Source organism: Eudoraea adriatica DSM 19308, from assembly GCF_000382125.1.
GTDB lineage: Bacteria > Bacteroidota > Bacteroidia > Flavobacteriales > Flavobacteriaceae > Eudoraea > Eudoraea adriatica.
In genome coordinates this window covers 394,636-452,306 of the sequence record NZ_KB907549.1, presented here as the reverse complement: position 1 = coordinate 452,306, position 57,671 = coordinate 394,636, and the positions used below count along the sequence as shown (strand labels likewise).

General features: G+C 39.1%; 52 protein-coding genes and 1 tRNA gene (2 of these 53 only partly in view). 27 read left to right on the top strand and 26 right to left on the bottom strand.

The window, feature by feature from the left end; translation table 11 throughout:
• From G504_RS0111545 to G504_RS0111535, 3 genes are all read left to right on the top strand, one after another.
• A protein-coding gene (locus G504_RS0111545) for an alpha-glucuronidase family glycosyl hydrolase (protein WP_019670341.1) crosses the window boundary here: on the top strand, positions 1–1,744 show its 3' portion. 428 nt of this gene lie to the left of the window's left edge; the window shows 1,744 of its 2,172 coding nt (coding positions 429–2,172); its start codon lies beyond the left edge, outside the window; it ends in the stop codon at positions 1,742–1,744.
• A gap of 128 nt (positions 1,745–1,872) precedes the next feature.
• Complete coding sequence (locus G504_RS0111540; protein WP_019670340.1) at positions 1,873–2,982, top strand: glycoside hydrolase family 43 protein; 1,110 nt, start codon at positions 1,873–1,875, stop codon at positions 2,980–2,982.
• A gap of 117 nt (positions 2,983–3,099) precedes the next feature.
• Positions 3,100–4,608 (top strand): TolB family protein, encoded by a 1,509-nt coding sequence (locus G504_RS0111535; protein ID WP_019670339.1) that lies wholly within the window; start codon positions 3,100–3,102, stop codon positions 4,606–4,608.
• Positions 4,609–4,666: 58 nt separating this feature from the next.
• Here the strand turns inward: G504_RS0111535 and G504_RS0111530 are convergent, their stop codons facing one another.
• The 6 genes from G504_RS0111530 to G504_RS18620 all read right to left on the bottom strand — a co-directional run bounded on the left by G504_RS0111530 (position 4,667) and on the right by G504_RS18620 (position 12,259).
• Positions 4,667–5,164 (bottom strand): heme-binding domain-containing protein, encoded by a 498-nt coding sequence (locus G504_RS0111530; protein WP_019670338.1) that lies wholly within the window; start codon positions 5,162–5,164, stop codon positions 4,667–4,669.
• Positions 5,165–5,224: 60 nt separating this feature from the next.
• Positions 5,225–7,537 carry a glycoside hydrolase family 3 protein gene (locus G504_RS0111525; RefSeq protein WP_019670337.1) on the bottom strand — a complete coding sequence of 771 codons (2,313 nt, stop codon included), beginning with the start codon at positions 7,535–7,537 and terminating at the stop codon, positions 5,225–5,227.
• A 22-nt stretch (positions 7,538–7,559) separates the two neighbouring features.
• Positions 7,560–9,176 carry a carboxylesterase/lipase family protein gene (locus tag G504_RS0111520; RefSeq protein WP_019670336.1) on the bottom strand — a complete coding sequence of 539 codons (1,617 nt, stop codon included), beginning with the start codon at positions 9,174–9,176 and terminating at the stop codon, positions 7,560–7,562.
• 21 nt (positions 9,177–9,197) lie between these two features.
• Complete coding sequence (locus tag G504_RS0111515) at positions 9,198–10,571, bottom strand: FAD-binding protein (protein WP_019670335.1); 1,374 nt, start codon at positions 10,569–10,571, stop codon at positions 9,198–9,200.
• Between the two features lie 9 nt (positions 10,572–10,580).
• Positions 10,581–11,447: a sugar phosphate isomerase/epimerase family protein gene (locus tag G504_RS0111510; RefSeq protein ID WP_019670334.1), complete on the bottom strand. Its 867-nt coding sequence runs from the start codon at positions 11,445–11,447 to the stop codon at positions 10,581–10,583.
• 71 nt (positions 11,448–11,518) lie between these two features.
• Complete coding sequence (locus tag G504_RS18620) at positions 11,519–12,259, bottom strand: NUDIX hydrolase (protein WP_019670333.1); 741 nt, start codon at positions 12,257–12,259, stop codon at positions 11,519–11,521.
• Between the two features lie 109 nt (positions 12,260–12,368).
• Here G504_RS18620 and G504_RS0111500 point away from each other — a divergent pair, with 109 nt between their 5' ends.
• Complete coding sequence (locus tag G504_RS0111500) at positions 12,369–14,000, top strand: carboxylesterase/lipase family protein (protein WP_019670332.1); 1,632 nt, start codon at positions 12,369–12,371, stop codon at positions 13,998–14,000.
• Positions 14,001–14,129: 129 nt separating this feature from the next.
• On the opposite strand, the gene G504_RS0111495 is transcribed toward G504_RS0111500, so the two are convergent.
• From G504_RS0111495 to G504_RS0111485, 3 genes are read right to left on the bottom strand one after another with little or no spacing between them, the layout of a single operon-like run.
• The gene (locus G504_RS0111495; RefSeq protein WP_019670331.1) at positions 14,130–15,014 is read right to left on the bottom strand and encodes a dienelactone hydrolase family protein; all 885 of its coding nucleotides are present in this window, start codon (positions 15,012–15,014) and stop codon (positions 14,130–14,132) included.
• A gap of 14 nt (positions 15,015–15,028) precedes the next feature.
• Complete coding sequence (locus G504_RS0111490) at positions 15,029–15,733, bottom strand: LytR/AlgR family response regulator transcription factor (RefSeq protein WP_019670330.1); 705 nt, start codon at positions 15,731–15,733, stop codon at positions 15,029–15,031.
• On the bottom strand, positions 15,730–16,752 hold the full coding sequence (locus G504_RS0111485; protein ID WP_157473268.1) for a sensor histidine kinase: 1,023 nt from the start codon (positions 16,750–16,752) through the stop codon (positions 15,730–15,732). The genes G504_RS0111490 and G504_RS0111485 overlap by 4 nt, the downstream gene beginning before the upstream one ends.
• A 256-nt stretch (positions 16,753–17,008) precedes the next feature.
• On the opposite strand from G504_RS0111485, the gene G504_RS0111480 reads away from it, so the two are divergent.
• From G504_RS0111480 to G504_RS0111470, 3 genes are all read left to right on the top strand, one after another.
• A complete protein-coding gene (locus G504_RS0111480; protein WP_019670328.1) occupies positions 17,009–17,518 on the top strand; it encodes a PepSY domain-containing protein in 510 nt (169 codons plus the stop codon).
• A gap of 57 nt (positions 17,519–17,575) precedes the next feature.
• Complete coding sequence (locus tag G504_RS0111475; RefSeq protein ID WP_019670327.1) at positions 17,576–18,244, top strand: O-methyltransferase; 669 nt, start codon at positions 17,576–17,578, stop codon at positions 18,242–18,244.
• 135 nt (positions 18,245–18,379) lie between these two features.
• Positions 18,380–19,702 carry a prolyl oligopeptidase family serine peptidase gene (locus tag G504_RS0111470; RefSeq protein ID WP_026348533.1) on the top strand — a complete coding sequence of 441 codons (1,323 nt, stop codon included), beginning with the start codon at positions 18,380–18,382 and terminating at the stop codon, positions 19,700–19,702.
• 125 nt (positions 19,703–19,827) lie between these two features.
• Here G504_RS0111470 and G504_RS0111465 read toward each other — a convergent pair whose 3' ends face one another.
• A complete protein-coding gene (locus tag G504_RS0111465) occupies positions 19,828–23,763 on the bottom strand; it encodes an AsmA family protein (protein WP_019670325.1) in 3,936 nt (1,311 codons plus the stop codon).
• 304 nt (positions 23,764–24,067) lie between these two features.
• Between G504_RS0111465 and G504_RS0111460 the strand changes: the two genes are divergently transcribed.
• The 8 genes from G504_RS0111460 (at position 24,068) to G504_RS0111425 (ending at position 32,874) form a co-directional block, all read left to right on the top strand.
• Positions 24,068–24,382 carry a DUF1330 domain-containing protein gene (locus G504_RS0111460; protein WP_019670324.1) on the top strand — a complete coding sequence of 105 codons (315 nt, stop codon included), beginning with the start codon at positions 24,068–24,070 and terminating at the stop codon, positions 24,380–24,382.
• Between the two features lie 127 nt (positions 24,383–24,509).
• Complete coding sequence (locus G504_RS0111455) at positions 24,510–25,847, top strand: alpha-L-fucosidase (RefSeq protein WP_019670323.1); 1,338 nt, start codon at positions 24,510–24,512, stop codon at positions 25,845–25,847.
• A gap of 206 nt (positions 25,848–26,053) precedes the next feature.
• Complete coding sequence (locus G504_RS0111450; protein WP_019670322.1) at positions 26,054–29,215, top strand: WD40/YVTN/BNR-like repeat-containing protein; 3,162 nt, start codon at positions 26,054–26,056, stop codon at positions 29,213–29,215.
• 459 nt (positions 29,216–29,674) lie between these two features.
• Entirely contained in the window at positions 29,675–29,962 is a 288-nt protein-coding gene (gene rpsU, locus G504_RS0111445; protein WP_316928675.1) for a 30S ribosomal protein S21, read from the top strand.
• On the top strand, positions 29,962–30,153 hold the full coding sequence (locus tag G504_RS0111440) for a hypothetical protein (RefSeq protein ID WP_019670320.1): 192 nt from the start codon (positions 29,962–29,964) through the stop codon (positions 30,151–30,153). Before rpsU ends, G504_RS0111440 begins: the two co-directional genes overlap by 1 nt.
• A 523-nt stretch (positions 30,154–30,676) precedes the next feature.
• Positions 30,677–31,888: an OmpA family protein gene (locus G504_RS18615; RefSeq protein WP_019670319.1), complete on the top strand. Its 1,212-nt coding sequence runs from the start codon at positions 30,677–30,679 to the stop codon at positions 31,886–31,888.
• A 193-nt stretch (positions 31,889–32,081) separates the two neighbouring features.
• Entirely contained in the window at positions 32,082–32,450 is a 369-nt protein-coding gene (locus G504_RS0111430; protein WP_019670318.1) for a DsrE family protein, read from the top strand.
• Between the two features lie 34 nt (positions 32,451–32,484).
• Complete coding sequence (locus G504_RS0111425; protein ID WP_019670317.1) at positions 32,485–32,874, top strand: rhodanese-like domain-containing protein; 390 nt, start codon at positions 32,485–32,487, stop codon at positions 32,872–32,874.
• 50 nt (positions 32,875–32,924) lie between these two features.
• Here the strand turns inward: G504_RS0111425 and G504_RS0111420 are convergent, their stop codons facing one another.
• Positions 32,925–33,827 (bottom strand): helix-turn-helix domain-containing protein, encoded by a 903-nt coding sequence (locus tag G504_RS0111420; RefSeq protein WP_019670316.1) that lies wholly within the window; start codon positions 33,825–33,827, stop codon positions 32,925–32,927.
• Between the two features lie 457 nt (positions 33,828–34,284).
• Between G504_RS0111420 and G504_RS0111410 the strand changes: the two genes are divergently transcribed.
• Entirely contained in the window at positions 34,285–34,944 is a 660-nt protein-coding gene (locus G504_RS0111410; RefSeq protein WP_019670314.1) for a TonB-dependent receptor plug domain-containing protein, read from the top strand.
• Between the two features lie 54 nt (positions 34,945–34,998).
• Positions 34,999–36,594, top strand: coding sequence for a carboxypeptidase-like regulatory domain-containing protein (locus G504_RS0111405; RefSeq protein WP_083930750.1), 1,596 nt, complete (start codon positions 34,999–35,001; stop codon positions 36,592–36,594).
• A 392-nt stretch (positions 36,595–36,986) separates the two neighbouring features.
• On the opposite strand, the gene G504_RS0111395 is transcribed toward G504_RS0111405, so the two are convergent.
• A tRNA-Lys gene (locus G504_RS0111395) sits at positions 36,987–37,062 on the bottom strand.
• 154 nt (positions 37,063–37,216) lie between these two features.
• On the opposite strand from G504_RS0111395, the gene G504_RS0111390 reads away from it, so the two are divergent.
• Positions 37,217–37,732 (top strand): shikimate kinase, encoded by a 516-nt coding sequence (locus G504_RS0111390; protein ID WP_019670311.1) that lies wholly within the window; start codon positions 37,217–37,219, stop codon positions 37,730–37,732.
• On the opposite strand, the gene G504_RS0111385 is transcribed toward G504_RS0111390, so the two are convergent.
• The 3 genes from G504_RS0111385 to G504_RS0111375 are packed head-to-tail and all read right to left on the bottom strand — an operon-like array spanning position 37,721 to position 39,173.
• Positions 37,721–38,221, bottom strand: a complete 501-nt coding sequence (locus G504_RS0111385) for a phosphoribosyltransferase family protein (protein ID WP_019670310.1) — start codon at positions 38,219–38,221, stop codon at positions 37,721–37,723. The genes G504_RS0111390 and G504_RS0111385 overlap by 12 nt on opposite strands.
• 12 nt (positions 38,222–38,233) lie before the next feature.
• A complete protein-coding gene (locus G504_RS0111380) occupies positions 38,234–38,815 on the bottom strand; it encodes a methyltransferase domain-containing protein (RefSeq protein WP_019670309.1) in 582 nt (193 codons plus the stop codon).
• Entirely contained in the window at positions 38,802–39,173 is a 372-nt protein-coding gene (locus G504_RS0111375) for an RNA-binding S4 domain-containing protein (protein ID WP_026348531.1), read from the bottom strand. Before G504_RS0111375 ends, G504_RS0111380 begins: the two co-directional genes overlap by 14 nt.
• A 78-nt stretch (positions 39,174–39,251) precedes the next feature.
• Between G504_RS0111375 and G504_RS0111370 the strand changes: the two genes are divergently transcribed.
• A complete protein-coding gene (locus tag G504_RS0111370) occupies positions 39,252–40,205 on the top strand; it encodes an FKBP-type peptidyl-prolyl cis-trans isomerase (protein WP_019670307.1) in 954 nt (317 codons plus the stop codon).
• A gap of 165 nt (positions 40,206–40,370) precedes the next feature.
• Here G504_RS0111370 and G504_RS0111365 read toward each other — a convergent pair whose 3' ends face one another.
• Genes G504_RS0111365 through G504_RS0111355 form a run of 3 tightly spaced genes read right to left on the bottom strand, consistent with a single transcriptional unit; the run spans position 40,371 to position 42,809 of the window.
• The gene (locus tag G504_RS0111365; protein WP_019670306.1) at positions 40,371–40,955 is read right to left on the bottom strand and encodes an outer membrane beta-barrel protein; all 585 of its coding nucleotides are present in this window, start codon (positions 40,953–40,955) and stop codon (positions 40,371–40,373) included.
• A 21-nt stretch (positions 40,956–40,976) separates the two neighbouring features.
• Positions 40,977–41,939, bottom strand: coding sequence for a transketolase family protein (locus G504_RS0111360; protein ID WP_019670305.1), 963 nt, complete (start codon positions 41,937–41,939; stop codon positions 40,977–40,979).
• 24 nt (positions 41,940–41,963) lie between these two features.
• On the bottom strand, positions 41,964–42,809 hold the full coding sequence (locus tag G504_RS0111355) for a transketolase (RefSeq protein ID WP_019670304.1): 846 nt from the start codon (positions 42,807–42,809) through the stop codon (positions 41,964–41,966).
• A gap of 160 nt (positions 42,810–42,969) precedes the next feature.
• On the opposite strand from G504_RS0111355, the gene tgt reads away from it, so the two are divergent.
• The 6 genes from tgt (at position 42,970) to G504_RS0111325 (ending at position 50,165) form a co-directional block, all read left to right on the top strand.
• Positions 42,970–44,100 (top strand): tRNA guanosine(34) transglycosylase Tgt, encoded by a 1,131-nt coding sequence (gene tgt, locus G504_RS0111350; protein WP_019670303.1) that lies wholly within the window; start codon positions 42,970–42,972, stop codon positions 44,098–44,100.
• 2 nt (positions 44,101–44,102) lie between these two features.
• Positions 44,103–45,182: an LptF/LptG family permease gene (locus G504_RS0111345; protein ID WP_019670302.1), complete on the top strand. Its 1,080-nt coding sequence runs from the start codon at positions 44,103–44,105 to the stop codon at positions 45,180–45,182.
• On the top strand, positions 45,169–46,074 hold the full coding sequence (locus G504_RS0111340) for a DMT family transporter (protein ID WP_019670301.1): 906 nt from the start codon (positions 45,169–45,171) through the stop codon (positions 46,072–46,074). The genes G504_RS0111345 and G504_RS0111340 overlap by 14 nt, the downstream gene beginning before the upstream one ends.
• A gap of 118 nt (positions 46,075–46,192) precedes the next feature.
• Entirely contained in the window at positions 46,193–47,146 is a 954-nt protein-coding gene (locus tag G504_RS0111335; protein WP_019670300.1) for an acetyl-CoA carboxylase carboxyltransferase subunit alpha, read from the top strand.
• 168 nt (positions 47,147–47,314) lie between these two features.
• The gene (gene dnaB, locus G504_RS0111330; RefSeq protein ID WP_019670299.1) at positions 47,315–48,868 is read left to right on the top strand and encodes a replicative DNA helicase; all 1,554 of its coding nucleotides are present in this window, start codon (positions 47,315–47,317) and stop codon (positions 48,866–48,868) included.
• 109 nt (positions 48,869–48,977) lie between these two features.
• A complete protein-coding gene (locus tag G504_RS0111325) occupies positions 48,978–50,165 on the top strand; it encodes an asparagine synthetase B (RefSeq protein ID WP_394330230.1) in 1,188 nt (395 codons plus the stop codon).
• Here the strand turns inward: G504_RS0111325 and G504_RS0111320 are convergent.
• On the bottom strand, positions 50,162–50,965 hold the full coding sequence (locus tag G504_RS0111320) for an HAD family hydrolase (RefSeq protein ID WP_019670297.1): 804 nt from the start codon (positions 50,963–50,965) through the stop codon (positions 50,162–50,164). The two genes, G504_RS0111325 and G504_RS0111320, sit on opposite strands and share 4 nt — an antisense overlap.
• Before the next feature lie 83 nt (positions 50,966–51,048).
• Between G504_RS0111320 and G504_RS0111315 the strand changes: the two genes are divergently transcribed.
• Positions 51,049–51,471 carry a secondary thiamine-phosphate synthase enzyme YjbQ gene (locus tag G504_RS0111315; protein WP_019670296.1) on the top strand — a complete coding sequence of 141 codons (423 nt, stop codon included), beginning with the start codon at positions 51,049–51,051 and terminating at the stop codon, positions 51,469–51,471.
• A 67-nt stretch (positions 51,472–51,538) separates the two neighbouring features.
• Here G504_RS0111315 and rplT read toward each other — a convergent pair whose 3' ends face one another.
• From rplT to G504_RS0111290, 5 genes are all read right to left on the bottom strand, one after another.
• Positions 51,539–51,883: a 50S ribosomal protein L20 gene (gene rplT, locus G504_RS0111310; RefSeq protein WP_019670295.1), complete on the bottom strand. Its 345-nt coding sequence runs from the start codon at positions 51,881–51,883 to the stop codon at positions 51,539–51,541.
• Between the two features lie 100 nt (positions 51,884–51,983).
• Positions 51,984–52,181: a 50S ribosomal protein L35 gene (gene rpmI, locus G504_RS0111305; RefSeq protein ID WP_019670294.1), complete on the bottom strand. Its 198-nt coding sequence runs from the start codon at positions 52,179–52,181 to the stop codon at positions 51,984–51,986.
• Between the two features lie 38 nt (positions 52,182–52,219).
• On the bottom strand, positions 52,220–52,774 hold the full coding sequence (gene infC, locus G504_RS0111300; protein ID WP_083930748.1) for a translation initiation factor IF-3: 555 nt from the start codon (positions 52,772–52,774) through the stop codon (positions 52,220–52,222).
• A gap of 28 nt (positions 52,775–52,802) precedes the next feature.
• A complete protein-coding gene (gene thrS / locus G504_RS0111295) occupies positions 52,803–54,743 on the bottom strand; it encodes a threonine--tRNA ligase (RefSeq protein ID WP_019670292.1) in 1,941 nt (646 codons plus the stop codon).
• Positions 54,744–54,852: 109 nt separating this feature from the next.
• Positions 54,853–55,080 carry a DUF6095 family protein gene (locus G504_RS0111290; protein ID WP_019670291.1) on the bottom strand — a complete coding sequence of 76 codons (228 nt, stop codon included), beginning with the start codon at positions 55,078–55,080 and terminating at the stop codon, positions 54,853–54,855.
• 155 nt (positions 55,081–55,235) lie between these two features.
• Here G504_RS0111290 and G504_RS0111285 point away from each other — a divergent pair, with 155 nt between their 5' ends.
• Positions 55,236–56,372, top strand: a complete 1,137-nt coding sequence (locus G504_RS0111285) for a glycerate kinase (RefSeq protein ID WP_019670290.1) — start codon at positions 55,236–55,238, stop codon at positions 56,370–56,372.
• A gap of 53 nt (positions 56,373–56,425) precedes the next feature.
• On the opposite strand, the gene G504_RS0111280 is transcribed toward G504_RS0111285, so the two are convergent.
• Both G504_RS0111280 and G504_RS0111275 read right to left on the bottom strand, forming a co-directional pair.
• Positions 56,426–57,316: a DUF4249 family protein gene (locus G504_RS0111280; RefSeq protein ID WP_019670289.1), complete on the bottom strand. Its 891-nt coding sequence runs from the start codon at positions 57,314–57,316 to the stop codon at positions 56,426–56,428.
• 7 nt (positions 57,317–57,323) lie between these two features.
• Positions 57,324–57,671, bottom strand: the final stretch of a protein-coding gene (locus tag G504_RS0111275) for a TonB-dependent receptor (protein ID WP_019670288.1). It continues 2,055 nt past the right edge of the window; only the last 348 of its 2,403 coding nucleotides appear in the window; its start codon lies beyond the right edge, outside the window; it ends in the stop codon at positions 57,324–57,326.

Sequence of the window (57,671 nt, the reverse complement as noted above, 5' to 3'; positions counted from 1 at the left end):
CATAGGTATACTTTACGGAGTATTTAAATTGTTGCAATTGATGAAAATGCACAAACCCCTAGAGGGAATTAATATTGTAGACGCACCAAAAATAAAATTGCGAATGCTGAATCATTGGGATAATCTTGACCGGACAGTAGAACGGGGATATGCAGGATTTTCACTTTGGAACTGGCAGAAACTTCCCGAATATATAGACCGGCGTTATGAGGATTACGCACGGGCCAATGCATCAATTGGAATCAACGCCACGGTATTAACCAATGTAAATGCAAATGCCCTGGTACTAACATCTGCCTATTTTGAAAAAGTAGCTGCTTTGGCAAAAGTATTTAGGCCCTATGGTATAAAGGTGTATTTAACAGCCAGATTCTCTGCTCCTATGGAAATAGGAGGATTGAATACCGCAGACCCTTTGGATAAGGATGTAATTAAATGGTGGAAGGACAGGGTGGAAAAAATCTACAAGTTTATCCCTGACTTTGGAGGCTTTTTGGTTAAGGCCAATTCAGAAGGACAACCGGGTCCGCAGAATTATGGCAGAAGCCATGTAGATGGTGCCAATATGCTGGCAGATGCATTAAATCCATTTAATGGAATTGTAATTTGGAGGGCTTTTGTCTATTCTGAAAAAGATGCAACAGACCGGGCAAAACAGGCCTATAATGAATTCGTACCCTATGATGGTAAATTTCAGGATAACGTCTTGGTACAGGTAAAGAACGGGCCCATTGATTTTCAACCAAGGGAACCTTTTCATCCGATATTTGGTGCTATGCCCAATACACCTTTGGTTATGGAGTTTCAGATTACCCAGGAATATCTTGGTTTTAGTTCTCACCTGGTTTTTCTTCCGCAACTTTTTGAGGAAGTGCTGGACGCCGAGACCTATAGAAAAGCGAAAAATGCAACTGTTACCAAAGTAGTCGATGGCTCTCTTTTCAATAACAAAATATCCGGAATGGCCGGAGTGGCAAATATCGGAACCGATTTAAACTGGACCGGCCATCCCTTTGCACAGGGTAACTGGTACGGTTACGGACGCCTGGCGTGGAACCCATACCTAAGTTCTGAATCCATAGCAGAAGAGTGGTTGCGATTAACCTACTCCAATGATTCGTCATTTCTGGAGCCAGTTAAAACCTTGATGACTGTTTCCAGGGAAGCAGTGGTGAACTACATGACGCCATTGGGTCTGCACCATTTAATGGATACAGGCCATCATTACGGCCCGGGTCCATGGGTGAGTAATTTGAGCAGACCAGAGTGGAACCCCACCTATTATCATAAAGCCGATAAGGAAGGCATAGGATTTGATCGCACGCCTGCAGGTAGTGACGCTACTTCCCAGTATGCCCCTGAAATAGCTGAAATATTTAATACCCCTGAGACTTGTCCGGAGGAATACCTATTGTGGTTTCATCATTTACCATGGGACTATAAGCTAAAGGATGGATTGATATTGTGGGATGCAATTGCTTTAAAGTATCAGGAAGGAGTAGACCAGGTCGAAGAAATGATAAGTAGCTGGGAGCAAGCAAAAATGTATATCTCTGATGATCAATACAATGAAGTAAGGATGCTTTTGGAGATTCAGCTGAAGGAAGCAAAATGGTGGAGGAATGCCTGCCTGCTCTATTTTCAAACCTTTTCCGGAAGGGACATTCCGCCCGGTGTGGAACTTCCTTCTGAAAACCTGGAGTTTTACAAATCCCTGAAATTCCCTTATGCTCCCGGAAATTAAATTACCAGGGCATTTATGAGCGTTTTTTTAATTAACTTTCATCGGCGTACTCAAAAAAAGAACTTCATGAATTTGATGAATAATATTAGTGACTTTAAATTACTAAACACTACAACCAAAACCATTTTATGTGTACTTCAGTTTTAAGAATCTTAAGTGTGAATTTGTTAGTCGCAACCTTACTTTTTGGATGTAAGAACAAAACGGTACAAAAAATACCCGATCCTCCTGTTAATGACCTTTCGGAAGATGCGGTATCAATTAGCGGAGCCAGCGCATCGCCGCTAATTTCAGATATGTTTACGGCCGATCCATCTGCACACGTATTTGATGGAAAATTGTATATCTACCCTTCCCACGATTTTGAATCCGGGGTTCCACAAGATGATTTAGGCAGTCATTTTGACATGAAGGATTACCACGTTTTTTCATTGGATAGTATAGGAGGTGAAGTAACAGATTATGGTATTGCCTTGCACATAGATAATGTGGCTTGGGCAGGAAGACAGATGTGGGCACCTGATGCGGCTAAAAAAAACGGAACATATTATTTCTATTTTCCGGCAAAGGATAAATCGGATATCTTTAGGATAGGTGTAGCCACGAGTAAAAACCCTTTCGGGCCATTTAGGGCGGAAGAACAACCTATAGAAGGGAGTTTTAGCATAGATCCGGCTGTTTTTGAGGATACTGATGGTAGTTATTATATGTATTTTGGAGGTATTTGGGGCGGTCAGTTGCAACGTTGGATTGGGGGAAACTACAATGGTGAAGATGTTTACCCCGCTGATGACGAACCTGCATTAAAACCTAAAATTGCAAAATTGAGTGAAGATATGCTTCAATTTGCGGAAACCCCGAGAGATGTTGCTATACTTGACAGGGAGGGCAATCCCTTACTTACAGGTGATAATGACCGGCGATTCTTTGAAGCTGCATGGGTACATATGTATAATGGAAAGTATTATTTATCCTATTCAACGGGTGATACACATAATATTGCTTATGGCATCGGAGACAATCCTTACGGTCCTTTTATTTATCAGGGGGTTATCTTAAAACCGGTTTTAGGCTGGACCAACCATCATTCCATAGTGGAATACAACGGCAAATGGTGGTTGTTTTATCATGACAGCTCCCTTTCAGGCGGAAAAACGCATCTGAGAAGTGTTAAAGTTACAGAATTGCAATACAATAGCGACGGAACCATTAAGACAATAGACGCCATGGTGGAATGAGTATAGGGAATATCACCTGGTATTTTGCTGATTAATATTAATAACGCAAATCAGGAATTCATACAAAACTTAAGGAACCAGGGGCAACATGTCTTCAAAATATAAAAACCTAATCCAATGAAAACCTCAAAGTTATATTACATACTTCTAAGCTGCCTAATCGTTGCGATCAATAGCACTAATGCCCAAAACCAGATTGGAATTTTTGATAGAAATGGGGATATAGGTGAATGCAGGTTGCAGGGGTTTTCAGAGTATTCCGAAGAAAATCAAACCTACAAAATTTCTGGTTCAGGGACCAATATGTGGTTTGGCAAGGATGATTTTCAATATTTATGGACAACAATACAGGGCGACTTTATCCTGAGGGCAGAGGTAAGATTTATTGGTGAAGGTGTTGATCCGCACAGGAAGGCCGGATGGATCGTAAAAAACAGTTTGGATACAAATTCACAGCACGTAAATGCCTCTACTCATGGCGATGGCCTAACAACATTGCAATATCGCAAAGAAACAGGCGGGGATACCGACGAAGTGATTTCCGGGGATACTTATCCGGATGTTATACAATTAGAAAGAAGCGGCAATAAATTTATTATGTCTACCGCCAAATTCGGGGAAGAGTTTACAATAGTGGAATTGCCCAAACTGGAATTGGACAATTCTGTCTATATAGGATTATATGTTTGCTCTCATAATCCGGATGTATTGGAATCTGCCGAATTTAGAAACGTAAGGATCATAAGACCTGTTGATCCAAATTATACGCCGTATCGCGACTATCTTGCCAGCAATCTGGAGATTTTGGATATAGGAAGTGGTAATCGCGAAATTATATACAAATCTGCACACTCTATTCAAGCGCCAAACTGGACCCCAGATGGTAAGCGATTAATTTACAATTCCAAAGGGCATTTGTATAACTATGAGTTATCAACCAATTTCATTTCTCCCCTGAATACAGGTTTTGCAGTAAATAACAATAATGATCATGTGCTCACCTTTGATGGTACGCTATTGGGAATAAGTAATCACAACCAGGATGACGGTGGAACTTCAGCTTTGTATTATATGCCTGCTCAGGGAGATTCGCTTCCCACAATGGTTACTAAACCCGGGGTAGGGGCATCGTATTTACATGGCTGGTCGCCAGATAACAAGAAAATGGTGTTTACAGGAAATCGTAACAACGCTTATGATATTTATACCATTGATTTGGATTCGGGGAAGGAGCAACAACTCACAAATAAAAATACTTTGGATGATGGCCCGGAGTATAGCCCGGATGGTGAATACATATTTTTTAATTCTACCCGCACGGGAAAGATGAAGCTTTGGAGGATGAAAGCCAATGGCGAAGATAAGACTCAGTTGACTTTTGATGAGTATAATGACTGGTTTCCTCATATAAGTCCGGATAAAAAGTGGATTGCATTTATATCTTTCCCCAAAGACATAGACCCTTCAGACCATCCTTTTTACAAACATTGTTTGTTGCGTATTATGCCTTACGAAGGAGGTAAGCCAAAAGTGATAGCCTATATATACGGAGGGCAAGGCTCCATAAATGTCCCCAGCTGGTCCCCGGACAGCACAAAAATTGCTTTTGTGACCAATACCAACTAATGACTTTTAATTATATCTTACACGCAAATTTATCCTTTGGCTTATCCCGTATTACAATTTATTGTCGTCTTTTGGGCATTACAAGACTATCTGCCGGGTAGGTTTCTTTTAGATAAGTCATTTGGTTTTTTGCCCAGACTATAATCTTTTGCCTTTGTTCCTCTGAAAGATTAGCCTCTTTATGTAAGCCGAAGTTGGTATAAGATGCCAGAGGCATTTCTTTCTCTTCAACCATTTCAATGGTTTCTTCCAATTTATGATTCTGAATGGCTATCGGCATTTTTGTAAAAGTTGAAAAATTTAAATGTCTTTTACCATCTACTACATGATCATTAAGCCACCAGGCAACAGGTTGTATGTTTGCATACCACGGATACTCCGTTTTATTGGAGTGGCAGTCATTGCAGGAAACCTGTAACAGGTGACTAACATCATCCGGAACCTCATATTTGGTGGAAATGTCATAGGTTAGGTCATTCGATTCGTTTTTATCGGGACGTATAAACTGTATGATGATCAGGATAACTAACAGTCCGGTTAAGATTTTTTTCAACATGATCTATATATTAAAATGGTTTAGAATTTTATTCATTGCAAAGATTGAATTAAAAAGTGATTATTTATACTTTTTCACACGGTCATCAGAAATTACCCCTTTCCAGTTCATTCCAAACGCAAAGTCATATGCATTACCATTAGCATCTTCATACGGCGTCATATCTCTTGGTACATCTTCAAACTGTTCTTCAACGGTTTTCATATCCGCTGGCATTTGAAAAGGTAATAGCGCGGAGGGCTCAGCTTCACCGGTAATTAATTCCATCAAAGCCTGATCTTGCACGCCCATGTGTATTAGAATAGAGGAAGCGCTCTTTTCAATTTCAGAAAATACCATAGGTTTGGCTACCTTGACTACCAAAATAAGAGGTTTGTCTCCAATTTTTGACCTGGTTTCGTTTACCATTTTCATGTCCGTGGTATTGTAAGCGGTTATGGATTTTCCTTTGTAAGAACGGTTTGTAAAATCTTCAAGGGGGCTTCCACCAGCCAAACTGGTTTCCCGGGCATCGTTGGCAGTATAAGGTCCATATTGCAGGCTAATAGGCACATATCCGTTACCTCCCTTTGCCAAATCTTCCCTATTATAACCTACACCACCATTGGGACTTGTAATCCCTACCAGGGCGAAATCTGCCTCTTCCGGATTTTCAACCACTTCAAAATACTTTTTAACGACTTCCATATTAAAAGGATGTTCTGTTTTCTCAGGAGTCTCCCTGCCAAACCAGTTCCTGCTGGCGGCTATATACCTTTGCGGAACATAAACTTTTTGTTTCACTTTCAGCGGCAGCGTATTTTGATCGTTTTTAAGCATAACAATTGAACGTAATTGCGCATCAAACCCGGCCTTCATAAATTCCGGGTTCCCAACAATATTTTCAGTTTCTTGGATATCCAGATACGGATTTTCAAAAAGTCCTACCCTGAAAATATTCATCAGTAATCGTACGGCGGAGACCTCAAATCGTTTTCTCATATAGTCTTCACCATGTTCCGCGACGCCTATTTTATAAGCTTCTAAAATGGGGCCCATATCGTTGTTCCCACCAAATTGGTCCAAGCCAGCTTCAATTACCTTATAATGGCGTTCTGCAACGGTCATGTTCTCAACACCCCAGCTTTTACCTTCAAATAAATCTACAGCGCTTACATCGCGGGTAATCCCCCAGTCTGTACAAACAACACCGTCAAAACCATATTCGCCTCTTAATAGATCTGTAATAAGGTACTTGTTAAAACCATTACCTACTTTATCACCATTCTTAATGTCCTGTCCATCAGAGATAGTATAATAGGGCATAACAGCTGAAGCCATTTTAGTTGGTCCTTCTAATTTAAAGGCACCTTCGGTAAATGGTTGTAAATGGTCTTTCAGGTTTTTGCCCGGGTACACGGCGTACGCACCATAGCCAAAATGACCATCCCGTCCTCCTTCTTCAGGACCTCCGCCCGGCCAGTGCTTTACCATGGCATTTACGCTTTGATATCCCCAGCCTGCGCCATTGTCTGATGACTGGAAACCATCTACGTAGGCTCTGGCCATATCAGTTGCCAAATCCGGGTCTTCCCCCATGGTGCCATCAAATCTGCTCCATCGCGGTTCTGTTCCTAAATCTATCTGCGGTGACAGTGAGGTTGCAATACCAAGGGCCCTGTATTCTTTTGATCCAATTTCACCAAATTGAAACATTAGTTGTGGATCAAAAGAAGCTGCAATTCCCAGGGTCCCGGGCCACATGGATATATCGCCGCCGGCACCTGCGTTGAATTCTGCATAGGAATCGCTGCCATGCCGGGGGTCTGAACTTGTATTGATTGGGATTCCCAATCCAATTTTCTCTACCATGGCCTGCGCATTGTTATTCCATTTGGCGGCTATGGCAGGAGATTTTACACTGGTGATAAGTACATGCCTCAGATTGTCTTCCTCCAAAAATTTTAGCTGTGCATCCGAGAGGTCACTGGGAGCTGCACCACTTTCGTCATAAGGCTTCCCACCATAAGTAGCAGGGCCAAAAAACCTGTTTCCACCTGCCGGAATAGATTGATGCCCGCTATAGAGCATCAATCCTGCAATTTGTTCCAAAGACATTTTCCCAGCAAGGTCCTTTGCCCGTTCACTGGCCGGGAGACGCCAATCTTCATAAATATCCAGTTTTCCGTCTTTGTTAAGATCCTTAAATGCATGGCGATCAACCTGTAAAAGTTTCACCCCCGAATCGGGGTTGTACCCAAGTATTTTTCCTCCTTCATTTTTTACGAGCGTAAAATCGCCTTTGTCTTCCTCTGTAAACTTTGGGCTGCAAGCCATAGATAGCATAAAAGCGGCATAACAAAATGCAATCAGTGTTTTGTTTTGTAATTTCATCTTTTTGTTTTAATTATATTTTTTAATTATTACCTACCAGCTCAAACAATTCTTTATCTAACTGAGGTTTTACCTCGCAAGTATTATCTAAATGCATGGTAGCTGTATTTGTGTCGTTGTAGGCAGGCCATGTTGGTAATCCGGAATGGTTGGGATCTCCATTTTTGGCAAAATTGATCCATGCGCTGCTTACTTTATCCGCTAATGTCTGTGCTGCCGCTCCGCCGCCGGTCATATTTTTACCCCGTTTTATATTGTCAAAAACGAAGGGTAATTCCATACAGTGCAGCGATTTGTATTTACCATCCCAAACCGGTGACTGCCAGGTAAAAAGGTACATATACACCGGTGCGCCATCCGGAATCTTCGATTTTGCGTTTGCCTGAACTACTGCCCCGGGTCGGAACATGGTATCCACATCCAGAAGGTCTTTTGGGTCATTGTCGTTTGGATAAGCTTTTTTAACAGCCCGGATATATGCATCCGCCTTATCTTTATACTGTGTTTTAATATGCTCCATTATTTGCTGTTCGGAGGCTTTGACAAACCGCATATTTGCAAAAGGTGCAAATTCATTTTTTGTAGTACCTAATAGTAAGGGAATGTCTTTGGAAAGCATAAAAGCTTCTTCAGAAAAAAGTTGGTAGGGTAAGTCTTCACCATCACGACTGGGACCCCAGTTGAGGCCAAAACCCATAACAGGTTTTCCTTCTGCCTTCATCTTTTCCTCTACAGTCTTTAATGCCTTGCTACCTGCAGCACTCAATAACTCAAAAGGAATTTTCTGAAGGCTGTCTACCTGGTTTTCTTTTAATCCGAGATTGGAAAGTACTTCTGCAGCAATAGCCTGTGTCTCGTTTTTTTCCAACATGGCAGCCCGGAAAGACCCGCTTTGATTTACGGCCTTGTGAAAAAGTCCTTTTGCATGTGGCATGGCCATCAATGTATTTACTTTGGCGCCTCCACCGGACTGACCAAAAATAGTTACATTATCCGGGTCTCCACCAAAATTTTGGATATTGGTTTGTACCCACTCAAGGGCCGCTACCATGTCAATAATACTGTTATTGGCAGAGTGCTTATATTTCTCTCCATAGGCAGAAAGATCCAGAAAGCCCAGAATATTCAGACGATGGTTAATGGAAACAACTACCACATCCCCTTTTTTGCTTAGGTTTTCCCCATCCGTAGATGGTAATTCCTGGCTGGAGCCAGAAGTGAAGCCACCACCGTGGATCCAGAAAAGAACGGCTCTTTTTTTACCATCGTTAATTCCCGGTGTCCAGATATTAATCCTCAGGCAGTCTTCATTAGGATACCCCCAGTCGTGGTCAAAAACAAATTCCGGTTCATCGTTAACCTCTGTTGTAGGCGTAATAAGAGGTGCCACTGGTCCATACATCGTGGAACTTCTAACCCCTTCCCATGAATCAGCTTTTGTTGGAGGCATAAAACGTTCCGCTTTGGCATAGGGAATTCCTTTGTAGATAAAAGTACCATCATGGATATACCCCCTCACTTTTCCCGATTCCGTATTGGTTACCGCGATATTCTCACCGGTAATGACTTCCTGACCGAAATTTTGGTAAACTGCAAAAAAAAGTCCAATTAAACTTATTTTAAAAATTGATTTATTCATTAGTAAAGGTTTTATTTCTAATTAGATATATATGTTCAAGTTCAAATAATCATTCTTAAATTTTCCCTTAGGGTCTAATTCCTCAGCTATGGCAACAAATTCATGAAATTTGTCATACCGCGAAGTCAGAAGAGAAGGATCTGTAGAGAAAAGTTTTCCCCAATGTGGGCGGTAAAGAAATGGTTCCAGCTCTGTTTCGATCATTGAGATCAATTCTGCCACTTCTTCCGGGTTTTGTTTCCATGTAAAATGGATTGCCACACAATCCTGGAGGTAACATGGGCTCATCCATAATTTATCGGCGGCAATTGTTCTTATTTCTGTTATCATCAATTGCGGATGTATCTGCTCCTTCTTTTTTTCCAAGGCCAGAATAGCATCTAAAGCTCTTTCTCTGGGCACAAAAAATTCTGATTGCAATTCTTTGCCACTACTTGGGGTAAAACCCATTTTAAAATGGGGTAACCTGTCATACCAAGGGCCCGGAACCCCCATTTGTTCCGTACAATTTTCAGCCGAAAGTTCGGTTATTGGATGTAAATTACGATCTGCTGCTTTGGCCCCATAATAATCGGATCCTAAATCCTGGGTTTGATCATCCACCTTTCTTTTTACCCATACCTGGCTCACCACTTCGTTTTGCCAATCGGTAAAAAGACTTACACTATAACCGCCTGACAGTATCGCATCAAAATTAGTCTTTAAGGATTCCAGAGTCAGATTTTGGAACACATCTTGTCGCACATCGAAAGTCTTTTCAATATCAAGCGTAACTTTGGTAATGATCCCCAGGGCACCAAGATTAACCACAACAGCATTTAGCATATCCTGGTCCGTGTCCCTGTTAAAATTTATAATATCTCCATTTCCGGTCACTAATTCCACACCAGCAACCGAACTGGCGAGATTCCCATTCGCCACACCCGAACCATGTGTTGCGGTTGCGCAGGCTCCTGCAACGGAAATATGCGGTAGAGATGCCAGATTATGCAGTGCATATCCTTTTTGATGAAGTTCGGGTGCGAAATCTCCATATTTAGTTCCCGCCCCTACTGTTATAGTCATTTTCTCCTCATCAATACCCAATACTCCTTTTAAGTTTTTCGTAGAAATCTGATTCATGGGACTATCGGCAATATTGTTAAAGCAATGGCAAGAGCCTAAAGCCTTCTGTGCCTTAAGTTTTTTGACGAGAACCTGCACTTCTTCTACAGTTTCAGGCTCATGTAAGTTATTAGCCTTATAAATGTAATTACCAGCCCAGTTTTTCCTCAGCATTGGGGGTTCAACTTCTGCACCAATTTTTTTCTTGTCCATATTACAAGATGCCAGAGGGGTCAGAGCAGTAGCTGTAGCAAAAGTCATGGTTGTTCTTATAAATTCCGTTCTTTTCATAATAAGCTCCTATTTAAAACCAATATTCTTAAGTCCTTCATGGCTTATTTTAATGGCATCTATTGGTTTCAGCCCATCGAAGGTCATATCCTGTTCTACCATATAGTACTTCATGCCGGATAGCTTTTTCTTCTCAAGGATACGGACAAAGTCTATTCTTCCTTTACCCACCGGAGCAAACCTCCCTTCCTTGTCCATGTCTTTTACATGCCAGATTTTGAAGCGCCCGGGGTATTTTTCAAAATAAGCAACAGGGTCAGCACCAGCTTTTGTAACCCAATACAGGTCCATTTGAAAGTTTACATATTTGGGATCCGTATTTTCTAATAAGTAGTCTATGGGAACAATACCATCAGCATCTTTTTTAAATTCAAAATCATGGTTATGATAGAGTAATTTAAGTCCGGCTGCTTCGCATTTTTTACCCAGGGTGGTTATAATTTCAGCGAGGTTGGCGGCACCACCGGTCATACCCATCGTCCTGGTTTCCCGGTCAATTTTAAAAAGCCCCATGGGTGGCACAGGTATCACAAAATACTTAAACCCTGCTTCCTTTACATCGGCAATCATAGAATCTGCATTTTCCAGGGTTACGGATGCCTGGTGGGTACTAATTGGGTTTAAACGGAGCTCTTTGAGTAATTTTTTAAAATCGGCAGGAGACATATCGTAAAATTTGCCGTCCTTGTAACCCGCAGCTTCAATATTTTTATAGCCCGCATCCGAAACGGCGGTAAGTGTTGCCTTTGCATTGGCGGCCATGTCATCCCGAACAGTATAAAGTGCAAGGCCACCAGATTTTTGCTGTGCCTGGCAAAGGAATGACCCTCCTAAAAGAAAGAGAGATAAAAAGAGTTTAACAAATGTGATTTTCATAAGATTCTAACTATTGCTTATTATTATAATTAAGTATTAAGGGTAAAGACCTGAACAAGGTCAAATAAAATTTATCCATGTACATATTGTTGTTCAATAGATTCTTTATTCTTAAAACTATATAGATAAGGCGCTTTATGTGCCCCCCCGGTAAACAATTTTTCATGCCTTTTTAAAATGTCAAGGCCCAATATTTTTCTTTGAAAAGTCGTTCTGCGTAGTTTCTCTCCCAGAACAGCTTCATATACCAATTGCAGTTCCTTCATGGTAAATTTGGAGGGTAATAGATTCATGCCCACCAATTTTTTTTCTAAATTGTTCCTAAGCGTTTCAAGGGCTTTTTCAACTATTTTCCCATGGTCCATCATTAAAGGTGGCAACTTGTCTATCGCATACCAATTAATAGAATCTGAAAGCTTATCAGGTTTAGGCTCCACATTGTTATAATTAATCAAAGCGTAATAGGCTACAGAAATAAACCGGTCTAACAACCAATTTCCCTCCTCAACTTTTTGTCCGTTTGCTTCCAGAATGGTGCGCATGATATCGGGATCTGGTCTGGATATGTCCCCAAACGTATGAAACTGTTCCAGATAAATTTTATCCAGTCCGGTTCGCTCATTCAAACCCCGTTTCACAGCATCATCCAGGTTTTCATTTCGTCTTACAAATCCTCCGGGCAGTGCAAATAAACCTGTATTGTGGTATTCGAGAATAAGTATTTTTAATTCTTCGCCATTAAACCCAAATATTACAGAATCATAGGCCAGGTGAGGAATGTATTCGTCAAGAGAAGGTAGAATATTGCTCATTTTAGACTCGACAAGATGTATTTTTATTCAAATAAATGATAAAATATCAAGAAATAAAAGTATTATTGTAACAAAATGAGACAATAATAAAACTTTAACACTTTATACAATGAAAACAGCCGCAATTTTATCCATGTTATTAGTTCTAATGAGCTCAGTTGGAAAAGCACAGAATAACAATTCATTTCCTGTTCAGGTTACCGTAGAAAACGGATTAATTGAGGGGAATTATGATACGCATACAGGTATTCAAAAATACTTCGGGGTACCTTTTGCCAAACCTCCGGTCGGAAACCTTAGATGGAGGGCTCCGCAGCCTGTGGACAATTGGGAGGGTGTAAAAGAAACAAAGAAATTTGGGCCGCGGCCTATGCAAACCATGGTCTTCGGAGATATGAAGTCGCGTTCCAACGGGGTAAGCGAAGATTGTCTGTATCTTAATATATGGACACCTGCCAAGAGGAATACAAAAGGCCTGCCTGTTCTGGTTTATTTCTATGGCGGGGGAAATGTGGCAGGTGATGCCTCGGAATACAGGTACGATGGCGAAAGTATGGCCAGGAAGGGCATGGTAGTAGTTACTACCAACTATCGGCTCAATATATTTGGATTTTTATCGCACCCGGAACTAAGTGCTGAAGCTCCTTACAAGGCCTCCGGTAATTATGGGGTACTGGACCAGCATGCGGCCTTAAAATGGGTTAATAAGAATATTGCCGCTTTCGGGGGCGATCCGGGCAAAGTTACTATAGCTGGGGAGTCCGCCGGATCCTTAGCTGTTAGCGCTCAAATGGCATCACCGCTATCTAAGGATTTGATAGCAGCAGCAATAGGGGAGAGTGGTGCTTGTATTAATCCTACTTTGGCGCCCGTTTCATTGGAAGAAGCTGAAAATACCGGTCTGGAGTTTGCGCAAAATGCAGTATACCCTGCTATTGAACAACTAAGGAAATTAAGTACACGCGACATCTATGAAATATACAACGAATCCAAGCGATTTGGTTTTCCAATGGTGATCGACGGCTACTTTTTACCAAAAACCCTACCCCAGATATTTAACGCCAAAGAACAGGCTCAGGTGCCTCTATTGCTTGGGTGGAATTCAGCGGAGATTCCGGGAATGGCATTTATGCAGGGACAGCCTTATTCGGAGGAAAATTATGTAGCAAAGGTTAAAGAAGCTTATCCTGATACCCATGAAGAAGTTTTAAAGTTATATCCTCACAGCTCCGTGGAGGAAATAGAACAATCTGCCACGGACCTGGCCTCCGACAGATTTATTGCATATAGTACGTGGAAGTGGTTCGACCTGCATCGCAAAAATAGCAACCAGCCTGTTTACCGATATCTTTACAGCAAAATCAGACCACCACTCAGGGATAAGAACCTGGAACCTGGTTTGGCAGGAGGTACGGTTGCAAAAAATTCGGATACCCCAAAAAGGCCCGAGCCAATAGGCGCACCCCATGCTTGCGAGATAGAATATTGTATGGGTAATTTGCAGCTGGTGGATGACTATGCCTGGACTGAGGATGATTTCAAAGTCTCAGAAACCATGCAGAATTATTTTGCCAATTTCGTTAAAACCGGCAATCCAAATTCGGAAGATCTGCCTGAGTGGCCCTCTGCGGAAGCTAATGATACAGCTCCGCCGGTTATGATTCTAAACACGGAGAGCGTAGCCAAAAATGCCGTAAATGATGCGCGTTATGAGTTTTTGGATAAAACCTATGGAAATTGAATGCACTTTTTGCGAATAAGTAACCAAAGGCCAAATAACAAAAAAACCCGCTATTCAGCGGGTTTTTTTCTGTGCATTATAGAGTTCAAATGGTAAGTATTTTCTGGCACTTCATTTGAACAAGGATATTTATTTCAGGTTTTTGTTAAAAAAATCAATGGTCCTTTTCCATGCCAGTTCCGCTGCTTCTTTGTCGTATCGCGGTGTAGTTGTATTGTGAAAACCATGATTGACATCAGGGTAGGTATAGGCCACATATTCCTTGTTATTTGCTTTCAGCGCCTCTTCATAAGCCGGCCAGCCTTCATTCACTCTCTTATCCAGTCCTGCGAACTGCAACATCAAAGGGGCATTGATTTTATCAATATCTTCCGTGGGTTGCCCGCCATAAAAAGGTACTGCTGCCGACAGGCCGGGTACTTTTACCGCCATCATATTGGAAATCCATCCCCCAAAACAAAAACCAACAACACCGATATTACCACTACAGTCCTTATGTGCCTTTAAATATTCATAGGCAGCAATAAAATCTTCCAGCATTTCATTACGGTCACGCTTTCTTTGCATTTCACGGCCTTCATCATCATTTCCCGGATATCCGCCAAGAGGCGTCAGCGCATCCGGTGCTAGAGTGATGAAACCTTCTAAAGCAGCCATTCTGGCCGTATCTTCAATGTACGGGTTGAGGCCCCTGTTTTCATGAACCACAACTATGCCCGGTAATTTCCCTTTGGCATCAACAGGTTTAGAAAGCAGTCCTTTTATTGTTCCCCCACCTTTTGGAGATTCATAGTTGATATAATCAGAATCCAACCTTGGGTCATTGGCTGGCACCAACATAGTATCCTTGTAATTGGGCATCAGGAAACTCATCAGTGATGCCACCGTAATACCTCCCACAGCGTAAAGAGAAAGTCTTTCAATAAATTCACGCCTTTGTAATTTGTTGTGCGCGTAGTCATCATACAGGTCAAAGACTTCCTGTTCAATATCTTCTTTTTTTAGTGATTTCATAATAGCGTTCTTGTTTAGTTCAACAAACTTTTCATAAAATTTTCTTTAAAGGCTCTTCCAATAGGCACCTTAATAGCTCTGGTTAAATAGACCTGGTTGCCAATTATTTTTTCAATTTTAGAGGTGTTAATGATAAAAGACTTATGAATTCTGAAGAAATGATTTTGGCTTAATTGTTCTTCCCAGAATCGTAACGGCTCTGAAGATAAATATTTTTTTTCGGCGGTTATAATTTCTGTATAGTCCGTATCGGATTTAATGTATATAATGTCTTCTATGGTTATTTTGATGTGCTCATAGCCCGATTTTATAAATATTTCTTTGCGATTTTCCTGAATTCCGGATTCTGTGTAATCCGCTGTGTTCGAAGTACTTTTTACAGGTATTTTAGCGACGGCTTTTACGAAACGCTGAAATGAAAAAGGTTTCAGCAAATAATCCACAACATTAAATTCATAACTCTCTAAGGCATAATCCGAGAAGGCAGTTGTTAATATAACATGAGGAGGATTGGGCATGGATTTTAAAAAGTCTATCCCGGATATCTTAGGCAAATGAATGTCCAGAAACATAAGATCAACCGAATTGGATTTCAAAAATTCCATAGCCTCGATGGCATCTGAAAAAACGCCTTTAAGATGCAGGGTGCCAATATCCTCTACAAATTTTTTAAGGATGCGCTGAGCCGGGGGCTGATCTTCAATAATTATACAATTCATTTCAAACTAATTTTCTGCAATTCCATTTTCAAATCAACTTCAAATTGATTTGAAGTTTCTTTGATTATTAGTTCATGTGCCTTAGGGTATAGCAATTGCAATCGTTTTTTTACATTATCCAAACCAATGCCCTTGGTTAGGTTTTCAGTCTCGGTTATCGGTTGAAAATTGTTTTTACAATTAAAATGAAGTGTATCTCCATCCATTTTAATGTCAATGTCTATCCTGATATTGCTGGACTGTCCTGATTGACTGTGCTTAAATGCATTTTCGATAAAAACGAGCAGGATCAAAGGGGCAATTTGATAGCCGGGTTTAATGGCAGTAGCGGTAAAACTTACCTTACCTCTTTCTTCAATCTGAAGCTGATTGAGTTGCGTAAAATGTTCCAGTTGTTCAATTTCTTTGGATAAGGGTACAAATCTTTCTTTGCATTCATAGAGCATGTAGCGCAAAACCGAACTTAATTCCAAAATTATGGCCGGAGTTTTAGGAGAAAGTTCAATGGCATATGAATAGAGGTTGTTAAGGTTATTGAACAAAAAATGGGGATTAATCTGGGACTTTAAAAATTGAAGTTCACTTTCCTGCATTGTTGTTTTTAATTTCTCTACTTCGCCTTGTTTGCCTATGGCATCCCAAGCGAATTTAAACCCGGACAAGATTGCAATTATGGGAAGTACATCGAATATCGCATAATAAATACCCGGAACTATGGATGCTCTTCGTGTGCCTGGATAAAAGACGACTTCTAGTAACTCTTCTGTTATAATTACGAGTAACAGGATCAAAATAACAAAACCAAAAAAATGCCAATATTTCTTGTTATACAAAAATTTAGGCATTAAAAAGTAGGTGATAAAAACAGAAGCACAGGCATATACCAAAAAGAAGACCAACTGCGCCAGGGTAATACCCGGGTCATTCCTGTCAAAGGAATAAAAGAGGAGAACCAAAATATACAATACAAATTGAAAAAAAAGTTCTTGCCAGCTAATACGTTGAGATATCTTATTCATATTCATGCTAATACCACAAATCTACACTATTAGACACATTCCAAAAAAAGACTAAGTGCAAACTGCAAAAACAAACCTGCTAACGACAATTGTTCTACTTTGAGATTATAACATACTGTTTACCTTTAACCTTATGCTGTTTACAGCAGATTATTTCCTATTCTTTAAATAAAAATCAATCTTTGGTTTAATAAAATAGCTTAATTGAGATTGATTTGGAAACAGAGACGCATTAATATTTAAATATCAGTAAATAATGGGAAGAAAAACAGAACAAAAAGTACGAACCTACCACAGATATCTTGGGTTCTTTTTGGCCGGTATTATGGCAGTATACGCCATTAGCGGTATTGTACTAACTTATAGAAACACAGATTATTTAAAAAAGGAAGTTCTTGTTGAAAGCAAACTTGCTATAGGTTTGCAAGACGAAGATTTAGGCCGCGCCCTTGGAAAAAGAGCCTTTAAGGTAGACAAGACAGAAGGTAATCTGGTTTATTTTGAAGGAGGAACCTACGACAAAATTACAGGACAGGCGAGCTATATCGAGATGAAGATGCCACTTATTTTGGATAATATGAACAAGTTGCACAAAATGCATTCAGGGCATCCTTTGTATTGGTTGAATATATTTTTTGGGATAGCATTACTGTTTTTTGCTGTTTCAGCATTTTGGATGTTCAAACCCAAAACACCAATATTCAAAAAAGGGCTGTACTTTGCACTTGGAGGTATTGTTCTTACGGTAGTTCTGCTTTTTGTGTAATTTCTAATTATTTTCAGCAAAGCAAGTATTATATTGTAACAGGAATAGATTTTGATTATGGGAAGAATAATTTCATTTTTACGTGGACCGTTTTTTATTTACTTAATCATGGTAATTTTTTCAGGGAATTACCTCCCTGCACAGAACTCTGATGGTAATCCGGAACTGGACAGGAAAGTGGAGGCATTTCTGAAAAGTAAAAAAAACCGGTGGCACGATTTAAATGTGCCTGATACAGATGGCAAATTACTTTATGACATAATAATTAAGAACGGTTATACAAGCGGACTGGAAATTGGCACATCAACCGGTCATTCTGCAATTTGGATTGCCTGGGCAATGAGTAAAACCAAAGGAAAACTCATTACAATTGAGATTGACGAAAGTCGTTACAAGGAAGCCATTTCTAATTTTGAAGAAGCTGGTTTGTCAAAATACATTGATGCAAGATTGGCTAATGCCCATGATCTTGTAAAGGAACTTAAGGGTCCGTTTGATTTTGTTTTTAGTGATGCAGACAAGGATTGGTATACGAATTACTTTATTGATGTAGTTCCTAAATTAAAAACCGGGGGTTGTTTCGCTGCGCATAATGTGCGCCCGCCGGGAGCAGGGGGTATTTCTGGAACGAAGGCTTATTTATCGTATGTCATGGGGCTGGAAAATTTTACCACAACAGTTAACAACTCCGGTGGTGGCCTGGCTATTAGCATAAAAACTGATTAAAATAAGGTAACCGAAGCAAAGACGTTATGAGAGGCTGGCTCCAATAAATGGTGTAACGATATTTTTTTAGTGCGCAGGACTCAGAATAATCAATTTTACAGGCAAAACAAATATTCTCACAATTAAATATGAAATATGAATAGCAAGGCAATTTTTCGACTCATTTTTATTGGTTTAATGACCATTTCCCTAAACCTTTTGGCAAATAGTGCTTACACCAAAAGTTCAGTAGCTCCACATAGTAATGATAATGGGGAATATAACCTGATTATTGAGGGATATGATTGGGGACCTGCTGTTAGTAAAATAATCCTCTCTATGGAGGAACCGGCTATAGAAGTCAAAGCGGAAAATTTTACTGTAACGGCAAAGAGAAGTTATGAAGGTGTTGAAATGAATCCCGGCGAAGCCAGTGGAAGTCGAAAAGTAATCTACGCCTATGTATCGGATGAAAAAGGTAACAGGCTAGAGCAGGGAAATCATGTAACCCTGGTACTGTTTGTTGGCCCGGAAGAAATCCTGGGTTCGCCTATTAAATATATTCGGGCAAATAACAGAGGTAGCAATAAATGGATAAATTATGAATTGAACATAACCGATACGACTTCAAAAAAGGTATGGAATTCTGAATCCAAAAGGTTTTTACCTTTAATAGACAAGTTTGATTTAACTGGTGCGTACTCGCACAATGGGCTTACACTCCCTTTTGCCTCTTTTAAACCTGAGAGGACTAATCAGACATCGCCTTTGATCATTTGGCTGCATGGTGGCGGCGAGGGAGGAAATGATCCAAGTATTCCTTTGATCGCGAATAAGGCCGCTAACTATGCATCGGACGAGATCCAAAGAATATTTAAAGGCGCATATGTTTTGGCACCCCAGAGTCCGACTTTTTGGATGCAATCTTCAAGCGGGGCTTACACCAGGGGTAAAGAGAATGATATCTATAATGAAGCCCTGCTGGCGCTTATAAAGAAATATGTGGCTGACCATCCTGATATTGACCCAAACAGAATATATGTCGGAGGCTGTTCTAATGGGGGTTATATGGCACTAAAGCTGATTCTGTTAAGCCCTGACTATTTCGCTGCGGGTTATATCAGTGCTTTGGCATATCAAAACGAATACATTACCAATGCACAAGTCGAGAAAATCAAAGATGTGCCTATTTGGTTTGTCCATTCTAAAGACGATGGCACAACTGTACCGGAAAAGACGGTAGTACCCTTATATAAGCGCTTAATTAGCGCGGGTGCCAATAACGTCCATTTTTCCTTCTATGACCATGTTACGGATATTACGGGGTTTTTTGGAGGAGATAATTATCATTACACCGGGCATTGGTCCTGGATCTATTCTCATGCAAACCATGCTAAATTAGATTTTGATGGAAATCCTGTAATGCTAAATAACAGGCCCGTGACAATTATGGAATGGTTGGCGGAACAAAGTAAATAGGAGTGTTAAAAGGTGTATTAAAAATTGAGTTTCGAAAGTTTATTTCTAAACAATGTTTTGCAATCTATATTTGGTATAAGTTCAGGATGTATTTAATTGGTTTTACCGTCATCGGGTAAACCTGACTATTCACTCATTCTTGTGTCTCGCTTATATTTTCTTCGCAGCAATCTGTCTTCTTTCATCTGGGTTCTGTATGTACTAATGGAACTTCTTTCTTTGAAATATTGCCTTTCAGATAAATGAAGTTTGTATTTAATCTTATTTTTTTTATCGCTTTTTGCTTCTATATATATTTTTTTGCCGGCCTCCACATATCCTGTTTTGTTGGGTATATTAACAAGATCTCTGCTTTTGAAATTGGATAGTGGTATTCCTGTCCAAATATTGGTTGGGACTTCTTCAAAACCTAAATGTCCTGCTACAAAAAAATCGAATGCCGTGGATTTCACCTCCATCAGGGGGAATTCTACAGTATTGTTGGCAAGATAGAGTACATTCTCAATAGACCCGAAACGAATATCTTCAAATCGTTTTTTCTTGAAAACTATATTTCCCAGCTTAATTATGGGATCGAAGCCTTTAATTTCCATTTCTTCAAGGTCAAAACCTATGGTTCCTTTTAGTGAATTGGATATTATGCCTGTACTATCTATTAAATCGCCTTCTATATGTGAATTGACACTTACTTTTCCATCTATTTTATCTGCCTCCTTTATTGAAGGAACATTAAAATAATCAAAGGATGTCAAAAGCTTTTCCAAATCCAGATTATCCGTGGCAAAGCCAATTGAAAAAGCAGTTTCATATGGATCGGATATATTTAAATGCGCGTCGAGACTTACCTTACCCTTATAAAAATCAAAACCGGTATTCTCCAGGTACAGAAGATCTTTATTTTCAAAATAAAAACCGGAATTAAAATTTTTAACCAGTAGCTTATTGAATAAAAACTCATCAATAGTAATAGACAGTTCCGGTTTATATTTGGTATAAAAGTCTTTAACCGCAATTTTTAGCGCCCTATTGCGGTTTGTGACCTTTTCACGGATTATGGTATCTGTGCTATTGAACAGTTCCAAAAAGTCGCCAAACCTAAGTTTTTTTGAATAAATATTGAGTTTTGAACTCATTCCTGAATTGTTCGTACTATTGAAAGGTAGAATTGAAGTAATATTATCCAGTTCACCAGAAAACTCCAATTGGTCTCCGGAAGGCAATTCAATTTTAAGGGTTTTAAGAATAGCGTCATCATCTTGAATATCTATTTCCAGGACGCTAAACGGAATCTTGGTTTTGCTTGAATTATGAATCAAAGAACTATTTTCAATCAGGAATGTGCTACTTGAAGCGCTTATCAATTCATTTATTTTTTCAACGGCACCGGTAATATTGGCAGTCAGTTTTAAAGCCCCACCCTGAAGTAAAAAAGTATCATAATTGAGCATCTCATTCAGTTGTGATGGATCTGCCCTGGCTTCAAAATCTATATTTACATGGGTTTGATTTGGTTCTGATATGTCTAATTGTGCTGAAAAATCTGCCAGCCCATTAGAATTAAAATTAAAACCGCTTTCCTCTAGTATCAAGTTATTCCTGTCCTGAAAATGTAACCCGGTCTTAAAATTTTCCAGGGTCAAAAGGTCTTTATACGCAAACGTGTCAACCTTAATAACAATACGGGGGTTAAAATCGGAATAGATTCCCCGTAAAGTTTCTTTTAGCCTGGTTTCCGGATCCTTTTTTTGACTCAGGTGCTTTTCACTATCATGGGCAAATACTTGTAAAAAATCATCCCATTGTAATTTGTCAGAATGCAATAGGAGTGATGAGTTTACCTGATTTTTTGAATTGGAAGAAATAAGGGACAATAGATCATCTAATTCACCCGAAAAATTTAATTTATCTTCTGAGCCTACCGAAATTTCTAAAGAATTAAGAATTGCACGATTGTCTTTTATTTTTACATCCAGGAGATCAATTGGCACCATCAGATCCATTGGTTTGTAAAAAACACTTCCCTCGGATAGGATTATTGAACTGTTAGCTTCCAGGATAAGGCTTTCCAGTTGCATCAGGTCTCCATTCATTTCTGCCTTAAGATCAAAACGCCCGCTTTTGAAGAGGAAAGTATCATTGTTAAATAAATCATTTAAAAAAACCGCACCGCCAGAAGCGTCAAAAGCGGCAGTTACTAAGATCTCTTCGGAATTTTCATAATTCAAATCAGCTATAAGTTTTACTTTCCCGGAGGGAATATCAAACCCCATATTGGTTAGGTGCAGATTATTTTCATTGCTAAAAGACAAATCGGTTGAGAAGTTGTCTAAAATCAGGTTTTCATATTGAAATTGTTTAATAGCTATGTCAATATTGGGGTTGAATTTTTGATAGATTTTTTTAAAAATATCATGCAATACAAATTCGGGATGTTCTGCCTTTACTGTGCTGTTTGTTTGGGGGCCATCAAAAATTTCAAGGAAGTCCTTCCAGTTCAATTTATTTGATCTGAAATTTAAATTTGAGGAAACCAAGTTTTTAGATTCTTCCGATAAAAGGGCCGAAAAGGGGCTTGTTTGCCCTTCAATTATTAGCTTGTCTCCCGATGTCATTTGCAGTTTCATTATATCTAAAACTGCATTATTTTTTTTTAGATGAAGTTTTAATTCATCCACAGGAATAGTAATTTTGTTTTCATGGTCAACCAATGAGGTATTTGATACCTGCAATTCCGTGGCGGATGAGGATAGTAATGCAGCTGCCGAACTGGCATCCCCCTTGATATCTCCTACAAAGTTAAAGCTACCGCCTTTAAGGCTAAAAATAGGGTCATCAAATATTGAAATTAAATTCTCCGGGTCACCATGCGCATTAATTGCTGCTTCAATATAAGCTTTGTTTTCAAGCGTACTTTTATAGAGGCCATCACGAAGTTCAAAAGTTGTCTCTTTGTATTTGCCGGCAATAGTATTGAAATTTAATTTTAAGTTCTTTTTGTCTTCGGTTTTTGCACGGTCATCTTCATAGATCCTGTTTTTAAAACTTCCATTAAATGCCAATGAATCCAGGATATACCGATCTGCTATTTTTGCCGAATTATCGACTGCCTTAAATTCAATATGGACCAATGGATTGGTAAATGGCGCAAAACTTCCTTCCAGGGTGGTATGGGTGTAAAAAGGCTTGTCAATAATATAATTGCTGAGTTTTTGCTGAATATGCTCCGACACAAGGTTTACCGTAGGCAAATATGCTGTATGGTCATTCTCAATTTTAAATGCAAAACTACCCTTGTTAGCCATGTTAAAATCGGCTGTGAGTTTAAACAACTGATCATTTATAGCTAAATCAAAAGTTGGAATATGGATCTTATTGGATTTCAAATCAATCACAGGATTCATTGAGCCGGAAATTTTAGAATCTTTGAGAAAACTCCCTTTCTCCAGGTTAAATCCCAATTGCTCAACTGTAGCGTCCAAATCCAATGAGGAGGTAATCTTATCCTGTTCGAAATTAACTGTTGATGATACTGTGTTAAGTTTAAATTTTATGGCTTTATTGCGCGGAAGGTTTTGAATAGCAATGGTAACATCTTCAATGTCCAGATCCATTTTAAATGGTGTAAAGGGTTCAGTCGATCTCTTATCAGGAACCGGCATTTCTTTTTTTATAATGGTATCTGAAAAAACCTCCTGTAATATAATTGAAGTATATTTTGCCTTTTTTATTTCAACAGATTTTACCTGAATCTGGTTTTTAAAAAGACTCTTGACGAATATATTAACATAGGCATCCTCTATTTCTAAACGGGCTATTTTATTCTGAGTTGAGTCCAGAAGCACCATATTTGTAATATGGAATGCGGGATTTGAAAATCTGCCCCAGCTTTTCATGGTCATGTCTTCAAAATTCACGGTACCCCTATGATTCTCTGTGAGCGTATTTACAATAAAGTTGGCAACCTCTTCCTTGTGGCTCGTTACATAAAAGTAGGTTGCAAGGAATAGAATGGTAATAATAATTAATAATCCTGAACCAAATTTTAAGAGTTTTTTAAGCATGGGACCGTTTCCTAAATGAGAAGAAAGCCAAAGTTAAGCCAAGAATAAAATTAAGTATTTTTAAGTTGAGGGCTATATTATTTTTTTGAGGATATTCTACTTGCTACACAAAATAGCCAATTTAGCCCTTCAATCATTTGAAAATAATGCATGTTTTTTTAATTGTAATTTTTTGGAACCTGATAATTAGTTTTTTGGTAACTTACCTGGCAGATCAGTTTATTTTATATTCCGGGATTAGGAATAAAATGACAACTACGATAAACAAACAACCAAAGAATTTAAATCAAAAATTAACAAAACAATGGAAAATTCTGCAGCTTTTTACTCCGTACTGGATGTAACACCAACAAGCGAAGATTGGATTCCGGCCTATCTTCCGGTAGCCAATAAACTTATGGCCAAACACGGGGGTAGGTACCTGGCCAGAACGGCCAGCCATGAACAGCTTGAAGGAGATGGCAGTGCCGTAGGTCTGCGTGTAATTATCCAGTGGCCTTCCAAAGAAGCGGCGATTGCTTTTATGAATGACGAAGAATATACTCCTCACCTAAATGCCCGTACTGAAGGTTCGGTTAGCAATCATTATCTGATTGAAGGCAAGGATGAATTTGCCTGATTGCCGGGGATAGTTTCTTTATTTATTTGAAAGCGACACTTATACTGGCCGCCCTTTGGTAATGAAATTCCATGGTGGCAAATTTTGATTATAATGCATAAATTAATAACTAGTTAAGACAAACATCATGAAAAAATTATTGGTCTTGATTTGCCTTACCCTGGTTTGTCAGGCAATAAATTCACAAGAAAAATATATGCCTTCCAAAGAGAATCTGGAAGCCCGGACATGGTTTCAGGATGCTAAATTTGGCCTGTTTATTCACTGGGGGGTTTATAGTAACCTTGGTGATGCCGAATGGGTAATGCAATATCAGGATATTACTGTAGATCGCTATGAACTCTTACCCACCTTTTTCAACCCTATTGATTTTAATGCACAGGAAATTGTAGAAATGGCCATAAATGCCGGGATGAAATATATTACCATTACCACCAAACACCATGATGGCTTTGCTATGTACGATTCCAAAGTTTCAGATTATAACATTGTTGATGCCACACCCTATGGAAAAGATATTTTCAGGATGCTTGAGCAGGAGTGCAAAAAACAGGGGATAAAGTTATTTGCATACTATTCGCAATTAGATTGGCACCATCCGGACTATTTTCCCCGTGGTTGGACCGGCAGGAAAACGGGAAGGCCGGAAGCCGGGGAATGGAGCGCCTATTTAGATTACCAGAATGCCCAAATAAAAGAACTTGCAGAAAATTATGACATCTCAGGATTTTGGTTCGATGGCTGGTGGGATCAGGCACCTGAAAAAGAAGATTGGCACAAAACTGTTGATTTTAGAATAAAGGGAATTGATTGGGATTTGGAAAGGACCTATAAAATGATTCACGATATTGATTCGAAATTATTGATCGGCAATAACCACCATGAACTTCCTTTTGAGGGCGAAGATTTTCAAATGTTCGAAAAAGACCTTCCGGGAAAGAATACTACCGGTTTTGGCGGAGCTGATATAGGGCAGCTGCCTTTGGAAACCTGCGAAACCATTAACCATTCCTGGGGCTTTAATTTACAGGATGACAAACATAAAACTGTGCCGGAACTTGTCAGGTATCTGGTAAAAGCGGCAGGAAACAATGCCAATTTTCTTTTAAATGTAGGACCTATGCCAAACGGAAAAGTCCAAAAAGAGCATAAAGAGATCTTAAAAGCCATGGGAGCCTGGTTATCCATATATGGGGAGACTATTTATGGCACAAGACAAGGGTTGGCCATGACTGATGACAACATAGTTTCTACCCGAAGAGGGGATAAATTATATCTGCATGTTCTGGAGGATGCGGACAATGAGTTACGTATTCCGGATTTTGATATGAAAATTAAAAAAGCAATTTATTTTAAAGATAAAACACCTGTAAACTTCAGATTAAAAAAGCGGGAATTAAAACTCACAATACCAGAGGAAAAAAAAGAAGCTATTGATACCGTAATAGAAATTACGCTCAAGTAAAGTGGTCTTGTATCCTTTAAATTCAAATTATCTCAGTATGGATTACTAATGCTGACGTCTCTATTTCCTGGATATAAAAATTTTAGGACTACATATTAGAGCTATTATCTATTCTGAAGCTTTCCAAATTTAAAAAACCCTTTCTAATCCATTAATCTTGGCTATATTAGTAACCACACCTTCAGATTAACACCAACCATAATTCTATGAAAACCAAACTAGCCTTTCTTTTATTCTTTTTCATTGTTTCGTTCACAACTTTTTCCCAGGTTGATTCTTCTGTATTTGATAGCCTGAAATTTCGGTTTATAGGCCCAGAAGGAAACCGGGCGATTGCCATTGCAGGGGTTCCAGGTGATCCCATGATCAATTATATTGGTGCTGCATCGGGTGGACTATGGAAAACTACGGATGGGGGCCTCAACTGGGATCCTGTTTTTGATACCCAGGATGTATCTTCTATTGGTTCTATTGCCGTTACGCCAACTAACCCCGACATTATTTGGGTGGGGACAGGGGAGACCTTTGTTATACGACCTGCACATGCCATGGGTGATGGTATTTATAAATCTGAAGATGGCGGCAAGACCTGGAGAAATATGGGCCTCAAAAAAACAGGCAGGATTGGCCGTATCATTGTGCACCCATCCAATCCGGATATTGTATATGCCGCGGCCCTGGGCCACACTTACGGCCCCCAAAAGGAACGGGGGGTTTATAAAACCACCGATGGAGGTAAGACCTGGAAGCAGGTATTCTTTGTGGATGAAGGTACAGGGGCTGCTGAATTGGCCATGGACCCAAAAAACCCTGACCGACTGCTAGTGGGGATGTGGTCTATTCATATCAATACCTGGGGATTGAGAAGTGGCGGACCCGGAGGAGGTGTATATAGATCTGAAGACGGAGGTGGATCCTGGGAAGCACTTTCTGAAAAAGGACTTCCTGGTGGTGCTGAGCATCCCGTAGGTAAAACGGCGGTGGCTATTTCACCTTCAGAACCGGACATTGTGTATGCCTTATTTGAGATCGATAGCCCTGCCTTGTACAGATCCGAAGATTTTGGGAATAGCTGGTCGCTACAGACCCGGAATCATGATATTGCGGAGCGTGCCCCTTATTATACCCGAATGGCCGTATCTCCCGGTGATCCCAACGAACTCTATTTTGCAAGTGTAAAGTTTTGCATCTCCAAAGATGGCGGTAAGACCATTAAAACAGGCTATAGTGCCGGAGGCGATAACCACGATATTTGGTTAGATCCGGGTAATCCGGATCGTATAATGGTGGCGCACGATGGTTGTGCCAGTATTACCCTAAACCATGGCAAAAGTTATCAGCGTGTGGTACTGCCTATTGCACAGATGTACCATGTTTCTGTTGATGACCAGATTCCTTATAATGTTTATGGAAATCGCCAGGATGGTTATTCATACAAGGGGCCAAGTAATAGCAGACAAGGATATATTCCACTCGGTCTATGGAAAGGGGTAGGGGGCTGCGAAAGCGGTTTTGCCCAGCCCGATCCTTTTGATAATGACATTGTGTGGTCTGGATGCTATGATGGTGGATTGCAGCGTTACAATGCCAAAACGGGTCATGCACGAGACGTACGCGTTTGGCCGGAAGCCGGATACGGGTGGGAGCCCGGAAAACTAAAGTACCGTTGGCACTGGAATTTTCCACTGGCATTTTCGCCGCATACAAAACACAGGGTCTATGTAGGCAGTCAGTTTGTGCACAAAAGCGATGATGATGGTCAAAGCTGGCAGGTAATTAGTCCGGATCTGACACTTAACGATAAGACCCACCAACAAAGTTCCGGCGGTATCGCTGTAGACAATTTAATGACTTTTGATGGATCTGTTCTATTCAGTATCGCAGAATCAACACTGGAACCCGGGCTCATCTGGACCGGAAGTAATGATGGACAGGTGCAACTTACCAAAGATGGAGGCCAAAACTGGACCAACCTTACCCCTAATATTCCCGATCTTCCAAAATGGGGAACCATAGCCAATATTGAACCTTCTGTGTATGCAAAGGGAACGGCTTATATAACGGTAGATTTACACCAAATGGGAGACTTTGACCCCTATGTTTACAAAACAGAAGACTACGGCCAGAATTGGAAATTCATCAGTGGTTCCGTTCCTAAGTCGGTTCACAGCTTTGCCCATGTTATAAAGGAAGACCCTAAACGCCAGGGTATGTTGTACCTGGGGGTAGATAATGGCCTTTACATTTCGCATAATGACGGGGAGAATTGGATGCGATTAAAAAACAACCTTCCGCCGGCACCAGTTTATTGGCTGGAGATACAGGAGCGTTTTGATGACCTGGTAGTTGGTACTTATGGAAGAGGGTATTATATATTAGATAATATTTCACCCCTCCGCGAATTTGATATGGATGCCCGGAATAAGGAAGCGCATCTCTTTAGCCTTCGCCAGGCGTATCGTTTTCAGGAACAGCAGAGTATTAAAACTGACGGACCAAGTATGAACTCCGGGGATAACCCGGCTTATGGTGCAGACATTAATTATTACCTGAAAGACCGCACAGATCAAAATGTGGAAATACAGATAATAACGCAGAATGCTGAAATTGTAAGGACCCTGGAGGGAACTAAGCAACAGGGTGTAAACAGGGTAATGTGGGATTTGCGCTATGAACCGACCTATAAGCCAAAATTGCAGACCGCACCTCCCGGAAGGCCATGGGTACAGCTAAACGGTGAAGGATGGCGCTCCCTTGTTACCTGGGATCTTGATCTCATGCGCGGGCAATACGGCCCTAAAGTGGTTCCGGATATGTACAGGGTGAAGCTGATTGTCGGGGAGCAGGAATACATAAGGGAATTAAAAGTCTTAAAAGATCCTGCTACTGAAGGAACCCTGGAAGAAATTAAACAACAGGTAGTTTTTTCGCTGGAACTGCGCGATGCCATAAATTTAGCAGTAACCATGATCAATGATATTGAGGAAATTCGCTCGGAACTTACGGAGGTAATACCCAAATTGAAGAAGAAGGGCGATATTGAAAAAGCAATGCAATTGCAGGCCTTGTCAGAGTCCATAGCCGGCACACTATACGATATTCAGCTTACCGGGGCCCGGGAAGATGCGTTCAGGGCACCGATGAAACTTTACGGAAGGTTAAGTGCCCTTGCCAGTGATATTACCGGAAACGGGGTGGATTTTAAACCCACGGATCAGCAGCGCGAGGTCTATGCCATTTTTAATGAACGCTTAGACGGTATCAACAAGAGATTTACAAAATTTATGGAAGTTGAATTGAAAACGTTCAATACGCAGTTGAAAAAAAGTGAACTGCAAATTCAGCTTGAGAAGAAGATAAAATCATAATATTTCATTTTTTCCCTAAGTGCCCTAAACCTGGGGTCGTCTTCATATTTCCTGAAAACAGGATCTACATTATATTGGTATGCCATGCTAACTATGGATTCCTGATTTCTTATTTAATATGCCCTTGTATATGGTCTTGATCTATGCAGACTTAACGTTAAGTTTTTGAAACTATAAGGCATAATATATACATATGGTTTTAGTTTCACTACCTTTGTACTAATGAGAATTAAAATGCACGAAAATAATAACAGCAGAATACTTAGCTTTAATTATTTGGTTTTTAGAAACCAACCTCAAAAATTCATTCCTCCCTTATTTTAAATGCAACTGTCATTTTCAGTAGCTGATAGGCTGTTATTGTTTGTTTAAAAACATGCAATTTAGCGGTTATAATATTTAATCACCCAGGCATAAAGGTATTATTAATTGTTGCTATTCAAGGATTTAGCAATTATAATGTCTATTCAAGACCAGCTACTTTCAGGATTGACAATCGCACGAATATTTTTAGACCATAATATAAAAATTAAAGAAATAAAAAACATGTTGAGAATTAAGGTGTTACCAGGAGAAAATATAGAGCGGGCGTTAAAACGGTATAAACGTAAAGTGAGAAATGTAAAACAGATGGATGAAGTGAGGGAAAGAAAACACTATACGAAAAAATCGCTTTTAAGGCGAGAAATCAATAAAAAGGCCAAATACAGGCAATTGTATTTAAATAAACAAGAAAACGAATTGTAATGAGATTAATAGAAGTAAAGAGGAAAACCAGATATGAAAAGCGATATAGTCAGTCTATGGGGAAATTAACCACCAAAGTGACGCGCATTAAGAAATACCTGTTGGGCATCCCTGTCGAAACGATGCACAAGTATAGAGAAACTTACTATGGCGAGGTAAAGGATTGTGAAGATTGTAATCTTTCTATATAGAGACACTAACCAGTGTTTATATGAAAGAGTTAAGGATTTATAAAAATATCTTTAAATATGAATTCAGCCAACTAAAAGGATTTGCTATTGGATTTAGTTATTTTATCTCAACTAAGTTTGTACATTATCCTAATCCAATTCACGCCTTCCTGCAATTTCTCGCCAATTAACTTATCTTCCACCTTGGCCAAAGGCTTCGGCGATCAAGTCGCCTACCAGACTCAGTACTACGGATTTGCATACACAGAATCGGTTTGTTTATAGATTTATTGGAATTTGTTCCTTCTATCCACTGGTGTTTCCTCTTTCCGTTAAATACATACTTTATTTTGTGATAACAGCGGCAATGGATTTAAGAATAAAATTATTGGTTTCAACTTTAAAAGTATAAGCTAACCAGGTAAAAAAGTATAAGCTAACCAGGTAATACTAATCAGGCCTGACCTAAATCATTGACATCCTGAATCTTGCTTCTTAGTTTTATTCGATACTTCAAAAGAAACTAATTTAATATAAGCAGATCATGAAAAATTTAATGTTGTTCCTGATAGTTGGCTTTTTTATTCAGATGCCGGCTGTATCTGAAGCACAAATATTGGGTAAACTAAAAAAGAAAGCCGAAAAGCAGGTCGAAAAGGAGATTGATAAAGCACTGGAAGGCGAAGCAGAAGAACCTCAAACAGAAGAGAAACAAACCAAAGAAGACCAACAGAAGCCTGAAGAAACTAAAGATGAACAAGTGGCCAGACCCTGGTCTAAATACGATTTTGTTCCAGGCGAAACCATACTATTTGAAGATAATTTAGAAGGTGAGCAAAATGGTGAGTTTCCGTCACAGTGGGATTTAATCGATGGCTATGTTGAAAATGCCTTGTTTTCAGGTGAAAACGTGATTCGATTTCCTATTGAAAATTCCGGGGCCACCATTAAACCACTTATGAAAAAGGAAGGTGACTACCTACCGGAGAAATTCACGATTGAATTTGATATGTACTTGTCCAGCAGGACCAGCAAGTATACAGTTTACTTATGGGATAAAGGAAAATCGAATAGACGGCCAGATGGGTTACATGCCATAGATGTAGGCTATGATCAGGAAGCTTCTTATGAAGGGGGTAAAATGCAGCGGAAATTACCGGAAGCATCACAAAAACCGTATCCACACTGGCGCCATGTAGCTATTTCATTCAATGTAAGAGCGCTCAAAATATATATAGATCAGGACCGACTTGTCATGATCCCAAATGTAACGGGCAATCCTAGTGCGTTAAGTATTCACGCGAGCACGTACGATTTTGGTCAGACCGGGGATTATCCTACTATGATAAAGAATATAAGGATAGCTGAAGGAGCCGTTAAACTCTACGATCGCTTTATATCTGATGGCAAAATCGTTACCAATGGAATTAAATTTGATTCGGGAAAAGCAACTTTAAAACTTGAGTCAATGGGGGTCATTAATGAAATTGTGAAACTCATGAAGGAGCATCCGGAAATAAATTTCAGTGTTGAAGGACACACAGATAGTGATGGTGATGCACAGTTCAACATAGATTTATCTGAGCAGCGGGCCAATACCGTAATAAATGAATTAGTTGCCCGGGGTATTGATGGTAAAAGGATGGTTGCAAAAGGATTTGGAGAAGATATACCGGTTGCAGACAATACTTCACCCGAAGGTAAAGCCAATAACAGAAGGGTAGAATTTGTGAAAATGGACGCACCTAAAATCTAACAGAGGATCTTAATAAAGAAGGAATTAACTTTTCTTTAAAAAACCCCGCCAATATTGGCGGGTTTTATGCTTTATTATAATCTGGCTGGGATTAACTCCATGACCCACTCAGTCAATTTATTGAACTTCACAGGCAACCCAGCCGATTCAGAACATGCTTACTTTGTCTCATTATTAATAAAAAAGAAAAATCATGAGTACAACAAAAAAAGTAGTAGTGTTAATCAGCAAAGGAATGGATGACGAAAGAGCATCTGTAGCATGGAGCATAGCCAATGGAGGCATTAAATCAGGTTTAGAGGTCAGCATATTTCTGGTGAGTTCAGGTGTGGACTGGGTTAGAAAAGGCGCATATGAACATGCCCACCTCAATCCAAAAGATCCTACCATGAAGCACATGATCGAAACTGTAAGGGAGAATAAATGCAGGATTATGGTATGCCTCCCTTGTTCAGCAGTAAGAGGGTATACTCCTGGAGATCTGATTGAGGGAATAGAATTAGTTGGATCTCCAGCATTGCATCAGCTTATTCTTGAAGGTGCAGAAACAATCTCCATCTAATTAAAATATTTATTTGACATTAAAAACAATAATCATGGAAGAAGCCAATTCAAAATTTCATACCTCAAAAGAGGTTATCAAACAAGTCGCTACAGATAAATTAGATGAAATCCTGGCAAAAGGTTTATTTACTATTATCGATGTAAGATCCCCGCAGGGTATCCAAAGTCAGGGAAGTATCCCCGGAGCTATCAATATTCCTTTAGAAGAAGTAAAAAAGCAAATTGATGAAAGAAATACTACTTCTGAATCATTGCTGAATGGCAGTGGGCCATTTCTATTTTGCTGCACAGGAGGTGTAATGTCTTATATGGCGGCCATTCATGCCCAGGAAAATGGTTTGCCTGGTGTTCATAATTTAGAAAGTGGACATTCTGCCTGGAAAAAATGGAAAGAAGCACAAATGGCAGGCCAGCTTATCTAAAAGGAAAATTTATCCTTTAATATCCATTAATGTTTCAATGTCCTGAAGCATTAATGGATTTTGTTTTCTTCATTATGCAGACGGACGGCTTTTATTTTATCCTTTCTCCAATTATTGGGCGTAATACCATATTCTTTTTTAAAACTTCGGATAAAATGAGAATCACTTTCAAAACCGCAGTCATAGCATATTTGCTGCATAGTAAAATCGGTAGTGAGTATTAGTTCCCGCGCCAGATTGAGCCGTTTGGTCAACAGCCATTTCCCGGGAGACGTGTTAAAGGCCTTTTTAAAGTCTCTTTTAAAAGAAGATGTACTTTTTCCACAAAGTCTGGCATAATCATCCAGTTTGAGATTATAGACATATTGCTCCTCCATCACTTGCTCAATAGTGCCACCCGAATTTTTTGCCAATGTATATAATACATTTTTTATCTCTTTATTGTCCGGGTCCAAACAAATATTCATCAACATTTCCCGGAATTTTAATTCAATGATCTTCTGAGGGGTTTTGTGGGGTTGTTTGAGGTAAGAAAAAAAAGAGTGATAAAGTACTCTCAAGCTCTCGTTTAAGGTTATTCGATATATAAAATCTGGATGTTCTACCTTTTGTAGTACAGACATTTCTTTTCCAATATCGCTTTCCATGCATCTATTAATAAAATCATCCTTCATGAAAAACATCAACACACAAAAGCTCTGTTCAAAGTACTGTTGATTTTTGAACGCTCCTTTTCTTACAAAAATCGACTGATCTTCCTTAACCAGGTATTCGTTGGTTGGGGTAATCCATTTTTTCTGACCGTTTAATACATAAACAATGCTATGACACTCAGACCACGCGTCAAAGAGTTCCTCTTTTATAGGACATTTAAATTCAACAATCAGGTAATCCTCTCCAATGATTTTGTGATATCCAGGGGTCTCTAGAAAGTGTTTATACGAATCAAACATGGGTATTTTTCACTTGTTGATATCTACAAGTTAATAAAATACTTTTGAAATCTTACCAATATGTCAGACTGTAAGGACCTGTAGCACATATTAATAGGTTAATAGGTGTATTTCTTAAATTCATATAATAACAGAATGGGGGCACCTTTTAAATAGCCCATATCAATTTGGAAAAGGATTTAAATGAAAAATTCCAGCCAGAATCTATAGACCAGATTCCTTGAAAAGTGACCTGGCTGTGATTGGTTCCCTTGGGTCGCCTGATCCAGTGATCTCAAGGTCAAAATGTAAATCCCCAAGATCAATAGCTTCCAAGGCCAGCAGTCTACTTTTGATAACTTTACTACTTCCAAAATCCATGAAATATTACTGGTTTTCAGAAGATAATGGCATTACCATTGCCGTTTATAAGTACGAATGAACTAATTTAAAAGAATATTCCATCAAACCATTTTATATGAAAAAGACATTTTTAACATTCACCTTAATTATATTCCTTGCCCTACCTTCATTACAAGCCCAAAACGGAAATATAAAAATGGTTAAAATAAGTGGAACCGTCACGGACGCACAAGGTAACCCGATTCTGAAAGGTGATATCTTTGCAGATTCTTTAATAACCGGGGTTCGCACCAATAAAAAGGGCATGTATAAAATGCGAACACCGATTGATACTGACATTATTAGTGTCTATTCCGAACAGCATGGTTTACAAAGTGAAGTCTATAATGGACAGGAGGAAATTAATCTCAAATTTACCAATAACAATGAATTACTTAAGAAGTCAGATCTTATGAAACATGGATATATTTTCGATAAGGAGGTATTTCGGAGTATTGGTAGAAAGGATTACGCCATATATCAGAATATCTATCAGTTAATAAAACAAGAATTTGCGGGCGTAATTGTAAATGAAGTCTCTGGTACTATAATAGTAAGAGGATATATAGGCGGAGATCAAACACCTTTGTTTATTGTCGATGGGAGTTATGTTAGTAATATCGGGAGTATTAATCCGATTGAGTTGAAGTCCGTCGAATTACTAAAGGGAGCAGATACCGCAATATATGGAGCTAGAGGCGCTCCAGGAGTATTTATAATCACCATGAAGAAATAGGTATTAACTAACTTTCTCCTATTGCAATAGGAGAAAGACCATTTCTATAATAGCATGAAAAATTATATATGTTTTATAGGACTTTATAGTATCTTCTTGTTATGGTCATGTCCTGCGTGGTCTCAAAACAAGGACTTCATAGAAGGTAAGCTCCTTGATGCCCAGACTAATGAACCTGTTGTGTTTGCGAGTATGAGGATCAAAGGGAGAGCTTTGGGAGTTATTACCAATGCGGATGGAGGATTTAGAATTCCTCTAAGCTTGAAGCAATACGGGGATATCATAGAAATATCATCTATGGGCTATCAGACCAAAGAAATTTCGATTACCGAGTTGGTAGAGGACCAGCTCAATTTAATTCCGATATCTGCAGGGGTTATAGGTTTGGAAGAAGCTACTGTTACGGGAAAAGATAAAAGGCGAAGAAAACTGAATGCATCACGGATTGTTCAGAAAGCGATTGATGCAATTCCTAACAACTATGCTTCAACATCCTTCTCAACGATAGGGTATTATCGCGAGTATCAATATAAAGATCAAGAATATATCAATCTTAACGAGGCCATTCTGGAAGTATTTGATCAAGGTATTGACCAATTAGACGATTCTACCTCTGAAGTCAGAATATTTAATTTCGATTTGAACGAAGATTTTAAAATAGATTCTATGGCGCGCAAAGCCTATGATTATAAATCTTTTCGAAAAATTATAAATAAAGCCTATCTGGATATTTCTGGAGGGAATGAATTTCGAATTTTGCGAATCCACGATGCCATTAGGAATTACAATGTATATTCCTATGATTTTATTGGTGCCCTAAAGACTAATTTTATTGAAAATCATTTTTTCCAGAGAAGTAGTGACACTAGCAAGGATAATGAAGCACTCTATACCATAAAATTTACAAAATTGTACCCAAACTATAGAGCAAATGGCACCATTTATATATCAAAATGGGATTATTCTATTCATAAACTGGAGTACACCATGTACGACGAAAAATGGGATAAGAACCGCAAGAAAAACAAACAGGGGCAAGGACAGAAAGTAATTTTTGATATCATTACAGATTATCGGAGAATTGGTGATAAGATGTATTTAAACTATATTTCTTTTAATAATAGTTTTATACTGAACATTCCACCTGCTTTCACAACCCATTATATAACAGTCGATCCAACATGCATGTGTTTTGTATTGGAATATAATAATATTCCAGAATCCCAGTCGGCCAGGTACCTCCCCAATTATACAGTGAAATTCAATAATCGGCGAGTGAAATTTAGAGATGCTGAAAAACTACGAACCAAAGTCTTTTTATATCCAAATATGGAGGAATTAGATTTTACGAAGATGTTGAGTGAAATAATGGAAGCAGATAAAAATGGTATGAACCTAAATGCAATAGTAGACGTTAGAATTGACAATGTTAAAGATACTTTGGGAAATTTAATTAATCAGTGGACCAAGGAAGAGTTTTTTCAATTTCGAGAGTTTTTCGTGCAACGAGTCAAGCCAATTTCACGAGCTCCTTTTGATGATCCTTTTATGGATAAAACCATACCCTTATACGCAGATCAACCCATTATCAAACCAAAAGATTACGAAGAGTATTGGATGAATACCCCGCTTCAAAATGTGAAAAATTAAAGGCTAAACAGGAACAGCGAAATAATTCAATTAATAGTATAAAAAATGCTGTAAAGTAACGATTTAGATGTTTTTTTATATTCTTTGTGGTTTAAAAGTGACGTGGCTGGGGCTTACCCTAGTAAGGCGCTTTTGCACCAAAATCGGCATAAACTTCTCGCCCCAATTTTATTTCATAAAAAAATCCTGACGTTGCTGTCAGGATTTCCATATCACTTTGTGACCTGGCTGGGGTTGACTCATGCTGGTCGTCTGACCCAGCGCCCCCAAGGTCCAAGAACAAAACCAAGCAAGCTAGCGCTTGCTGTTTTATATTTCTTCAGAAAACCCAAGCGAGCTTGGATTTCCTCTAAAATAAAAAACCCACCAAATTGGCGGGTTTTTGCTCTCTCTGGTGACCTGGCTGGGGCTCGAACCCAGGACCCTCTCCTTAAAAGGGAGATGCTCTACCAACTGAGCTACCAGGTCAAAAATTTCAGTATTATTCCAATGCACAATAAAAAACGGCATTAGCGGGTGCAAATATACTATCATTAATTAATTTTTCAAGTCCATTTAAAGATTAATTTAGGTTTTCTTTGAATTCCTATAGAATTAATACATTTTTACCAAAATAATTAAAATGAAGATCATCCTTATAGGATATATGGGTAGTGGTAAATCCACAATAGGCAAGTTGGTCGCAGAGGAAATCAATGTTGAATTCGTAGATCTGGATGATTATATTGAGACAAGGTTGAATGAGAAGATTGCCCACATATTTGAAACTAAAGGGGAACTGTACTTCAGGAAAAAGGAAAGCGAATTACTGAATGAAATACTTGAGGACGATCGTAATCTGGTAATAGCGGTAGGAGGTGGAACACCCTGTTACGGCATAAACATGGATACAATTCTAGAAAAAACATCGCTTGTTTTTTATCTGAAATTATCTATTACTTCTCTGACAGAAAGGCTTCATAAGGAGAAGGAACACAGACCATTGATTGCGCATCTTGGTGATGAAGATTTACCTGAATTTATTGGGAAGCACATTTTCGAAAGAGCAGTTTTTTATTCCCGCGCCAATTATACGGTCCTTGGAGATAACAGGCTTCCTGAAGATGTAAAAGACGAAATACTGACTTTACTCCCCTAAGTAAACCGCATAATTATTTGCCTTGAACTCTACCTGAACATGTTCCTGCAAGGAGGTGGATAGCGAAATCCCTTTAAAATCGGCTTTTACAGGATATTTTTTATGGTTGCGGTTTACAAGAACTGCCGTTTTTAATTGTTTTAGAGGCGTTTTCAGTAGATGGTGCACGCCATATATGAGGGTAGTGCCAGTCTTAAGAACGTCATCTACCAAAACAACCGATTTATTTATATATTCACTCTCAGGAATAGACATGGTAACCCCACTTTTAATAGGATTCTTTTTGTCCATCATTACTTTACACAATACAATTTCTGCTGTCGTAATATCCTCCAGAACGGCCTGTAATTTTTTTGCAAAATTTAAACCTCCCCCCACAATTCCGGCAAGTATAATTTTTTTCTCAGACACATTGGTTTCATAAATCTGATAGGCAATCCTCCTTATCTTATGTTGAATCTGTACGTGGGAAAGTATTTTATTTTGCATAATGGCACATAATTATTTTTCAAAGATAAAAAACAGTTCTTTACCTTTTCTTGGCGCTATGGAGTTGTTTGCCCGCTCCAATACTTTTATCTTGAAAAATGGATTAAATAACCCGATGTATTCTTCAAAACTGCCTCCAAACGGGGGGCCACTATGGGTTAACGGGAAATCAAAAAATAGTCCGGCAAGTTTACCGCCCGGGCTTAGTAGCTGATTCATTTTAAGGACATAATCTTCCCGCAACTTAGGATCCAGGGCACAAAAGAAAGTTTGTTCCAGGATCAGGTCGAAGTCCTGTAATTCAAGATCAAAAAAATCGCCCTGAATTAAACGGTTATTTTCTATTTCTGGAATTTCAGCTTTTATTTTTTCCAAAGGTTGCCTTGCCAGGTCCAGAACATAAACGTCAGCAAATCCGCTTTTGTGAAGATAAATTGCTTCATAGCCATTGCCGGCACCCGGAATCAATATTTTAAGGTTTTTATTTTCAAGTTGATCAATATAATCCTTTAAGGGAGTAGATATTGTACCAATATCCCAACCCAGATTATTCGCGGCATACCGCTCTTCCCAATAGTCTCTATTCAGATTCATCCAGATAATCGTCTATGTCTCGCCGTTCCTTTTTAGTTGGTCTGCCAAGACCTTTTTCCCTGTACAGGTTTTTGCTTAAACGCAATAGTTCGGTATTTTGAAATGCTTCCTTTGGCGTGGTGTCCTTTCTATAAATATCCACAAGTTTGGCGCTAACCCTTCCGGGGGGAATATCCAGTACGTTGAGTTCATAATTAATTTGATTTTTACGTACTATAATTTCATCCATTTTATAAACTTCCCTTGATGGTTTAGCTGTATTTCCATTAATACGAATGTGCCCTTTTTTACAAGCTTCTGAGGCCATATTACGGGTCTTATAATAACGTATACTCCATAAATACTTATCTATACGCATTTACTAATAAAAATCTTTGTTAACGACTAAAACAAAAATAGTGGAAAATTGTATCTTGCGAGCCTCAAAAGAAGATCTATGAAAGAAAAAGGAGTTCTGCTCTTTATTGCGGCCTTGTTTATACTGGCTGCCTGTAATAATGATGATAGTACGAATGGTGTGGAGGTTGTTCCTCCAAGGCCCCTTGCTGAGGTGGAAGCAGAGAATAATGCTGAAATTAAAGAATTTTTAAATACACATTATTATAACTATGAAGAATTTGAAAATCCGCCTGCGGATTTCAATTTTAAGATAGTTTTGGATACGATAGCCGGTGAAACCCAGGATAAAATTCCGCTTTCAGAACAAGTGTCTACAATGACTATTCCGGTTTCCTCTGCAACTTTTAATTTAGAAGACGATGTAGTCGTTGATCACACGCTATATTATTTTGAAGCCCGCGAGGGAACAGGCGGAAGCCCAACGATTGCAGATTCAACCTTGGTAAAATATGAAGGTCAGTTGCTTTCCGGGGACGTATTTGACAGCAATGTTACCTATACCTGGCAGTACCTGCCATTTTTTCTTAGAGGCTATGGTGCGGGCATTTCAAATTTTAAGGTTGGTACCGAGGTGATTTCTAATCCTGATGGTACCGCCGAAATTACAGGAAGTGGTATAGGAATGATGTTTCTCCCTTCCGGATTGGCGTATTATAATAACCCTCCATTAAGCGGTGGCATCTCACTTTATGACGTATTGGTTTTTCAGGTAAATACTGGCTTGTTTGAAGAGGCTACTGATTACGACAATGATGGAATTCCCTCCATAATGGAAGACCTGAACAACAATGGTATTCTGTCTGATGATAATACGGATCAAAGTATTGAACTTTCCTCTGGATTTGGGTTCCTGCCAAATCACCTGGATCGGGATGACGATCAGGATGGCACGCTTACCAGGGATGAAATTGTGATAGACAATGAAGGAAATATTACATTTCCGGATTCTGATGGAGATGGAACCCCCGATTATCTGGATGCGGATAGCTAATTGAAAGAATAGTATTAACTAAAAAGCCCGCATCTTTGCGGGCTTTTTTATTATGTAAAAGAATTAGCTAGAATTTGAAAGATAAGCTAAAGATAACCTGATCTGTCCGCGCGGAAACTTCTTCAGATATATCGGTCTGAAAGCTCAGGACCGCCTACAATTACCTCAAAATTTATAGGATAGCCCGAGTATCAACTGGGTGGGTCGGGTGTCCAGACGAACTCCTTCGACATCCCCGATCAGGTCTATGTAGTTGGGGCTGAAACCCGTTTCATACCTCAGGTCAATACCGATTTTCCCAAAGTTCACGCCACCTCCGATCTGGAATCCAACTGTAAATTCATTTTCGACATCGCTGAGTTCGATATCTTTTAAATCTGTCTTAAGCACATATTGAAAGGCCGGACCGATAAAGCCGTGAAAAATTCCCAGAAACTTGTGACCGAACAGAATCGGAAGATCCAGTTTTTGCATCTTGAAATCTTCGTCAAATCCTTCACCGCTATAGGAAGAATTGATTTGGGTGAAGACGAGTTCCGGCCGCATATAAGCCCTGTCGCCCAGGCGACCCCAGATCCCGACATGATACCCTAATTTTCCATCCGGCTGCAGGGTAGTTATATCATCGACGCTTATTTTCCCAGTATTTGTGTAATTCACTCCGGCCCTAAGCCCAAATCCGGAACCGCCACTTTGGGCATAGGAGAAACATCCGAGAAGCAGGAGCCCCAAAAATATTAAGTGTTTCATAGTGTGTTCAATTTATAGGTCCTAATATACGGATTTTCTCTTTGTTACTTTGAAAACGGCCCTTTCAATAGCTTTATCATTCAAACCGTATTTTTCCATTAATTGAGCTGGTGTCCCGCTTTCACCAAAGGTGTCCTGAGTGGCAATAAACTCCTGAGGCACAGGATATCTGGTGGTTAAAGTTCTCGCTACACTTTCTCCAAGTCCACCAAAATAATTGTGTTCTTCAGCAGTTACTATAGCACCGGTCTTTTTTACAGAATTAATTATGGCTTCCTCATCTAATGGCTTAATAGTATGTATATTAATTACCTCTGCCGAAATACCCTGATTTTCTAAATTTTCAGCGGCAATCAAAGATTGCCAGACTAAATGTCCGGTAGCCACAATGGTAACATCAGTTCCTTCATTGAGCAGCAGAGCTTTTCCAATCTCAAAATTTTGATCCGCAGGTGTAAAATTAGGCACAGCAGGTCTTCCAAATCTTAAATATACCGGTCCTTCGTGCTCTGCGATTGCTATGGTAGCGGCTTTCGTTTGATTAAAATCACAAGGATTGATAACGGTCATTCCAGGCAGCATTTTCATTAGCCCAATGTCCTCCAGTATTTGGTGGGTAGCTCCGTCTTCGCCAAGAGTAATACCGGCGTGTGAAGCACATATCTTAACATTCTTATGGGAATAGGCTATGGACTGCCTGATTTGATCGTAAACCCTGCCAGTAGAAAAGTTGGCAAAAGTCCCTGTAAAAGGAATATATCCTCCAATGGTAAGTCCGGCTGCGATACCCATCATATTCGCTTCGGCGATTCCGACCTGGAAAAATCGTTCCGGATTTTCATTTATAAATTCCTGAATTTTAAGCGAACCTACCAAATCCGCACACAAGGCCACTACTTTCGGATTTGTGCGGCCAAGTACTGTCATGCCCGCTCCGTAACCACTTCTTGTGTCTTTCTTTCCTTGATCTGTATATTTTTTCATTGAATCTGTTTTTCGTCTTGAGAATTAATAGTCACCGAGTGTTTCCGGATTCTGGTTTAATGCTATTTCTAATTGCTCATCGTTCGGAGCTTTGCCATGCCATGCATGTGTGTGCATCATAAAATCCACACCATGCCCCATTACAGTATCCATAATTACACAAACCGGTTTTCCTAAACCAGTTCTCTTCTTCGCTTCTTTGAGCCCATGGATAACTTCCTCCAGGTTATTTCCATTTTTAATTTCCATGGTATCCCAGCCAAAAGCTTCAAACTTTTTCTTTAAATCACCCATAGGTAAAACATCAGATGTGGCGCCATCTATTTGTTGCCCGTTATGATCAATAGTTGCTATGAGGTTATCAACCTTATTTCCTGCCGCATACATTATTGCTTCCCAATTCTGGCCTTCCTGCAGTTCGCCATCGCCATGGAGGCTATATACGATATGATCATCGCTATTTAATTTTTTTGCCAATGCGGCTCCTATGGCAACAGACATTCCCTGGCCTAGTGAACCGGAGGCAATCCGTACCCCTGGCAATCCTTCATGCGTAGCGGGGTGACCCTGCAGCCTGGAATTCAATAACCTGAATGTTTGTAATTCTTCAACCGGAAAGTAACCGCGCCTGGCAAGTACACTATAAAAAAGAGGGGAAATATGGCCATTTGATAAGAAGAACAAATCTTCACCTATTCCATCCATATCAAACCCTTCTTTTAAGTCCATGATCTCATTATACAATGCTACCATAAATTCCGCACATCCCAGGGAACCTCCCGGGTGGCCCGAATTTACTTTGTGCACCATGCGCACAATGTCTCGCCGGACTTGCGAAACGAGGTCTTCTAATTCCTTTATTTCTGACATTTTATATTGGTTTTATCAGCGTCAAATGTACTGGCAAAGTTTTGCCTTTACAAGAGTAGTTATTATATTTTATTAACGTTAGAAGCTGTGGAAGAACTTTATTTTTTTGTTAAGTAATTTATGCATGTCAGTTGAGTATATTTGCCAATGAAATCTCGCTTTGAAGTTTAAATTAGAACATACAGATTCTGAAACCCAGGCCCGTGCAGGAGAAATAATAACGGACCATGGTGCAATTAGGACGCCAATATTTATGCCCGTCGGAACAGCGGCATCGGTAAAAGGAGTGCATCAGCGGGAACTTCGGGATGAAATTGACCCTGATATTATTCTGGGGAATACCTACCATTTATTTTTAAGGCCTAAAATTTCAATCCTGGAGCAGGCAGGCGGAATTCATAAGTTTATGGGGTGGGATAGGAATATTTTAACAGACAGCGGAGGGTACCAGGTATATTCGCTTTCTGCTAACAGGAAAATAAAAGAAGAAGGTGTAAAGTTTAAATCTCATATTGATGGTTCTTTACATATGTTTACCCCTGAAAATGTTATGGAAATCCAGAGGGCAATAGGCGCTGATATCATTATGGCCTTTGATGAGTGCACACCCTATCCTTGTGAGTATAACTATGCAAAAAAGTCTATGGACATGACCCACCGATGGTTAGACCGGTGCATAAAACACCTTGATAAGTTACCCTATAAATATGGTTATTCTCAGTCCTTTTTTCCTATTGTGCAGGGATCTACATATAAGGATTTGCGTATTCAGTCTGCGGAGTATATCGCAAATGCCGGGGCAGAAGGAAATGCCATTGGCGGACTTTCTGTTGGGGAACCGGCCGAGGAAATGTATGCCATGACCGAAGTTGTTTGCAATATTTTGCCCAAAGATAAACCACGCTACCTTATGGGTGTTGGAACACCAATAAACATTTTGGAAAACATTGCGTTGGGTATAGATATGTTTGATTGTGTGATGCCTACCAGAAATGCAAGGAACGGTATGCTGTTTACCGCGCATGGGACTATTAATATAAAGAATAAAAAGTGGGAAAATGATTTTTCCGTGATTGATGAAGAAGGCACTACCTTCGTTGATAAAGAATATACCAAAGCATATTTACGTCATTTATTTGCAGCGAATGAATATTTGGGTAAACAAATAGCTACAATTCACAACCTTGGTTTTTATATGAGATTGGTTAGGGAAGCCAGAAATCATATTTTCGCAGGGACTTTTTCAAAATGGAAGGATAAGATGGTACTTCAAATGGACAAGAGGCTATAGGCATGACAATTTTAGACAAATACATATTAAAAAGATATCTGGCCACTTTTGGTACCATGTTAATGTTATTTGTGCCAATTGGGATTATGCTTAATCTTGCGGAGCAGATAGGGAAGATGATAGACAATGAAGCTCCCCTTAATGAAATACTTATCTACTACCTTAATTTTACGATTTACATAGGCAGTCTCTTGTTTCCTATTTTTTTGTTTCTGTCTATTATTTTCTTTACGTCAAAATTGGCCAATAATACGGAAATAGTGGCCATTCTAAGTTCGGGTGTTTCATATAGTCGCTTTTTGCGGCCTTATTGGATTGGGGCAAGTATCATTGCAGTGCTAATGTTTTTTATGGGGATGTTCATTGTGCCCAATGCCAGCAAAGAGTATAATGAGTTTAAGTTTAAATATTTAAAAAGGGGAAATAAAGACCGGGTTACGAGTAATATCTTTAACCAGCTGAACGAGAATGATTTTATTTATGTCAGTAGTTTTGATCCTGCAAGAAGGATAGGATATAATTTTACATTCGAACATTTTAATGATCAGAATCAATTGGATTACAAGATATCGGCCGGTAATATTCGCTGGGTACCAAAAGACAGCCTTTACAGATTAACATCCTATGTCAAGCGGAAAATAAGCGCCAATACTGAGGTCATTGAGAAAAAAAGGAGGCTGGATACTTTATTTACTTTTAATATTGAAGACTTAACCCCGGTTTCCTATGTAGCCGAGACTAAAAATATATTTGAACTAAATGAATTTATTGAGGTCCAGAAAAAAAAGGGAGCATCAAATATTAACTCCTACATTTTGGTCAAATACCGGCGGTGGGCACTCCCGGTTGCCGCATTTATTCTTACCGTTATTGGGGTGGCCGTTTCTTCGGTGAAACGAAGAGGGGGTATGGGTGTAAACCTGGCTTTTGGAATAGGAGTAGCCTTCATATACATATTTTTTGATAAAGTATTTGGTACACTGGCGGAGCAATCCGGCTTTTCGCCTTTGTTGGCAGTAATCATACCTAATGTGTTATTTGGTATTTTAGGGTTTTATTTGCTTAAAAATGCCAAACGATAAGTTTAAAAACTATCTGCACCTTCACCTGATCGTTTTAATTTGGGGTTTTACGGCAGTCCTTGGAAAGTTAATCTCAATAGACGCTATGCCTTTGGTTTGGTATCGGATGGTAATTGCTTCTATCCTGGTGGCTGTTTTTATTTTCATCAGGCGCAATTCCATCAGGCGCAATTCCATCAGGGTCAGTTCTAAAACCGGAATGATAATGTTTATGGCAGGAATTGTCATAGCGCTGCACTGGGTGACATTTTTTAAGGCAATTAAGGTATCTAATGTTTCTATTGCATTGGTAACAATGTCTACGGGTGCATTGTTCACTGCATTTCTTGAGCCAATTTGGTACGGCAGAAAAATGATTTGGTATGAAGTTGTATTTGGTCTGATGGTTGTTTTGGGCCTTTACCTGATATTTAATGTAAATACTTCTTATAGTCTCGGAATGAGCCTGGCTCTTATTTCTGCATTGCTGGGAGCTGTGTTTACCTTAATAAACGGACAATTGATTAAAACACATAAGCCGTCTACAATTTCTTTCTATGAACTAATGAGCGGTGCATTTTTTATTACAGTTTATTTGCTAATAGATGGATCCTTCAATGGGTCGTTTTTTATGCTTCCCTTAAATGACTGGGTCTTTATTTTTGTCCTGGCATCGGTATGTACGGCCTATGCTTTTATCGCCGCAATAAAAGTTATGCGATTTATAAGTCCGTACACTGTTATGCTAACTATAAATTTAGAACCCGTATATGGTATTCTATTGGCGCTTTTAATCTTTGGGCAGAGCGAAAAGATGAGCCCGCTTTTTTATATCGGAGCCCTTATTATAGTGACAACTATTATTGCAAATGGTATCCTGAAGAACAGAAGAAAATCTGGTAATAGAAGTTAATATGGGGTTAGGTTACCTTAAGTGTTTATTAATTTAATGTGTAAAACGGTATAAAATTTTATATTTGTTCACACAATCTAACTAATGCCATTCTTGATGGTGGCAAAAATCTTTTTTAATGGAATATTTGGAATTTGAACTTCCTATTAAGGAATTGGTGGAGCAATTGGAGAAATGCCAGATTATAGGTGAGGAGAGCGAAGTTGATGTAACCGAGACCTGCAGGCAAATTGAAGAAAAATTAGAAGAGACAAGAAAAAATATCTACAAAAACCTAACCGCCTGGCAGCGGGTGCAGCTTTCAAGACATCCAAACAGACCCTATACGCTGGATTATATTAATGCCATTTGCGGGGATACTTTTTTAGAGCTGCATGGCGATAGGAATGTAAAAGACGACAAGGCCATGATTGGTGGTTTGGGAAAAATTGGAGACCAGAGTTATATGTTTGTTGGTCAGCAGAAGGGCTATAATACTAAAACCAGACAGTACAGGAATTTTGGGATGGCTAATCCCGAAGGATACAGGAAAGCGCTCAGACTTATGAAATCTGCTGAGAAATTCGGGATACCAGTTGTTTGTTTAATTGATACACCCGGTGCGTATCCCGGTATAGAAGCAGAGCAACGAGGACAGGGAGAAGCTATAGCCAGGAATATCCTTGAGATGACCCGTCTTAAAGTGCCAATTATTGTGGTGATAATAGGAGAGGGGGCTTCTGGTGGGGCATTGGGAATAGGCGTAGGAGACAAGGTATTGATGCTCGAAAATACCTGGTATTCCGTTATATCCCCGGAATCCTGCTCTTCAATTTTGTGGAGAAGCTGGGAGTATAAGGAAATTGCTGCGGAGGCACTAAAACTTACTGCAACGGACATGAAAAAATTAAAACTCATCGACGAGATTGTTCGGGAACCCTCCGGAGGCGCCCATAGTAATAGGGAAAAGACTTTTGAAATCGTAAAAAACAAAATATCCAAACATTATGAGGATCTCAAAAAGTTATCACCAAAAGAATTAGTTGCAACCCGAATGGATAAATACGCAAATATGGGCGTATTTAACGGCTAATCCACGTTTTTATCAGGATGAAGGAAGTCCGGAGAATTCATTCTTCGGATTTTTTTGGTTATCAACACAAATTCGTAACTTATGAACAGTCTAATTGTTAATTACCAGTTGATATCGTTAAAGCTTAATTTAAAGTTAACTAAAGGTTAATTGTATATTTTTACACACATGGAAAAACCAAGTCCAATTATTGGTCGTAAAATAGGCAAGCCAGCAATCATCAATCTCGAGAAGGGTAAAATACCACCCCAAGCTGTTGATTTAGAGGAAGTTGTGCTTGGCGCAATGATGATTGATAAAAAAGGTGTGGATGAGGTTATTGATATTTTACATCCGGATGCATTTTATAAAGATGCGCATCGATATATCTATGAGGCTATCTTTAAATTGTTCGAAAGTTCGGAACCTGTGGATTTATTAACCGTTTCAAGCCAACTCCGGAAGGATGAGCAACTTGAGGCCGTTGGAGGAGATTTTTATTTAATAAAATTAACCCAAAAAGTAGCTTCTTCAGCTCATATTGAGTTCCATGCAAGGATTATTCTTCAAAAATATATTCAACGTAGTCTGATTAAAATTTCAAGTGAAATTATTGAGGATGCATATACTGATTCTACAGATGTTTTTGATCTCCTTGATAATGCAGAGGCTAAATTATATGAAGTTACCCAGGGAAATTTAAAGCGTTCTGCTGAAACAGCTCAAAACCTGGTGATTCAGGCCAAAAAGAAAATTGAGGAAATATCCAATAAGGATGGTTTAAGTGGTATTCCTTCTGGTTTTGATAAAGTAGACCGGCTCACTTCCGGATGGCAACCAAGTGATTTGGTGATTATTGCAGCAAGGCCGGGTATGGGTAAAACCGCGCTCACACTATCCATGGCAAGGAATATGGCAGTCAATTCCAATATCCCGGTAGCCTTTTTCTCTTTGGAAATGTCTTCTGTACAATTGATTACCAGGCTAATATCTTCCGAAACGGGTTTACCTTCAGAAAAACTTAGGACCGGAAGACTGGAAAAACATGAATGGGAACAATTGAATGTAAAAGTAAAAGCACTTGAGAAAGCTCCTTTATTCATTGATGATACCCCATCCCTATCCATTTTTGATCTCAGGGCAAAGGCAAGAAGATTGGCATCACAGCACAAAATTAAATTAATTGTACTGGATTATTTGCAACTAATGACTGCCGGCGGCAGCCAAAAAGGCGGAAATAGGGAACAGGAGATTTCAACGATTTCCAGAAACTTAAAAGCACTGGCAAAAGAATTAAATGTCCCGGTAATTGCTTTGTCCCAGTTGTCCAGGGCGGTAGAAACGCGGGGAGGTAGCAAAAGGCCAATTTTATCTGATCTCAGGGAATCCGGTGCTATTGAGCAGGATGCCGATATCGTTTCCTTTATATATCGCCCGGAATATTACAAAATTGATGAATGGGATGATGAAGAGCGAACACCAACTCAGGGCCAGGCAGAATTTATAGTAGCTAAACACAGGAATGGCGGATTAGATAATATTAGGTTAAAGTTCATTGCACAACTGGGTAAATTTGATAACTTGGATGACTTTGATTCACCATTTGAGTTTCAGTCAAAGATGAATATAGATGGGGATAATCCATTCATAGCTAAAAACCTTCCCGGTGCGGAAGAAGCTATTGGAAGTACTATGAATGATGATTCTGATTTAGACCCGGATGATAATGATGTACCTTTTTAATACCTGCTGCTCCAATTTCAGAAAGCATAAGACTGCAACCTTTCTGTTGTTGGTTCTATCTCTTTTAGTAGCTTCTTTTCAAGCCAAAGCCTCTGCAATTCTAATCCCAATGGACGCGGAGAGTCAGGAGAACCACTTAAAAGCTTATGGTATTACTTACTGGGTATTGACCAAACAACAAAAAGTTCAATGGCTTTTAAATTATAGGGGAGGGTCATTTTTATTGCCTGATGGCGAATCTATCCGGAAAGAGTGCCAGATAAGGGGGGTAAGCTTCGAAATTTTGTCGGACGGACAAACCCAATCCATTCTGGATGGTATAAGTAGTCCGTCAAAAAATCAGGAAGCAGTAGTACTGGAGAAAGCACCAAAAATAGCGGTTTACTCACCCAAGAACAATCAGCCGTGGGATGATGCGGTAACGATGGCGTTGACTTATGCGGAAATTCCCTATATCACTATATATGACGAAGAAGTATTAGATAATAAACTTGTTTTATATGACTGGCTTCACTTACATCATGAAGATTTTACCGGACAATATGGTAAATTTTATGGGGCTTACAGGGCTGCCCCCTGGTATATTGAAGGTAAACAGGAGGCAGAGGCCTTGGCGGCAAAGCTTGGATACAATAAGGTTTCAGAGGAAAAAAGAGCTGTTGCACTTAAAATAAGGAATTATGTAATAGGCGGAGGATTTATGTTTGCAATGTGCTCTGCAACAGATAGTTTTGATATATCGCTTGCAGCCGACGGCGTTGATATTTGTGAACCAATGTTTGATGGGGATCCTTCGGATGCTAACTATCAAAGCAGGCTGGACTTCAATAAAACCTTTGCCTTTACAAATTTTACATTAGAGCGAAATCCATTGCGTTATGAATTTTCTTCCATTGATATGACAAGCAAGCGGAGTAATGTTGCACGCGAGACAGATTATTTTAGTTTAATGGATTTTTCAGCAAAGTGGGATCCTGTTCCAACCATGCTCTGCCAGAATCACACTTCTTTGATAAAGGGATTTATGGGCCAGACAACTGCTTTTGAAAGAAACGAAGTAAAACCTACCGTACTGATTTTGGGTGAAAATAAAATAAACGGAGAAGCCCGTTATATACATGGTATAAAAGGGAAAGGGTTTTTTACTTTTTACGGTGGGCACGATCCGGAGGACTACCAGCATAGGGTAGGGGATCCTAAAACTGAGTTGGAACTTCATCCAAATTCTCCCGGCTATCGACTAATTTTAAACAACGTATTGTTTCCGGCAGCGCGCAAGAAGAAACAAAAGACCTAGTTTTTATCTTTAATTAGTTTTTTAAGGATATGCTCTACTCCAAAATTATCATTACTTAAGGTAGTATAATTAGCAGATCTTAGGACATTTGGGTGTGCATTAGCCATGGCAAAACTATATTTTGCAAGCGCAAGCATTTCCAGGTCATTGTTATAGTCACCAAAAACAAGAGTTTCTTCGGGGCCAATACTATATTTTTCCTGTATTTTCTGTAATGCAAAACCTTTATGTGCATTTATATGAGATAAATCTACCCAGTTTTCGCCAGATACTTTTATCTTGAATTTACCTTCAAGGTGTTTCACTGACGGATATATATGTTTTTCTGAACCCTCATAGTGATATACGGCAATTTTCATCACCTCGTTCTCAAACTTTTGCAAATCTTCAATAATTGAATATTTGGTATAATACTCTTTCAATGTATTGATAAATCTTGGAGATTCACCAAGAATATAAGCATTGTGTTTGCCACATAATACAGGATGGGCTCCTTCAATCTTTTCCAAAATGCTCAGGATGGTATTCTTTGAAATTGAATCCAAGGGGGTTGAAATCAGTTCCTGATCATTCTGTATAGCCAGTCCACCGTTCTCCGCGATTATAATTATCTCATTTTCAATCGGGCTAAGTTTATCAGCAATACTATTGTATTGGCGGCCACTGGCTGCAACAAAAAGGATTTCCCTTTTCCTTAATTCCCCGTATAATTCAAAAAAAAGAGGGCTTACTTCATGTCTGGAATTCAAAAGTGTTCCATCCATATCCGTTACCACCATTTTTATTTTAGATAAATCCATATTTCGTGCTGTTGTGGGCAAAGGTATTTTTTATGTGTAAATTACAAGTAACTTTCACAAAGTTTTACATAATATAAACGGCCATGAAAATTTACCAAAAGGAAATAAGATTAAGACCTTATAAACGAGGTTTTCATTTAATTACGGAGACTATCAAAGAAAATTTTCCGGAAATACGGGGAATTAAGATGGGGTTCCTCAATGTGTTCATAAAACATACATCTGCAAGTTTAACTATTAATGAAAATGCGGACGCTACGGTACGTTCAGATTTTGAAGCACATATGAATACCATGGTACCTGAAGATGCCCCTTATTATAGACATACTTTTGAAGGTTCCGACGATATGCCTGCACATATTAAAGCGTCGCTTATGGGATCTTCAATTCAAATTCCGATTAGCGGCGGACGATTAAATCTGGGTATTTGGCAGGGAATTTATTTATGCGAACATAGAAATAGCGCTTCGGGCCGTAGTTTAGTCCTTAGCTGTTTTGGAAGTTAACCCTTTTAAAGGAATATAAAAAAAAGCCCTGATGGTTATCATCAGGGCTTTGAAGCGAGAGTTTTTTCTATTTTACCTTATCCACAACGGCTTTAAAGGCATCCGGGTGGTTCATTGCCAAATCTGCCAGAACTTTTCTGTTAAGTTCTATATTATTGGCTTTAACCTTACCCATGAATTGTGAGTAAGACATTCCATGCAGCCTTGCGCCCGCATTAATACGCGTGATCCATAGTGCACGGAAATTTCTTTTCTTATTTCTACGGTCCCTATAAGCATATACCATTGCTTTTTCAACCGCATTTTTAGCTACTGTCCAGACGTTTTTACGTCTCCCGAAGTAACCTTTGGCTTGCTTCATTACCTTTTTTCTTCTGGCTCTGGAAGCTACTGAATTTACTGATCTTGGCATTTTTTACATTTGTTTTTGTAGTAGGCGGTTCGTAGAATAATTCCAGAAACACTTTTATTGGCCCAACTCCATGGTTAATACTGATTACCCAAAGGACAGTTTATTTTAAACCTAATTGTCCTTTAATATTTGCTACATCGGAATCGTGTACCAATGTGGCATGTGTTAGCTTAAGCTTTCGCTTTTTAGACTTCTTTGTCAAAATGTGACTCTTAAAAGCGTGCTTTCTTTTGATTTTGCCAGAGCCTGTAAGCTTAAAACGCTTTTTGGCACTGGATTTTGTTTTGATCTTAGGCATTTTTCCTATTTGTTTATTAATCTCGCTTCTTTTCTTTCTTATTTTTTCGTCTTAGGCGCTATGAACATTGTCATTCGCTTTCCTTCAAGCCTTGGCATCTGCTCTACCTTGCCAAATTCTTCCAGCTCCTGTGCCAGCTTTAACAAGAGAATTTCTCCTTTGTCCTTATAAACTATAGATCTTCCTTTAAAAAAAACGTATGCCTTTAATTTAGCCCCGTCTTTCAGAAACTTTTCAGCATGTTTCTTTTTAAATTCATAATCGTGATCATCGGTATTAGGGCCAAATCTAATCTCTTTAATGATTACTTTGGTGGCTTTCGCCTTCATTACCTTTTCTCGCTTTTTTTGCTCGTAAAGGAATTTTTTATAATCAATTACTTTACAAACCGGCGGATCCGCTTTTGGTGAAATTTCCACCAAATCCAGACCTTGCTCTTCGGCCAGAACAATTGCTTTAGCAATGGGATATATACCCACTTCAACGTTATCACCAACCAAACGAATACTTGGTGCAGTAATTTTTTCATTGATATTATGAGGGTTCTTGTTTTCCCTCCTGGGTTGGGGCCTAAATCTTCTTCGTATTGCTATGGCTTATATTTTTAATTAAACTTTACTATTAAAACGACTTTAATGTACTACTTATTTCCTTTTCGACCAAGTTTGCAAATTCTTTTATACTTAGCATGCCCAGGTCTTCACCTCCGTGCTTGCGCACCGAAATTGTATTTTGTTCCTCTTCATTTTCACCTACAATCAGCATATACGGTATTTTATTCATTTCTGCCTCCCGTATTTTCTTACCTACAGTCTCGTTCCTAACATCAACGAGCGCGCGAATTTCGTGATTTTCCAAGGAATTTAAAACTTTTTCGGCATATTTTTCATGTTTCTCACTTACCGGCAGCAGAATAGCCTGATCCGGGGTAAGCCATAATGGAAAATTTCCTCCGGTATGTTCAAGTAACAAGGCCACAAATCGCTCCATGCTGCCAAACGGTGCCCTGTGAATCATTACGGGTCTGTGTTCCGCATTATCACTGCCTTTATAGGTGAGTTCAAAGCGTTCCGGCAGGTTATAGTCGACCTGAATTGTCCCCAATTGCCAATTTCTGCCTAAGGCATCTTTGACCATGAAATCTAATTTTGGTCCATAAAAGGCGGCTTCACCTTTTTCAACGACGAAATTTAAATTTTTTTCTTCAGCGGCATTAAGGATTGCTTTTTCTGCCTTTTCCCAGTTTTCAATAGAACCAATATATTTTTCTGGCTTTTCCGGATCTCGCAGGGAAACCTGAGCGATAAAATTATCAAAGCCCAGAGAACCTAAAACATACAGAGAAAGGTCTATTACATTAATAAATTCCTGATGCAACTGATCTGGTGTGCAGAATATATGAGCATCATCCTGTGTAAAACCTCTTACCCGAGTAAGTCCATGCAGTTCGCCACTTTGTTCGTATCGATAAACCGTTCCAAATTCGGCAAACCGTTTGGGAAGTTCCCTATAGCTCAACGGTTTGGAATTGAATATTTCACAATGGTGAGGGCAATTCATTGGTTTTAATAAAAACTCCTCATCTTCCTTAGGGGTATGAATAGGTTGAAAACTATCTTCCCCATATTTATCATAATGTCCGGAAGTAACATACAATTCTTTTTGCCCAATATGTGGTGTAATCACCATTTCGTAACCCGCCTTTTTTTGAGCGCTCTTCAGAAAATTTTCAAGACGTTCTCTTAAAGCAGCTCCTTTTGGAAGCCATAATGGCAAACCTTGTCCTACTTTTTGAGAAAACGTAAATAATTCCAATTCTTTACCTAATTTCCTGTGATCTCTTTTCCTGGCTTCTTCAAGTAATTCCAGATATTCCGTTAGTTCTTTTTGTTTTGGAAATGAAATTCCATAAACCCGGGTAAGCTGCGTTTTATTCTCATCGCCACGCCAGTAGGCGCCGGCAACATTCATTATTTTAATGGCCTTAACAATGCCTGTATTTGGGATATGCCCACCCCTGCATAAATCGGTAAAAGTATCATGATCACAAAAGGTAATAGTGCCATCCTCGAGATTTTCTATTAACTCTACCTTGTATTCATTGTGCTGGTCTTTATAAAATTTTAAAGCATCTTTCTTGGAAACAGAACGCATTTTAAAGTCGTGTTTTCCACGGGCAATTTCAAGAGCTTTTTGTTCAATGGCCGGAAAATCTTTTTCAGAAATTGAATGCTCTCCAAAATCGACATCGTAATAAAACCCGTTTTCAATTGCAGGTCCAATTGTGAGTTTTATACCAGGGTATAACTCTTCCAGTGCCTGTGCTATAATATGTGAGGAAGAGTGCCAAAATGCTTTTTTTCCTTCTGGATTGCTCCAGGTGTAAAGGACAAGTTTACCATCCTCTTTCAATGAAGAAGCGGTTTCCACCACCTTATCATTAAATTTTGCAGAAATAACATTCCTTGCTAAACCTTCGCTGATGCTTTTAGCCACATCTAAGGGAGTTATGCCTTTTTCATACTCTTTAACTGACCCGTCTGGGAGTGTTATTTTAATCATATACCGGTATGAGGATTTAAGTTTGCAAAGATAGCATCTTAGGAATATGAAGGCAAAATATAGCTAAATGATTTTTATAAGATTAAAAACCCTGATTCCTATGGATTAGTTATTTGTTTCTCGTAAAGATACCGTCCATTAAAACCTTAATACTATAAAAGCCCAGAGCTATAGCTGCAATCGCTAATATAAAACCTAAGACTAGTACAGGTATATAAAATGAATGTTCGGTGTTTTTGAATGCCTGAAATAATACAATCGGGGCTGTAAACATGAGCACCAGTGTATAGGCAAGGTATTTTACCCCTTTAATCAATAATTCTTTGTTCGTTTTCATAATTGGCCTCTGCCTGATTGTCCTGGTTAAAAATAAGAATATTACGGTATATTTATACAGAGGGGGATTTAGTAGTTAGCTAAATATATTTCCATAGGATATCAAATCAATAATTGGTGGGCCTAATTGGATTATTAAAATCATAATTAAAGTGTATGAATTTTCTATTGGTACCGGATAAATTTAAGGGCTCTCTTAGCGCAAAACAGGTTGTAGCGGCAATAAGCAGCGCAATTTCAGATATATACCCGCAGGCTCATGTATACAGTGTTTCCGCCTCCGATGGAGGTGATGGATTTCTTGATTCGGTGAGATCCTATGTAGAACTGGAAACCATAAAAACTGCTACAACAGACCCTTTAGGAAGAAAAATCAGCACGGAATATTTAATAAACCCCCAAACAGGTGAGGCGTATATAGAACTTGCCAAAGCATCAGGAATGGAATTATTAAGTGATGAGCAACGCAATCCAATGCTAACCTCAACTACAGGTACGGGGATTCAAATAAGAGATGCCATTTTAAACGGCGCTGATAAAATATATATTGGTCTGGGGGGTAGTGCAACTAACGAGGCGGGTTTGGGAATAGCGACGGCATGTGGTTTTTCGTTTCTGGATGAATATGGGAATTCGCTAAAACCAATAGGTAAAAATTTATCAAAGATTAGTAGTATAAAACCATCAAAATTCCTGAAAGAGTATAAAAATTTAAAGATTTATGCCATTAACGATGTGGACAACCCATTATTCGGACCTAAGGGGGCAGCCTGGGTTTATGCAGCCCAGAAGGGTGCGAATAATGAAGAGGCAGAGTTTCTGGACAATGGATTGAAACAGCTGCATACTATTGTAAAAGCGGAAATGGAAAAGGATTACGCCGATATACCCGGATCGGGAGCTGCAGGTGGCACAGCTTATGGTTTAAAGACGTTTTTAAATGCGGATTATATTAGCGGTACGGATTTCATTTTCAAACTGGCTGGGATTGATAAACTTATAGAAACCAATTCCATAGATTACATTATTACCGGGGAAGGGAAAATTGATGAACAGACCTTAAGGGGAAAATTAATACATGGGGTATGCCAATTAGGGAAAAATTACAACATACCGGTAATTGTAGTTTGTGGCGTATCAGAGGTAAATAAAAAACAACTTAAAGTGATGGGCAATGTAGAGGTAATAGAAATTCGTGATACCTCAAAGCCACTTTCCTATAGCATTGAAAATGCTTCTGCTTTAATTGAATTAGGAATGGCTAAATTTTTAAAGAATCGGATAAAAGATTAGAATTGAATTAAAAGGGTAAGCTTATCAGGGGTGAAGTAAAAGCGTAATTATTCTTACTGAATAACCAGGGTGTCCTTGTATTCCTGAACGATCGCAAAATATCCCAGAGGAAATACATTGGGTTGCCCAACATTATCCGATATATCTATATTGTCTATATCGGTAATGTCAAACACATTTCCCCGAACAGTCGCTACCGGGGTGGCAAAAATTCCGGCATCATTATTGGTTTGCTCAATAAGGAGATTCATATAGTTAAAAAAGGTCTTATCTGCACCCATAAGTCCAATTTCAAGTTCCGTATCAGGTTCAAAAGTTTGATCATAGAAGTATGAAAAACTAAATTGTTGTCCTTTGTAAAATTTATCTTCTGTTACCAGAAATTCACTAAAACCAAAGTCCAAAAGATAAAAGCTTTCCCTCTCAGGATCATCCGTAAAGGTTACTATTACTTCTGTTTCATCATCACTGAACAGTGTTTCATCTCCCTGAATTAAAGAATCTATTGGTACTGATGGTACATATTCTGTCGTGGCCAGATATAGCCTGCCATCATGCCTGATTAACAGGTTAAAAACCAAGTTCCTGTCTAATATGCTGGTAGGTATTCTTTGATCTGATGAAAAATTGGGATCCGGAGTGTAAATACCGGATCCCGGAATTTCTTCCGCTAAATTGGAAAAACCTGAATTTATTATTATTCCATCTTCATACTCATCATACTGAATTAATACACTTTCTGCCGAAGTTGGTGTATTATTATTAAAAAAATCGCTGCTTAAAGATAATTTTACCTCCACAGGAATATATGGTTCATCTATATCAACCCGTATCAGAGCATCCACAATTAACCTTGGTGCCTCAGTGGGAACCTCCACGTCTATGACTTCTTCACAGGCAACATTTAGTACAAAAACCGCTAAGAGATAGATGAATTTTTTCATGGTCAGCTTAAAATTTAAAATTATAGGTTACTGAAGGAACAATACCAAAAATAGAAGTACGTACCGCTTCATTGACTCCTGTATCCTGGTTTTCTCTGAAATTTATAGAAGCTGCATTCATACGATTATAGACGTTATAAAGGCTGAACACCCACTCGGATTTCCAGTTTCTCCCTTCATTTTTCTTTGGGGTTAAGGTTGCTGATATATCCAGTCTATGATAGTCAGGTAAACGCTCCGTATTTCGCAAGCCATAATACGGAACTACAATTCCCTGAAACTCAAATTGCCCTACCGGGTAATTTGTGGGCTGTCCGGTTTGATAGACAAAATTACTATTGAAAGTCCACTTCTT

What these genes read in the sequence shown, in the direction of transcription:
- G504_RS0111540 (WP_019670340.1), top strand. Translation starts at nt 1,873, where the DNA reads ATGTGTACTTCAGTTTTAAGAATCTTAAGTGTGAATTTGTTAGTCGCA.
- G504_RS0111535 (WP_019670339.1), top strand. Translation starts at nt 3,100, where the DNA reads ATGAAAACCTCAAAGTTATATTACATACTTCTAAGCTGCCTAATCGTT.
- G504_RS0111530 (WP_019670338.1), bottom strand. Translation starts at nt 5,164, where the DNA reads ATGTTGAAAAAAATCTTAACCGGACTGTTAGTTATCCTGATCATCATA.
- G504_RS0111525 (WP_019670337.1), bottom strand. Translation starts at nt 7,537, where the DNA reads ATGAAATTACAAAACAAAACACTGATTGCATTTTGTTATGCCGCTTTT.
- G504_RS0111520 (WP_019670336.1), bottom strand. Translation starts at nt 9,176, where the DNA reads ATGAATAAATCAATTTTTAAAATAAGTTTAATTGGACTTTTTTTTGCA.
- G504_RS0111515 (WP_019670335.1), bottom strand. Translation starts at nt 10,571, where the DNA reads ATGAAAAGAACGGAATTTATAAGAACAACCATGACTTTTGCTACAGCT.
- G504_RS0111510 (WP_019670334.1), bottom strand. Translation starts at nt 11,447, where the DNA reads ATGAAAATCACATTTGTTAAACTCTTTTTATCTCTCTTTCTTTTAGGA.
- G504_RS18620 (WP_019670333.1), bottom strand. Translation starts at nt 12,259, where the DNA reads ATGAGCAATATTCTACCTTCTCTTGACGAATACATTCCTCACCTGGCC.
- G504_RS0111500 (WP_019670332.1), top strand. Translation starts at nt 12,369, where the DNA reads ATGAAAACAGCCGCAATTTTATCCATGTTATTAGTTCTAATGAGCTCA.
- G504_RS0111495 (WP_019670331.1), bottom strand. Translation starts at nt 15,014, where the DNA reads ATGAAATCACTAAAAAAAGAAGATATTGAACAGGAAGTCTTTGACCTG.
- G504_RS0111490 (WP_019670330.1), bottom strand. Translation starts at nt 15,733, where the DNA reads ATGAATTGTATAATTATTGAAGATCAGCCCCCGGCTCAGCGCATCCTT.
- G504_RS0111485 (WP_157473268.1), bottom strand. Translation starts at nt 16,752, where the DNA reads ATGAATAAGATATCTCAACGTATTAGCTGGCAAGAACTTTTTTTTCAA.
- G504_RS0111480 (WP_019670328.1), top strand. Translation starts at nt 17,009, where the DNA reads ATGGGAAGAAAAACAGAACAAAAAGTACGAACCTACCACAGATATCTT.
- G504_RS0111475 (WP_019670327.1), top strand. Translation starts at nt 17,576, where the DNA reads ATGGGAAGAATAATTTCATTTTTACGTGGACCGTTTTTTATTTACTTA.
- G504_RS0111470 (WP_026348533.1), top strand. Translation starts at nt 18,380, where the DNA reads ATGAATAGCAAGGCAATTTTTCGACTCATTTTTATTGGTTTAATGACC.
- G504_RS0111465 (WP_019670325.1), bottom strand. Translation starts at nt 23,763, where the DNA reads ATGCTTAAAAAACTCTTAAAATTTGGTTCAGGATTATTAATTATTATT.
- G504_RS0111460 (WP_019670324.1), top strand. Translation starts at nt 24,068, where the DNA reads ATGGAAAATTCTGCAGCTTTTTACTCCGTACTGGATGTAACACCAACA.
- G504_RS0111455 (WP_019670323.1), top strand. Translation starts at nt 24,510, where the DNA reads ATGAAAAAATTATTGGTCTTGATTTGCCTTACCCTGGTTTGTCAGGCA.
- G504_RS0111450 (WP_019670322.1), top strand. Translation starts at nt 26,054, where the DNA reads ATGAAAACCAAACTAGCCTTTCTTTTATTCTTTTTCATTGTTTCGTTC.
- rpsU (WP_316928675.1), top strand. Translation starts at nt 29,675, where the DNA reads ATGTCTATTCAAGACCAGCTACTTTCAGGATTGACAATCGCACGAATA.
- G504_RS0111440 (WP_019670320.1), top strand. Translation starts at nt 29,962, where the DNA reads ATGAGATTAATAGAAGTAAAGAGGAAAACCAGATATGAAAAGCGATAT.
- G504_RS18615 (WP_019670319.1), top strand. Translation starts at nt 30,677, where the DNA reads ATGAAAAATTTAATGTTGTTCCTGATAGTTGGCTTTTTTATTCAGATG.
- G504_RS0111430 (WP_019670318.1), top strand. Translation starts at nt 32,082, where the DNA reads ATGAGTACAACAAAAAAAGTAGTAGTGTTAATCAGCAAAGGAATGGAT.
- G504_RS0111425 (WP_019670317.1), top strand. Translation starts at nt 32,485, where the DNA reads ATGGAAGAAGCCAATTCAAAATTTCATACCTCAAAAGAGGTTATCAAA.
- G504_RS0111420 (WP_019670316.1), bottom strand. Translation starts at nt 33,827, where the DNA reads ATGTTTGATTCGTATAAACACTTTCTAGAGACCCCTGGATATCACAAA.
- G504_RS0111410 (WP_019670314.1), top strand. Translation starts at nt 34,285, where the DNA reads ATGAAAAAGACATTTTTAACATTCACCTTAATTATATTCCTTGCCCTA.
- G504_RS0111405 (WP_083930750.1), top strand. Translation starts at nt 34,999, where the DNA reads ATGAAAAATTATATATGTTTTATAGGACTTTATAGTATCTTCTTGTTA.
- G504_RS0111390 (WP_019670311.1), top strand. Translation starts at nt 37,217, where the DNA reads ATGAAGATCATCCTTATAGGATATATGGGTAGTGGTAAATCCACAATA.
- G504_RS0111385 (WP_019670310.1), bottom strand. Translation starts at nt 38,221, where the DNA reads ATGCAAAATAAAATACTTTCCCACGTACAGATTCAACATAAGATAAGG.
- G504_RS0111380 (WP_019670309.1), bottom strand. Translation starts at nt 38,815, where the DNA reads ATGAATCTGAATAGAGACTATTGGGAAGAGCGGTATGCCGCGAATAAT.
- G504_RS0111375 (WP_026348531.1), bottom strand. Translation starts at nt 39,173, where the DNA reads ATGCGTATAGATAAGTATTTATGGAGTATACGTTATTATAAGACCCGT.
- G504_RS0111370 (WP_019670307.1), top strand. Translation starts at nt 39,252, where the DNA reads ATGAAAGAAAAAGGAGTTCTGCTCTTTATTGCGGCCTTGTTTATACTG.
- G504_RS0111365 (WP_019670306.1), bottom strand. Translation starts at nt 40,955, where the DNA reads ATGAAACACTTAATATTTTTGGGGCTCCTGCTTCTCGGATGTTTCTCC.
- G504_RS0111360 (WP_019670305.1), bottom strand. Translation starts at nt 41,939, where the DNA reads ATGAAAAAATATACAGATCAAGGAAAGAAAGACACAAGAAGTGGTTAC.
- G504_RS0111355 (WP_019670304.1), bottom strand. Translation starts at nt 42,809, where the DNA reads ATGTCAGAAATAAAGGAATTAGAAGACCTCGTTTCGCAAGTCCGGCGA.
- G504_RS0111345 (WP_019670302.1), top strand. Translation starts at nt 44,103, where the DNA reads ATGACAATTTTAGACAAATACATATTAAAAAGATATCTGGCCACTTTT.
- G504_RS0111340 (WP_019670301.1), top strand. Translation starts at nt 45,169, where the DNA reads ATGCCAAACGATAAGTTTAAAAACTATCTGCACCTTCACCTGATCGTT.
- G504_RS0111335 (WP_019670300.1), top strand. Translation starts at nt 46,193, where the DNA reads ATGGAATATTTGGAATTTGAACTTCCTATTAAGGAATTGGTGGAGCAA.
- dnaB (WP_019670299.1), top strand. Translation starts at nt 47,315, where the DNA reads ATGGAAAAACCAAGTCCAATTATTGGTCGTAAAATAGGCAAGCCAGCA.
- G504_RS0111325 (WP_394330230.1), top strand. Translation starts at nt 48,978, where the DNA reads ATGGACGCGGAGAGTCAGGAGAACCACTTAAAAGCTTATGGTATTACT.
- G504_RS0111320 (WP_019670297.1), bottom strand. Translation starts at nt 50,965, where the DNA reads ATGGATTTATCTAAAATAAAAATGGTGGTAACGGATATGGATGGAACA.
- G504_RS0111315 (WP_019670296.1), top strand. Translation starts at nt 51,049, where the DNA reads ATGAAAATTTACCAAAAGGAAATAAGATTAAGACCTTATAAACGAGGT.
- rplT (WP_019670295.1), bottom strand. Translation starts at nt 51,883, where the DNA reads ATGCCAAGATCAGTAAATTCAGTAGCTTCCAGAGCCAGAAGAAAAAAG.
- rpmI (WP_019670294.1), bottom strand. Translation starts at nt 52,181, where the DNA reads ATGCCTAAGATCAAAACAAAATCCAGTGCCAAAAAGCGTTTTAAGCTT.
- thrS (WP_019670292.1), bottom strand. Translation starts at nt 54,743, where the DNA reads ATGATTAAAATAACACTCCCAGACGGGTCAGTTAAAGAGTATGAAAAA.
- G504_RS0111290 (WP_019670291.1), bottom strand. Translation starts at nt 55,080, where the DNA reads ATGAAAACGAACAAAGAATTATTGATTAAAGGGGTAAAATACCTTGCC.
- G504_RS0111285 (WP_019670290.1), top strand. Translation starts at nt 55,236, where the DNA reads ATGAATTTTCTATTGGTACCGGATAAATTTAAGGGCTCTCTTAGCGCA.
- G504_RS0111280 (WP_019670289.1), bottom strand. Translation starts at nt 57,316, where the DNA reads ATGAAAAAATTCATCTATCTCTTAGCGGTTTTTGTACTAAATGTTGCC.